The following is a 52,110-nucleotide window of genomic DNA, read 5'->3' as shown; positions in this document are numbered from 1 at the left end:
CTTTCTACATATTAATTACTGTTAAATTAATTACTGTTAAAATAACTTTATTTTTATAAATAAGAAAAACACTAAATTTTTTCTTTAATATAGAAGAAATTATGTTTTAAAGAGTAAAAACAAAAAGCCCACTGTTGTAGGCTTTTCGTAAGATATATTTTAAAATTAAAGCATTTTGTTGTAGAACTCGACGATAAGTGCTTCGTTGATTTCTGGGTTGATTTCATCACGTTCTGGTAAACGAGTCAATGAACCTTCCAATTTGTCAGCGTCGAATGATACGAATGCTGGACGTCCAAGAGTTGCTTCAACAGCTTCAAGGATTGCTGGAACTTTCAATGATTTTTCGCGAACTGAGATTACTTGACCTGGAGTTACGCGGTATGATGGGATATCAACACGTTTTCCGTCAACAAGAATGTGACCGTGGTTTACGAATTGACGAGCTTGACGACGAGTAGTCGCAAGACCAAGACGGTAAACTACGTTATCCAAACGACGTTCCAAAAGAAGCATAAAGTTGAAACCAAGGATGCCACCTTTGATTTTTGTAGCTTCTACGAACAAGTTACGGAATTGTTTTTCACCAACACCGTAAGTGAAACGAAGTTTTTGTTTTTCAGCCAATTGCAAACCGTATTCTGACAATTTTGAACGGTTGTTTGGTCCGTGTTGTCCTGGTACGTAGTTACGACGTGCCAATTCTTTACCTGTACCTGTAAGTGAAAGGCCAAGGCGACGAGCTTGTTTCCAAGATGGTCCTGTATAACGTGACATATGTATGTCCTCCTGATATAAATAATATTTCGGTGGAAATAGTCACTTAGAAAGCCCTGATTCGTGCAGATGCCCTTCGCCTAAACAGCCAAGGTTACTTATCATAAGACACCTGTTGACGAGCTTCATGCTCCCCTGCTGCTATTTCACACAAGGGATATTGTACCATGAAACACTGCATTTGTAAAGAGATTTTTATCTTTATTTCAAATTTAGGCTGAATGTAAACTTGCTTCCTAAGCCATACTGACTTTCTGCTGTGATTTCACCACCAAGCTGATGGGCCAGTTCTTGTGCAATCGCAAGCCCTAATCCATGCCCGCCTGTCTTCATATTACGCGAAGTTTCTACACGATAAAGTCTTTTAAAAATCTTTTCTAAATCCTCAGGAAGGATTCCCTGACCCTCGTCTTTCACACTGATTGTGAGCTCTTGTTCTGTCAATTGGGCAAGTACCTCAATTCTGGTTCCTGGATCTGAATATTTGAAGGCATTGTTTAACAAATTGACCAGAATACGAGAAAGTTTGTCATAATGGCTTTTGATTTTCGCCGACTCAGGTAACACTTGAATGTAAACATCTCGCTCCTCTCGTTCAATCTGAAGTTGGAACTCACTCATTGATTCAATCAACAGCCGATCTAAAAAGACCTCTTCAACTTCTTCGTCAGCTATATCTTGAGGCTGAGCGTTAAGAGTCAAAACATCCAACTCGTCCACTAGCTTGTTTAAGCGCTCGGTTTGGCGACCAATTGTGGTTAAGTAATGGAGTCGCTCCTCTTCCTTGATTACTCCATCTAGAATACCCTCCACAGTAACCTGAATGGAGGTAATAGGAGTTTTAATATCATGAGAGAGCTGCGCAATCATCATTCTTTTTTCTCGCTCGCTCTCATCAAGTGATTGAAAGGTATCTTGTAGATTGCGGGACATGTCATTAAAAGCCTGGCCTAACTCTTGAAACTCTAATGGCCCTTTGGTTTCAATTTCTGTGCTGAAATCTTTGCTTGCTATCTTATGAGCTTGTTTTTTCAAATGTTTCAAAGAAGAAAAAACAGGCGACAAAAGAAAGATGCTCACTGCTGCGCCAATGAAACTAGCAAGTAAGGTCATTCCAACTAGAAAGTAAACTTCACTTTTCTCAATCAACATTCGTTGAACAGCCCAGAAAACGACCAAAATCGTTAGTAGAGTCGAAACTAGATATCCCGCTAAAATATAGCTTTTTAATTTCATTTTTTACCTCTCGGTCTTTCCAGTTTATAGCCCAATCCCCAAACAGTTTTGATAGCAGGAGTGTTTAAATTCGTATACTTACTCAACTCTTGTCTCAAAGCATGGATATGAACATTGAGTGTATTGGTATCATCAACATAGTCCTCTTGCCATACCTTCTCGTAAAGTTCAGTCTTTGAAAATACTCTATCGGGATTGCTGGCTAATATCCATAGAAGTTCAAAGGATTTCACTGTCAATTCCAAAGATTGTTCCCCAACGCGAACCTCATGAGTCACATGGTTGATCACTAAGTCTCCAAGCTCAATCTGCTCTGTCTCTCCTCCACGACTAAGACGGCGCAAGATATTATTCACTCTCAAAACCAATTCCCGTGGGCTAAACGGTTTGGCTATAAAATCATCTGCCCCCAAACTTAAGCCATAAATCTTATCTTGTTCGCTTGTCTTAGCAGTTGTAAAGAGAAAGGGTTGATCAGGAGCAATATACTGAACTTCACTGATGAAATCATAACCGTCCATATTAGGCATCATGATATCTGTGATAATGAGGTCGATAGATTTTTTTCTAAAAAGTTCTAATCCTTCCTTACCATCATGGGCAACTAAAACATCGTAACCTGCCTGTAAAAGATAGCGATTTTGAATATCCAGAATATCTATCTCATCATCAACCAACAAAATTGTCTTTTTCATCTGACACTCCTTTGACAAAAACAGTGTTATACTTGCTTTAGTATAACACTATTTTCCGTAATGTTTAAATGATTTGAACCTTAATCTTCTCTTTTGGTTTTCCAACCCAAAAATCCAACAAAACCTGCCAAGACTAGGCCAAGAATTCCAAGTCCAGCTGTAGCCGTTTGAGCTTCACCAGTATTTGGTAGCATAGGTTGCCCATCATTTCCCCTAGTTTTAGCCATGGAATTATCCATAGAATCAGCCATTCTCATCTCTGAAGCATGGACTTCTTTCGTCATTTCCTTCATTTTGTTCATAGAATCTGACGTAGAAGAAGGCATAGACATCTGATTTCCTTGAGGAGTTCTGGACATCATTTCTAATCCATGAAGTTGAATCGTTACTTGGCGAGTAGCAACCAGATTGGTCAAATCAGGTTTGCCATCTTTAGTGCCGTACACCTTGATGGTAGCTAGATATGTTTGGCTTCCGTTAGCTCGAAGTTGCTCCAGCAAATCCTGACCATCTTTACCAACCGTATTACCATTCAAATCTACTTCGTAGAAATATTGACCTTTAGCCAAGCCTTCAAGTGGTAATAGAGCAGGATTTTTGGCTGTTCCATTGTCTGACCATGGGGCCTTATCTGAGGTTTTTAACAAGAGGCGAGTCAACATACCATCTCCACCAAAAGCTTCGTATGGAATGACTTGGTTGACACCGGCCAAGAAAGGTCCAGGAACCATAGCCTTATCAAGGTAGCTAGCTGGAACATCAATCACGTCTTTGACATTGTTAACAACAGACTCTTTAACCTGATTTGGGGTGGTCAAGCCATTCAAGTTGATATCCAAATCCTTAGTCGCTACGAGGTTGCTCAAATCTGCCTTGCCATCTTTCGCACCGTACACTTTAATAGTAGCTTTATAGCTTTGCGTCCCATTTTGTTTTAACAAGTCTAGAAGCTCTTTATCTGATTTACCTTGAGTGCCAGCCAAATCCACTTCATAGAAGTAGAGACCTTTGCCCAATTTTTCTACTGGTGGGAGGGCAGGATTTTTTGCTGAACCGTTGTCTGACCATGGAGCCTTGTCTGATGCCTTCAGAATCAAACGAGTCAACATACCGTCACCAGCGAAGAATTCGTATGGAATGACTCGGTTGACACCGGCTGTGAATGGACCTGGGAAGTTGGCTTTATCCAAGTATGTAGCTGGGACGTCTACCGTGTCTTTAGTGTTGTCGGCTACACCTTTTTGTACTTCAACTGGGGTGGTCAAGCCGTTCAAGTTGACATCCAAATTTTTAGTCGCTACGAGGTTGCTTAAATCGGCCTTACCATCTTTCGCACCATACACTTTAATAGTAGCTTTATAGCTTTGAGTGCCGTTTTGTTTCAAGAGGTCAAGAAGGTCTTTATCTGATTTACCTTGAGTGCCAGCCAAATCCACTTCATAGAAGTAAAGGCCTTTGCCCAATTTCTCTACTGGTGGGAGAGCAGGATTTTTAGCCGAGCCATTGTCTGACCACGGAGCCTTGTCAGAAGCTTTCAAGATAAGGCGAGTCAACATACCGTCACCAGCAAAGAATTCATATGGAATGACTTGGTTGACACCGGCGGTGAATGGACCTGGGTAATTGGCCTTGTCCAAGTAAGAAGCTGGAACATCTACTGTGTCTTTGGTATTGTCAGCCACACCTTTTTGCACTTCAGCTGGAGTGGTTGCTGGTTGAGCTTCACTTGCTTCACGGTCTTGTCCAGAGACTACAGGAGCAGAATTTGTTGCAGGTTTAACCGTATCTTCTGTTTGTTTCTTAGATTCTGGTTTTGCTTGCACTTCTTCTTTGGGAACTACTACTTGGTCTTTATCAGCTACATCCGCTTTTTCTTGAGAGCTTGTAGAATCCAAGCTTACTTTAGGTACTGAATCTGCCTGTTCTGAAGGAAGAGCTACATCGACTGCTTTTTTTAGAGCCTCTGCTGGTAAGTCGCTCTTTTCACTCACCGAATCTGCATCTGGCACGACTTGAGCAGTGGTCGGATTGACCACATCAGCACGCGCAGAACCTGGTTGACCGACTAGGACAAAGAAGCCACTAGCCACAACAACTGAAGCAACACCGACACTGAGACGGCGGATAGACCAACGAGTATATCTCTGATTTGGATTGAATTTCATAGGATTCTCCTTAGAGTTTTCTTTTTTTGATGACTCTAGTATAATCTCCTAAAATTAAAAAGGATTAAGAAAAAGTTAAAATTTTTCTTAAATCCTTCTTATAAAATACTTATATTGATTCAATAATCATTGCAAAAGAGAGTCGCCGCCCCTCTTCTACTCACTGAGTTCTGCTAAGGAATTCAAATGTTGATTATTTACAATAGCCATGATATAAGTGTCTGCTTTCAGTAAATCATCTGGGCCAAATTGAACATCAAGTGGGGCATTTTCTTGTTCTCGAAAACCGAGTACATTGAGTTTATACTTTCCTCGTATATCCAGCTGACTGAGGCTTTGTCCAACCCAGCTGTTTGGGATTTTCATCTCAACGATTGAGACATTTTTATCTAATTTGAAAACATCTACGCTATTATGGAAAAGAATTGCTTGAGCAAGAGATTGCCCCATCTCAAATTCTGGTGAGATAACCGAATCTGCCCCTATCTTTTCTAAAACCCTTTTAGCTGTCCGACTTTTAACTTTAGCAATCACTCTTGGAACGCCTAGGCTCTTACAATGCATCACTGCAAGTACGCTAGATTCCAAACTTTCCCCCGTAGCTACAACAACTGTATCACAAGTATCGATTCCAGCTGCTTGCAAGAGTTCTTCGTCGGTAATATCTCCTACGATCCCACTAGCTAGTACTGGCTCAAATTGATTGATTCGTTCTTCGTGGTTATCAATCGCTATAATATTCATATCTAGTTTTGACAATGCCTCCAAAACACTAGAACCAAATACTCCTAAACCTAAAATTCCTATCGTACGTTCTGACATGCTTTTTCCTTCCTTATCCAATGGTTATATCTGCTTTCATATAGTGAATCATATCCTTTTTATCTGGTTGATAGTCTGCTAAACTAACTAGTAAGGTCAAAGGACCGATACGACCAATAAACATTAGCATCATCACGACACTCAGTGCTAATCGTCCAAGTTCTGGAGTTAGGTTTGCAGTTACCCCAACTGTCGCAAGAGCGGATATTGTCTCAAACATAAGATGAATGAAAGGAGGATTGTCCTTAGCCGTTAAACCAAGTAAAAGCAGACCGAGTAAAAAGGTCAGTAAAAAAATAATAAAAACGCTAAATGATTTTTGCACTGTTTTCGGATCAATTGTTCTCTGACAAATATTAACATGAGGTAAACCAAGTAATTCCGTTCTGGCAAAGAGAATTAAAACGAAAAAGGTAGTTATCTTAAGACCCCCAGCCGTTCCTCCAGGCGCTCCACCGAGAAACATTTGAAAGATATAGAGGAGCAAGGTAACAGAACGTGCCTGGGTAAAATCAATAGAAGCAAACCCCGCAGTTCGCATACTAACTGTTTGGAAAAAGCTGACCAATATTTTTTCTGGTACAGTTAAATTGCCTATGGTTCCCGCATTTCCCCACTCTGTACATAATGTCGTCACCGTACCAAAGAGAAGAATCCCAACCGTTAAGCCTAGCACTAACTTTGTATGAAAACGCAACTTTCTTTTTTGAGATTTTTTTACTTGTGACGCAAGGTCAAACCAGACCATAAATCCCAAACCACCCGTAATGATTAATCCTGCAATCACTAGATTTATCAATGGATCTGTTTGAAAGCTCGATAAACTAGTACTTCCAAAATTATCGAAGCCAGCATTACAAAAAGCTGAGATAGCGAGGAAGATAGAAGTAAATATTCCTCGGGCTAAACCGAATTCTGGAATCAATCGGAAACTTAAAAGAAAGGCTCCTAACCCCTCAATCAAAAAGGTTGTTAGAAAAATGGAGCGAATAAAGTCTTTTAAAGACCTTGACTCCTCATAACTAAAACTCTCTTGAAGAGTCTCGCGACTTCTAAGACTGAGCTTTTGCTTACTTTGAGTATAGAAAACTCCGATAAAGGTCATCAAACCTAAACCACCAATCTGAATCAGGAACATACAGATTAGCTGCCCCCAGACATTGTAGGTTGAAGCGACAGGCAAGGTAAAAAGTCCGGTCACACAGACCATAGAAACTGTTGTAAAGAGATGATCAAAATAGCTGGCACTCGATGTCTCTGCTTGTACAAAAGGTAAACTCAACAACAGGGAACCTACCAAAATGACCATTGCAAAACTTAAAAAAATTCTCCTCGCAGGGGACATACGAACCAGAGTCGTACTGACTTTTTTAAAAAATGATTTGAATAACATAGCTACATTGTACCACAAAACCAGTGAAAGCACTCACATATGATACACAATCTCAAGGCAGAGTTCTAGCGCCTTATCAAAAGCTTCTGAGCCCCAATCACGCTGGTCATAGTTATCAAGATCTGCTAAAGAATCTGCCGTAAACAGCAACTCACCCCAAACAACTTTGCGTAACTGGGCTACTGCTGCAAGGGCTGCACACTCCATCTCCACAACAGCACAGCCTTCCTCTTTACGATAAGCCACTTTTTCAGCTGTTTCTCGGTAAAAACCGTCTGTCGACCAGGTCATGACTTCTTCATAAGGAACGCCTAGTTGTTCTAAGACCTGTTCGATAGCAGAAACAGCTTCTACATGAACATCCATATAACGAGAAGGTGGCGCATAATGGTAGCTAGCTCCTTCATCACGCAGTGCTCTTACCGGAACTAGGAAAGCATTTTCTTCTATATTTGTTAGCACACCACAAGTTCCTGTAGAAATGATTTTCTCCACACCGTAGCCAATCAACCAATCCATAAACTGAGCAGCCGGGGCAGAACCAACGGGAGCTTGCGCTAGGCACACTTCCTCACCCTTGTAACTCATGACATAAACAGGATAAGTCTTTGTGGCAGAAATGAACTTGCCAGCGCACTCTGCTCCAACTTCCTGAGCAAAGCAATCAATCTCCTCCTCCAAAAATGCATAGATGCACTTCTTTGGCAACTGTAAATCTAATCCTTCGTGATTTGGCATGATGACTGCCTGAGGATTGTCATCAAACTCTAAAATAGGAATAGCGTGTTTGTGAATCATAGACTACCTCCTCCAAATTTGTACTATTGTATCGAACATCTACATCCTTGTCAAGAAGCCATCTTTTGAGTATTAAAAAGCGACAAGCTAGTACCTGAAAGTCAGATGATTAGCTTGTCCTCTTTTTTATCAATCAATCTATAACTCTTATTTTAATGTCTACCAGGTGCTCCATTCCCAGGTCCACCATTTCCTTGAGGCCCTCCGCCACCAGGCATAGAATTGACGATTTCAGTTTGTTTTTCACCGTTGAGGTAGATATCTCCGCCTGTGTAGGTCGCCGTTCCGTCAAAGTCAAAACCTGATTGGCCAGTCATTTTAATCGTTCCTCCATTGACTGTAATATTACCATTTGAGTCAATCGGATCTGTGTCCCCTTGACCAACTTCAACTGTCAAATTCCCACCATTCATGGTGAAGAAGATTTCACTTTGTTGGGCATTTTTGTTGGCTGCATTGACACCATCATCCGTTGAATATATGGTGATGTCTCCACCGTTGATAGTGATTGACTTACCTTCAAGCCCTTCTGTAGAATTCTTAACGGTATAGGTACCACTATCAATAACCAAATCACCTGATGCGTGGATACCGTCATCACCGGCAGTAACAGTGATGGTATTGTCAGAGAGATACATGGTTCCAACAGAAGTATCGTCATCATTATCTACCTTGACGCCGTCTTCCTTGGCATCGATGGTCATGGTTGTACCAGTGATATTGAGTTCATCATTGACATTAAAGGCATCTCCGACTGCTGTGATATTGTAGGTACCGCCTGTGATATGTAGTGTATCATTGGCTTTGATACCATTATTCTTTTTGCCGTCTACATTGAGAGTTCCTTTCCCATTGATGGTCAAGTCTACTTTCGAGAATAGCGCTGCATCAGCTTTTTCATCACTATTAGAAGCAGAATCTGATAGGCTATTGGTTGTGCCATCTGCTAGAGTTAGGTAAACATGACCAGCTGACGTTGCAGAAATAGCTGCATTGGTGTTAGTCATAGTTACACCGTTCAGGACGATATGTACATCGTCTGTTTTTTCAGCTGCAATCTTAATTTGAACGCCGTCAGATTGGCCAGAAATCACATAGGTTCCAGATTTAGAGATAGTGACTGTAGAATCTGATACAGCAACTCCTTCACCTGAAACGGTTGCAGTAGATCCAGACAGAGTCACAGTTGATGCAGATTTTTCATCATAGGAAGTGTCGTAGTCCTTGTCTGTAAAATAGCTAGTTTTCTTAGCATATGTAGCGGATGTTGTTGTACTATTGCTAGCTGTTGTATTTGCAGTTGACTGAGCACATGCTGTTACTAGAGATAGAGTAGCAAGAGTCGCTAATAAGAATGTCCATTTTTTCGCTTTCATGCTCATTTCCTCGTCTTTCATTTTACATGATTTTAGTCTACGGGACCTTCCTAAAATAAACCTAAATTTTTTCTGAAAATTTTCTTAAACTATACGAGTTCAATTGATAATCAAAACTCATGGTAGAAAAAAGAACAGTAAAATGCTGTTCTTTTAATTTTCTTCTTTGGCTGGAATTTCTTTGATAACTCGTGCTGGGTTGCTTGCCAGAACTACATTATTCCCGAAAGACTTAGTAATAACTGCTCCTGCTCCCGCAACTACATTTTCACCTAAAGTAACACCTGGAAGAACGATGGCACCACCACCTGCCCAGAAGTTCTCGCTAATGGTAATCGTGCAAACATCCAACATGATCGAATTCCAGTTGGAATAGAAATTTTCTCATCAAAAGATAAAAAAACTAGTACATCGAATGATGTACTAGTTTTTAAGTAGAAAGCTGACTATTTCTCTTTTGAAAAAATCAGATTAGTCTTCTTTCTTTTTACGAGCGATAAGTCCAAATCCACTCAAGACACCTACTAAACCAAGTGCAGCAAGGCTAGAATGATCTTCAGAACCAGTATTTGGCAATTGAGGAGCATCTTCCTTAGTTTCTACTGTATGAGCTACTGGAGCTGGTGTAGTTGGTTTAACTGGTTTAACTGGCACTGATGCTGGTTTTGGTGCTGGAACTGGTTTTGGTGCTGGCGTTGGTGCTGGAGTTGGTGTTGGAGTCACTTTCTTCTTGTAAATGTGTTGGACATTACCGTCTTTATCGACAACTGTCTTCACAAACTCGTAACCTGGAATATCTTTCTTAGGTTGTTCGCCATCTTCTGTTGGGTAACCTGGAATTGGTTTACCATTTTCATCAACATATGAAGTTGTCACTTTTTCATAGACATGAACTGTATCACCGTTAGGCAATTTCTTAGTCTCAACGAAGCGGTAACCTGGAATATCTTTCTTAGGTTGTTCGCCGTCTTCTGTTGGGTTACCTGGAATTGGTTTACCATCTTTGTCTACAAATGTAGTAACTGGGGTTACTGTTGGTGTGTATGTTGCAGAAGCTTTTGTTCCGTTCATATCTTCACGAACAACTGTTACAGAAGGAGCTGTACCTGTGAATTCAGGTTCTGGTTTGAAGGTTACAGTACCATCTGGAGCTACTGTGTAAGTACCAACACCTGGAATAGTCTTCGTAGTTGAACCATCATCAAATGTTGCTGGAACCTTATCATTCATTGGAACACTGCTATCGCCTTCCTTGAATGTTGGCTTGCCAGTCTGTTCTTGACCTTTTGGTCCAATAGATGTTGCTGGATCTGCTGTTGGAGCCACTGGAGTTACTGTTGGTGTGTACTTAGCTGTAACTGGTGTACCGTTCTTATCGACACGTTTAACAGTTACGCCTGTTCCTACTCCCGTGAATGATTTTTCTGGGACGAAGGTTACTGTGCCGTCTGGTGCTACAGTGTATGTTCCTTCTCCTGGGATGACCTTAGTTGTTGAACCATCTTCAAATGTAGCTGGAACATCATTATCCATTGGAACATCTGGATTACCTGGGGTAAAGGTTGGGGTGCCTGTTTGTGTCTTACCTTGGATATCTGTTGATGTTACTGGTTCCGCAGTTGGTGTTACTGGAGTTACTGTTGGTGTGTATTTAGCGGTTACTGGTGTACCGTTCTTATCTACACGCTTAACAGTTACACCTGTTCCTGTTCCTGTGAATGATTTTTCTGGGACGAAGGTTACTGTGCCATCTGGGGCTACAGTGTAAGTTCCTTCTCCTGGAATGACCTTAGTTGTTGAACCATCTTCAAATGTAGCTGGAACATCATTATCCATTGGAACATCTGGATTACCTGGGGTAAAGGTTGGGGTGCCTGTTTGTGTCTTACCTTGGATATCTGTTGATGTCGCTGGGTCTGCTGTTGGAACTACTGGAGTAATCTTAGGTGTGTAAGTTGTTTCTACAGCTGTTGCATTCGCGTCTTTAGCTTGAACCTTAACTGGAACGACTTCACCTGAGTATGATTTATCAGTTGGTGTGAAGGTGACAACACCTGTAGCCTTATCAACTGTAAAGGTACCGATAACCTTACCGTCTGGTGACTTAGCATCTACTGAAGCAGCTGGTTGACCATTTTCATCAAGAAGGGTAATGGTATCCTTGTCGATTGGAGCAACTGGATCACCTTCTGTGAAGGTCACTGTACCAGTTTGAACCACACCTTGAGGTGCTTCTGATTCAGCTGGTGTTGCTGTTGGAGCTACTGGTGTAACAGTTGGTGTGTACTTAGCTGTTGCTGGAGTACCGTTTTTATCGACACGCTTAACAGTTACGCCTGTTCCGACTCCTGTGAATGATTTTTCAGGAACGAAGGTTACAGTTCCGTCTGGGGCTACTGTGTAGGTTCCTTCGCCTGGAATAACCTTAGTTGTTGAACCATCTTCGAAGGTTGCTGGAACAGTATCATCCATTGGTACGTTTGAGTTACCTGGTGTGAATGTTGGTTTACCAGATTGAGTTTGACCTTGTTTGTCTTTTGAAGTAGCATCCACAGCAGTTGGCTTCACTGGAGTTACTGTTGGTGTGTATGTTGCAGAAGCTTTTGTACCGTTCATATCTACACGAACAACTGTTACAGCTGGTGCTGTTCCAATAAATGATTTTTCAGGAACGAATGTAACTGTTCCGTCTGGGGCTACTGTATAAGTACCAACGTTTGGAACTGTCTTCGTAGTTGTACCATCTTCAAATGTAGCTGGTACAGTTTCATTGATAGCAACAGTCTTCTCAACACCATCAACTGTTACAGTTCCACCCTTGAATTCAGGTTTTCCTGTTTGAGTTGCACCTTGTACATCGGTAGATGTTGCTGGTGTTGCTGTTGGTGTTACAGGGACAATCTCTGGAGTGTAAGTTGTATCAACCTTGATACCGTTTGAGCTTTCAGCTTGAACCTTAACTGGTGTAACAGTACCTGTGTAAGATTTGTCAGTTGGTGTGAAAGTTACAGTACCAGTTGCTGGGTCGATTGAGAAGTTACCGATAACAGTTGTACCATCTGCCGCATAGGCTGGTGTAGTTCCACTTACTTCATTACCATCTTTATCCAAAAGTTTATAGCTATTTTCTTTAATGGTTACAGGTTTGTCTTGACCATTTACTTGAACAGTTGTTCCTGCAAAGGTTGGTGTACCGGTTTGAGTTGCACCTTGGATATCTTTTGAAGTTGCAGGGTTTGCAGTTGGAACTGCTGGCACAACCGTTGGTGTGTAGGTTGCATCTGAAGTAATGGTTGCAGTCTTACCATTAGCATTTGTAATAGTAGCAGTTGCCTGAACAGTTACTCCTTTTGCAGTACCAACAAAGTCTTTTTCAGGTGTGAAGGTCACCGCTCCTGTAGTAGGATCGATAGTATAGCTACCTTCACCTGCTACTGTCACTGTTGTTTCATCAGTTGGTTGACCAGTTGCTGGATCCACCAATTTCTTGCTAGTGATTTCAGCAGTCTTGTCGTTACTCAAATCAAAGGTTGGTGTTTGGGTTTGTGGAACGTTTTGAATGTCTTCAGAAACTTTATTGGTTGGAGTAATAGCGATTGGTGTTACAGTTGGTGTGTACTTAGCAGTAGCTGTCTTAACGTACTCTTCTTGAACCTTACCATCTTTATTGCGACCAACTGGTGCTGACAATGTAACTTCCACACCTTTGGCTGTACCAGTAAAGCTTGGCTCTGGAACAAAGGTTACTTCACCTGTCGTAGGGTTGATCGTATAGGTACCTTCGCCTGCAACAGTTACTGATGTAGCGTCTGTTAGCATTCCTGTAGCTGGATCTACCAACTTAGCAGGGTATGTTGCGCTTGGAGTGACAGCAATCTTGTCACCATTTGCGTTAGTAGCAGTTGTATTAAAGGTTGGTGTTCCTGTTTGGCTTGCACCTTGTACATCAGTAGATGTCTTGTTAACCCCTTCAATCTCAATCGGTGTGACAGTTGGCACGTAAAAACCATCCATAGTACTCAACTGAATATCTACGTTTGGTTCAATATCTGGGAATCTAGTTGACCATCCAGTATCGTTTCCGTTGTTATCTGAACGGCGGATTGAGATACCATCAGCTGTTCCAAGGAAATCATCCTCAGGGATAAACTCAACATTAACGTCTTTACCGTTTGCTGTGATCTTGTACTTACCTTGACCTGGAACTACGTAGTAGCCTTCAGCATCAAGAGTTGCACGGTTGCCATCTTTGTCCACGATGTATGGCTCTACAGTTTCATCGATGACTGCAGTTGAGTTACGAGTATACTTGTGTTCCCCACGTGCTGTAAAGGCTACAGTTGCTGTTTGCTTCGCACCTTGAAGACCACTAGTTTCTTTAAATTCCCCTTTTGGTGGATGAGTAATTTGAGTCTTGAAGTCTTCAACTTCTCCTGAGAAAGCCAAACCTGTTGGTTTTTCAATCTCCTTATCTTTCTTAGCAATACGAACACGAGCACCTAGTTCTTTGACACTAGGATCAACGTAGGTCTTACTGTGAGCAAAGGTTAACTCGACTGTCCCATCTTGGGTGATTTTAGCAAGATCAGAGCGTTCATCTTCATCAAAAGTACCGTTTTGGTTAAAGTCTACCCAACCATAGATATAGGCTTCTTTAGCCCCATCTGTATGCGCTTGGATGGACATCTTGTAGTTACCTGGTCTCGTACGGTCCATCTTGATCATCTCATTGGTTGTCCCTTTGAGTTCTTCTGGAAGCAATTGATTGATACCTTCATCGGCCGTCGTTGCATTATCATCACCGAACCAGTCTAGAACAGTATTTTCATCCATATCAGGGCTCACATTCCCAAGATACGGTTGATTTACTTTAGCTCCAGTAACACCGTCTACGGTTGCAATGGTATGGACTGCCTTACCATATGACTCAGGAGCATCTCCTTCATCAAGCGGGAAGAAACCAAGCATGGCTGATTGTTTCCCTCCTGAAGCAATGTAAAGACCAATCTCAGAAGCCCCCCTAGTCATAACAAGAGGAACATCCACATCACCCTCAGAAATATTTGGTCCGAAGATCCCTGTTCCGAGACCTCCAGTTGTTAAATCGGCACTTCCAAAGTACTTCCAAGCAACTGCTTTTTTATCTGGCCCAACTTGATTTGATCTTCGAATTTGGTCAAGGTTGATCGTCTTGAGACTCATGCCTTTTATTTTAGTGGAAGGGTTCGAACCAAATAAATTGTCTGTGTCTTGTGGAATATAAGTTACATTATTTCGTCTGGAAAATTTTTTCCATTCCCCAAGATGTTGCCAACCTTCTCCGTTTGTGGTGAACATAACCAATTCACCTGGTGAAGCAGATTCCCCATCAGCCATGACAAGAGCAGGTTTGACCACTTTTCCACGGAAGGTCGCAGAAATTTCAAACTGGACTCCAATGTTCCCACCCTCTAATTCTGAACTAATGGTAGTTTTCTTTGTCCCAGTATCAATATTTTCGAATTTAATTTCAGTCCAACGGTTTTGAGCCTCGGCAATAACCTTTGCTTCGTGACCAGCGTTCAATTCTGCAAGCGCTTTTTGATTAGTAGTCCCACTCACATAACCATTTCTGGCATTTGGATCATAGGTAGCCTTTTCAGCTGCCGTCGCTCCTCGGTCTTCTAAGCGCTTTTTGTAGATTTCTGTTGCTTGGAAGGGTTTCAAAGATTTAACTTTGACGGTTACCACGTAACCCGGCATAATTTCCTTAGTATAGGTGGCACCAACTTGAAGGGCAAGATCCCCATTCGACGTTGTTGTAGTGCCCGTCCAGTTGGCTGTATCCCCAAAGTCCAACCAAGTAATCTGTCTAGCCAAAGATTTGGCATCAAGATCTGTTGTATATCCTGGTTTTTCAACTTTTGGAGTTGATGTTGCGTCTACAACATCTGCCCCTACTCCAGTAGTAGCTGCTGTTTCTGCACGGAAGGCTGTGCCTTTGTCAATCTCTTTCCCATTACGAGGGTCGTTCTTCCCTGTATTTGCGATTGCGTTTGTCCCTTCAGCTGGTGCAGTGTTTTCAGCTGGTTTTCCTGTAGTGGCTTCTGTAGTAGCAGGAGTTTCAACTACTGGTTTTTCTACTTTCGCTACTTCCTTATTTTTAAGTTTCGCATTGACTGTTGTTACAAGTGATTGGTAAGCTGCATCTAGTTCAGCTTGACTTGTAGCAGTTGCAAGAGTATTTTGAGCGTTGGCAAGACTTGCTTTGAGAACTTCTACACTCTCATCTGTCTTGTTGCTGTATTTGCCATTTGCCAAGTTTGCTTCAACTTCAGCAACATAAGCTGCCAATGTTTCAGTTTTAAGCTCAGGTTTTACCTCAGTTGAAACTACAGGAGCTGCTTCTGCTTGGTAAGTTACTTCTTTTGCAGGTGCTGCTTTCGCTTCTGTTGCAGGTGCTGCTTTCGCTTCTGTTGCAGGTGTTGCTTCAGTCGTAGCAGGTGTTTTAGCTTTTTCAACTTCCGTTTTAGCTGCGACACCTTCAGCTTGTTTATTTTCAGTCACTTCATCAGCTCCGACACTTGTAGCAGTTCCAGCCATCACTAGTGTTCCTAGTAGGACCGAACAAACCCCTACATGAAGTTTACGGATTGAGAATCGACTGATACGATCATTAAACAGATCATTTTTCATGATTTTCCTCCATCCCCCTTTGGGAATTTATTTTTTATAGTTTATTTATTGTTGATTATCTCTAAAAATACAACATCTTATTTTTACACTTCAAAGTATAAATGTCAAGAATTTTTACCATTTTTTATTAAATGACCTAGCCTTAAGGCAAATTGTTCAATTTTTCAAGAAAATAGACCTTATACTTTTCATATCTCTAACACGCCAAAAGAGGGAAAGTTCCCTCTTTTAGAGTTAGTAGATTTATTCGTTTGTTTCATCTGTCTCCGCTAAGACGTCCACTTGTCCTTCTTCTTGTGAATCTACGAAAAGTGACTCTTCATTAACAGCTTGTGGTTCAAGATTGCGGTAACGAGCCATACCAGTACCTGCTGGGATGATCTTACCGATGATAACATTTTCCTTAAGTCCAAGGAGATGATCTTTCTTACCACGGATAGCCGCATCTGTAAGGACACGTGTTGTTTCCTGGAAGGAAGCTGCTGACAAGAAGCTATTTGTTTCAAGTGAGGCTTTGGTAATTCCCATAAGGACTGGGCGACCAGTCGCTGGAACACCACCTGCGATAAGGACATCTTTATTGGCATCTGTAAAGTCGTTGATATCCAAAAGTGTACCCATGAGAAGGTCTGTATCACCTGGATCCATGACACGAACTTTACGGATCATTTGACGAACCATAACCTCGATGTGTTTGTCGCCGATTTCTACCCCTTGGCTACGGTAAACTTTTTGTACTTCACCTAGGAGGTAAGTTTCAACTGACAAAACATCACGTACAGCAAGGAGACGTTTTGGTTGGATAGAACCTTCTGTAAGAGCTGCACCACGAGAGACTTGGTCTCCAACTTCTACACGCATACGGGCTGTGAATGGTACCACGTATTCGCCTTCTCCAGTTTCACCTTTAACAAAGACTTTCTTGGTACGAGTTGAAGCGTCTTCTTCGATAGCGGTAACTTGTCCTTTGACTTCTGTGATGACCGCTTCACCTTTTGGATTGCGGGCTTCAAAGATTTCTTGGACACGAGGAAGACCTTGCGTAATATCGGTATTTGAGGCAACACCACCCGTGTGGAAGGTACGCATTGTAAGCTGTGTACCAGGTTCCCCGATAGATTGGGCAGCGATGGTACCAACTGCTTCACCAACTTCAACCGCATCACCAGTTGCCAAGTTGATACCATAACAGTGACGGCAGACACCGTGACGAGTGTTACATGTAAATACAGAGCGGATAGTTACTTCTTCCACACCAGCATTGACAATTTCACGCGCCTTATCTTCGGTAATCAATTCGTCTGGGCCGATGATGACTTCACCAGTTTCTGGATGGCGAACCGTTTTCTTAGTGTAACGACCATTGAGGCGCTCTTCAAGAGACTCAATCATCTCTTTACCTTCTGTGATAGAGCGGATCAAGAGACCACGGTCTGTTCCACAGTCATCTTCACGAATGATTACGTCTTGGGCAACGTCAACCAAACGACGGGTCAAGTAACCTGAGTCGGCAGTCTTCAAGGCCGTATCGGTCATCCCTTTACGAGCACCGTGAGTTGAGAAGAACATTTCGAGTACTGACAAACCTTCACGGAAGTTTGAAAGGATTGGCAATTCCATGATACGTCCGTTCGGTGCTGCCATCAAACCACGCATACCGGCAAGTTGTGAGAAGTTTGAGATATTACCACGGGCTCCAGAATCCATCATCATAACGATTGGGTTCTTAGGATCTTGGTTGGCAACCAAACGTTTTTCTAGTTTTTCACGAGCTGCACGCCATTCAGCTGTAACAGCATTATAACGTTCATCGTCTGTGATCATACCACGGCGGAATTGTTTAGTGATTTGTTCCACACGTTTGTGTGATTCTTCGATGATTTCAGCCTTGTCTTCAACAACCGGGATATCCGCAATACCCACTGTCAATCCAGCAAGTGTTGATTGATGGTAACCTAAGTTCTTCAAACGGTCAAGGAAGGCTGAAGTTTCTGTTGTACGGAAACGTTTGAAAATTTCAGCGATGATATTTCCAAGATTTTTCTTCTTGAATGGTGGATTGATTTCCAACGCGCTAATAGCTTCATGGATATTTCCACCTAGTGGCAAGAAGTACTTATCCGAAACGCCTTCTGTCAAGTTAGCGTTTGTTGGTTCTTGCAAGTATGGTAGGCCTTCTGGCATGATATCGTTGAAGAGGATTTTACCAACAGTTGTCAGCAAGATTTTGTGTTTTTGATCCTCTGTCCATGGTTTATTCAAACTATCGGTCGTAATCCCAACACGTGAGTGTAGGTGAACATAACCATTGCGATATGCCATGACAGCTTCGTCACGGTCCTTAAAGACCATTCCTTCACCTTCACGACCAGCTTCTTCCATGGTCAAGTAATAGTTCCCCAAAACCATGTCCTGAGATGGCGTAACGACTGGTTTCCCATCTTTTGGATTCAAGATGTGTTCAGCAGCCAACATCAAGATACGAGCTTCCGCCTGTGCTTCTTCTGAAAGAGGCACGTGGATGGCCATTTGGTCCCCGTCAAAGTCGGCATTATAGGCTTCACAGGCTAGTGGATGTAAGCGAAGAGCTTTACCGTCGATCAAGACAGGTTCAAAAGCTTGAATCCCCAAACGGTGAAGGGTAGGTGCGCGGTTCAAAAGTACTGGGTGTTCTTTGATGACTTCTTCCAAGATATCCCAGATACGTTCGTCTCCACGTTCTACCAAGCGTTTTGCCGCCTTAACGTTTTGCACGATATCACGCGCTACGATTTCACGCATGACAAATGGTTTAAAGAGCTCGATTGCCATTTCACGTGGCACACCACATTGGTACATCTTAAGAGTTGGACCAACGGCAATAACAGAACGTCCTGAGAAGTCAACACGTTTACCGAGCAAGTTTTGACGGAAACGTCCTTGTTTCCCTTTGAGCATGTGGCTCAAGGATTTGAGTGGACGGCTACCAGGTCCAGTGATTGGACGACCACGGCGACCATTGTCAATCAAAGCGTCAACTGCTTCTTGAAGCATACGCTTCTCATTTTGAACGATGATACCTGGTGCATTTAACTCAAGCAAACGAGCCAAACGGTTGTTACGGTTGATCACACGACGGTAAAGGTCGTTCAAGTCAGATGAGGCAAAACGCCCACCATCCAACTGCAACATTGGACGAAGATCTGGTGGAATAACTGGCAAGATGTTAAGAACCATCCATTCAGGTTTGTTTCCAGATTTGTAAAAGGCATCCAAAACATCCAAACGGCGGATGGCTTTGACACGTTTTTGTCCAGTAGCTGTTTTCAACTCTTCTTTGAGTTCAGCAATTTCTTTTTCAAGATCAACTTGTTTCAAGAGGTCTTGGATAGCTTCGGCACCCATTTTGGCAACGAATGAACCATGACCAAATTCACGCAAGCGTTCACGGTATTCACGCTCTGTCATGATAGATTTGTGCTCAAGTGGTGTATCTTTTGGATCGATCACCACGTAAGCAGCAAAGTAGATTACTTCCTCGAGAGCACGAGGGCTCATATCAAGGGTCAAGCCCATACGGCTTGGAATTCCCTTGAAATACCAGATATGAGATACAGGAGCTTTCAACTCGATGTGTCCCATACGTTCACGACGAACTTTTGTACGCGTTACTTCAACACCACAACGGTCACAAACAATCCCTCTGTAACGAATGCGTTTGTATTTACCACAAGCACATTCCCAGTCTTTTGTAGGACCAAAGATCACTTCGTCAAAGAGCCCTTCACGTTCTGGTTTCAACGTACGGTAATTGATTGTTTCAGGTTTTTTGACTTCTCCATAAGACCATGAACGGACTTTGCTTGGAGAAGCTAGTGTGATTTGCATACTTTTAAAACGATTTACATCAACCACTATTTCTTCCCTTTCTATTTTAAGTGAACTGCTTATTCTTGTTCAGCAGCTTCTTCTGTTGTTTCCGCTTTTGCATTTTCTTCTGCATCAAAGGCTGCTTTAGCCTCCTGAGCTGCTCTTTCGCGGGCTTTTTCAAGGTCATCTACGTGGATGACATCTTCGTCCATTCCTTCATCAAGGTCACGAAGTTCCACTTCTTGATCATCTTCGTCAAGAACACGCATGTCAAGACCAAGAGATTGTAATTCTTTCACAAGAACTCGGAATGATTCTGGAACACCTGGTTTTGGAATTGGTTTTCCTTTAGTAATAGCTTCATAGGCTTTCAAACGTCCGTTGATATCGTCAGACTTGTAAGTCAAGATTTCTTGGAGGACATTTGAAGCACCATAGGCTTCAAGCGCCCAAACTTCCATCTCACCGAAACGTTGTCCACCAAACTGAGCTTTACCTCCGAGTGGTTGTTGTGTAACGGTTGAGTAAGGTCCAACTGAACGAGCGTGCAATTTATCGTCAACCATGTGGTGGAGTTTAATCATGTACATGACACCGACTGACACACGGTTATCAAATGGTTCCCCAGTACGTCCATCGTAAAGGATTGTCTTAGCATCACTATCCATACCTGCTTCTTTGACAGTGTCCCAAAGGTCTTCAGAACTTGCTCCGTCAAAGACTGGCGTTGCGATGTGAATACCAAGAGTACGAGCTGCCATACCTAGGTGAAGTTCCATAACTTGTCCGATATTCATACGTGATGGCACCCCAAGAGGGTTCAACATGATATCAACTGGAGTTCCATCTGGAAGATAAGGCATGTCTTCTACAGGAACGATACGAGAAACAACCCCTTTGTTTCCGTGACGTCCGGCCATCTTATCTCCGACCTTAATCTTACGTTTTTGTGCGATGTAGACGCGGACTAGCATGTTAACGCCAGATTGCAATTCATCACCATTTGCACGTGTAAAGATTTTAACATCACGTACGACACCATCGGCACCGTGTGGTACACGAAGAGAAGTGTCACGAACTTCACGAGATTTGTCTCCGAAGATAGCGTGCAAGAGACGTTCTTCAGCAGAAAGGTCCTTTTCACCCTTAGGTGTTACTTTACCTACAAGGATGTCCCCTTCTTTAACCTCAGCACCGATACGGATAATACCCATTTCGTCGAGGTCTTTAAGGGCATCTTCACCAACGTTTGGAATTTCACGAGTGATTTCTTCAGGCCCAAGCTTTGTATCGCGTGTTTCTGATTCGTATTCTTCAAGGTGAACAGAAGTATAAACATCATCTTTCACCAAACGTTCGCTCATGATAACGGCATCCTCGAAGTTGTAACCTTCCCATGTCATGTAGGCAACGATTGGGTTTTGCCCAAGCGCCATTTCACCTTTTTCCATTGAAGGTCCGTCTGCGATAAAGTCACCTTTTTCGACGACATCACCAACTTTAACAAGGGTACGTTGGTTGTAAGCAGTACCTGAGTTTGAACGGCGGAATTTTTGAACGTGGTATACATCAAGAGAACCATCTTCGCGGCGAACTTCTACCTTGTCAGCATCCGCATAGGTAACTTTACCATCGTATTGAGCAATAATAGCAGCTCCTGAGTCGTGGGCAGCTTGGTATTCCATACCAGTACCAACGAAAGGTGCTTTTGGATCAATCAATGGCACAGCTTGACGTTGCATGTTAGCACCCATGAGGGCACGATTGGAGTCATCGTTTTCCAAGAAAGGAATACATGCTGTCGCAACGGCAACTACCTGTTTAGGAGAAACGTCCATATAATCAACACTTGATGATGGATATTCTTGGTTAACCCCTTGGTGACGTCCCATGACAACTTTTTCTGCGAAAGTTCCATCTGCATTCAATTTTGAGTTAGCTTGCGCAACTGTGTATTCATCTTCTTCATCGGCAGTCAACCAAACGATTTCGTTGGTTACTTTACCAGTTGCACGATCTACCTTACGGTATGGTGTTTGAATGAATCCATATATGTTTAAGTGTCCATATGAAGACAAGTTGTTGATCAAACCGATGTTTGGTCCTTCAGGTGTTTCAATCGGACACATACGACCATAGTGAGTGTAGTGCACGTCACGCACTTCATATCCAGCGCGGTCACGTGTCAAACCACCAGGTCCTAAGGCAGACAAACGACGTTTGTGTGACAACTCAGAAAGTGGGTTGTGTTGGTCCATGAACTGTGACAATTGAGAAGAACCAAAGAATTCTTTGATTGCTGCAGTCACTGGACGGATGTTAATGATTTGTTGAGGTGTTAACACTTCGTTATCTTGAACAGACATACGTTCACGAACATTACGTTCCATACGTGAAAGCCCAAGACGTACTTGGTTGGCAAGCAATTCACCAACGGCACGGATACGACGATTTCCGAGGTGGTCGATATCATCGATACGACCGATGCCTTCAGCCAAGTTAAGGAAGTAGCTCATTTCAGCAAGAATATCTGCCGGAGTGATAGTGCGAACTTTATCATCTGGATTTGCATTTCCGATGATTGTTACAACACGGTCTGGATCAGTTGGTGCCACAACCTTGAATTTTTGAAGAACAACTGGTTCTGTCAATACCGCTGAGTCATTTGGAGTGTAGACAATCTTGTTCAAATCACCATCCAAGTGATCTTCGATGCTTTCAATAACATCGCGAGTCATGACAGTACCTTTTTCAACCAAGATTTCTCCTGTTTCTGGATCTACCAATGGTTCAGCGATTGTTTGGTTGAGCAAACGAGTCTTAATATTTAATTTTTTGTTAATCTTGTAGCGCCCAACAGCAGCCAAGTCATAACGACGTGGGTCGAAGAATCGAGCTACAAGCAAGGTACGTGAACTCTCAGCCGTTTTTGGCTCACCTGGACGAAGGCGTTCATAAATTTCTTTCAAAGCTTCGTCTGTACGAGAGTCCATTGGATTTTTATGGATATCTTTTTCTACAGTATTGCGAACCAATTCGCTGTCACCAAAGATATCAAAGATTTCGTCATCGCCAGAGAAACCTAGCGCACGAACCAAGGTCGTAAATGGAATTTTACGAGTACGGTCGATACGAGTGTAGGCGATATCTTTTGAGTCGCTTTCAAGTTCCAACCAAGCCCCACGGTTAGGGATAACAGTCGAACCGTAGCCCACTTTACCGTTCTTATCTACCTTATCATTAAAGTAAACACCTGGTGAGCGCACTAACTGTGATACGATGATCCGTTCACCACCGTTGATGATGAAAGTACCCATTTCAGTCATGATTGGGAAATCACCAAAGAAGACTTCTTGAGTTTTGATTTCACCTGTTTCTTTGTTAATCAAGCGGAAGGTTACAAAGATTGGCGCTGAATAGCTGGCATCATGGATACGAGCCTCTTCAAGCGTGTATTTAGGTTCTTTGATTTCGTAGCCAACAAACTCCAACTCCATAGTGTCGGTAAAGTTTGAAATTGGCAATACATCTTCAAACACTTCCTTCAGACCATGGTCTAGGAAATCTTTGAATGAATCCGTTTGAATTTCAATCAAATTTGGTAAGTCAAGAACTTCTTTAATCCTTGAAAAACTACGACGGGTACGATGTTTCCCGTATTGAACGTCATGTCCTGCCAAGATGATTCTCCTTTGTTATTAAAGATTCAAGCTTAGTAATCTAAGCCAATAATTATCATTAGATGGTTTTAAAACCCCTATCAACTTATCCCTTTCGACCAATTTTCAGAATCTTTAAATCTCTATTACAAATCCTCAAAAACCTGAAAATGAGCACAAAAAGAGCAGCTAAATCCGACTTCTCCAGTTTGATTTAACTGCTGTGAGCCTTGTCCGGACAATATTTCAGACAAAACCTACGACAAATGATTATTTACATTATACCCTATTTGGCTAGATTTTTCAAGGTTTTTTAGAGATTTTTCTCTTCCTTAAATCCGTTAATTATCTGCATCTTTCTTAAAAAACCAAGTCCATATTTAGGAAAACGCTTGCCTTAACTATCCCCTCATGCTATACTGTTATTGAAATTAATAAAATAGGAGACATTTTATGAAAACAGCAAAAACCACTGTTACAATCGTTTCTGCACTTGCATCTGTCATCTTATTGACCAGTTGTGCGACAAAATCTACAGAAACACAAACATCTGCTAATAGCTCATCTGACAATCAGATTACAATGACTTACGATCAGTTACGGTCTAGAGAAAATACCATGTCAACTCTCTGGTATCAAAAAGCCGCTGAAACAAAAGCCTTGTATCTACAAGGTTATAATGTTGCTACAGATCGTTTGAAGGAATTACTTAAAAAAGAATCAGATAAGCCTTATTCGATTGTTTTAGACTTGGATGAAACAGTCTTAGACAACAGTCCTTACCAAGTTCAAAATGTCAAAGATGGAACAGCGTTCACACCTGAAAATTGGGATGTTTGGGTCCAAAAAGCTGCAGCAAAAGCCGTTCCAGGCGCAAAAGATTTTCTTCAATTTGCTGATCAAAACGGTGTCCAAATCTACTATATTTCTGACCGCTCAGTGAGTCAAGTAGATGCTACCATTAAAAATCTAGAAAACGAAGGGATTCCTGTACAAAGTCGCGATCATCTCATGTTTTTAGAAAATGGCGTGAAATCTAAAGAAGGCCGTCGCCAAGCAGTTCAAGAAAAAACTAATCTTGTATTACTATTTGGTGATAACCTTGTAGACTTTGCAGATTTTTCTAAAACTTCTGAAGCCGACCGTGACAAACAACTTGAAGAATTGCAAAAAGAATTTGGTGAAAAATTCATCATCTTCCCAAATCCAATGTACGGATCATGGGAAACAGCAGTTTACGGTGGTAATAAACTAGATGCCAAAGGACAAGTAGAAGAACGCGAAAAAGCTTTACAAGGCTTTGACAAATAAAGTAAGCTTGAAACTGAATAAATTTATAAGTACATAAATGGGGGGCAATGGCTCTTTAACTTACAAAACTCAAAAAAGCGGACAAGAGAGGATTCTGATAATCAGAAAACTTTCCTGTCCGCTTTTATCATGTGAATCGTATCTTAATGTGCCAACATTTCTTGGGCAATTTCTTGGCCAGATAAGTTGTCTGGATAGTAGGTAGGCCAGTTGTCCATCTCTTCAAAGAGGGCTTCTTGGCTCGTTCCTCCAAAGAAAATATGGAAATGCTTTGCCTTGACTGGAGCAATATTATGATCGCTAAACTGAACATACTTGAATTGCCCGGCGTCTGCATCAGTCGCTTCAAAGAGGTAGCGAACACCTCGATTCCCCTTCTTATAAGTCAAGATTTTCTTGCCAACATACTTGTAGTTATATTTCTTACTTTGGTCACCTTGGATGAATTCCATAGTATTATCCGTAATGTTAATCTTGGTCACATCTGTTTTGTAGCCTTTTTGATAGTAGGCCTTATACTCATCCTTGGTCATCTTACCAGTCAACTTAGCCTTGTAGTCAAAGACTTGATCAAGAGTTCCATTTTCAAGGAAAGGATAGACAGACTGCCAGTTGCCAGCATAATCACTCAAGGTACGGTCCTTAACATCTGCGTCCTCAAAGTAACCATTTTGAACTGTCTTCGTTTCCTCTGTCTTTTCAGGTTCAATTGCTGGGCCTTCTTGGTCAGTGGTTTGCTTGAGGGCTTGCAAATTTTTCTCCATGATAGAGATGTAATTCTCTCCAGCCTTAGTCTCCTCTTCTGTCAGACTTTCTAAAGGATTGAGGACATCTGTCTTGACACCTGCTTCTTTTGATAACGTATTGGCAAGAGACTGCGAAGCATTTTCTTCAAAATAGATATAGGCAATTTTATTTTTCTTGACGTATTCTGTCAATTCTGCCAAACGAGCGGCTGATGGTTCTGCATCTGGAGAAAGTCCTGATATTGCGACTTGTTTAAGCCCATAGTCTAAGGCGAGATAGTTAAAGGCTGCGTGTTGAGTCACAAAGCTCTTTTGTTTTGCACTAGAAAGTCCTTCGGTGTATGCCTTGTCTAAAGCTTGTAGTTTCTCGATATAGGATGCTGCATTTTGTTCAAAAGTTGCTTTTTTATCAGGATAATCTGCTGACAAACTATCACGGATGTGCTCTACAAGCTTGATGGCACGCGAAGGAGACAACCATACATGAGGATCATATTGATGATGATGTTCTTCTCCATGATCATGGTCTCCCTCTTCTTCCTCACCACCTGGTAATAATAACATATCGCCTGTTGCTTTAATCGTATTCACTTTTTTCTGGTCTAAGGTATCCAACAATTTAGGAACCCAAGTTTCCATATTTTCATTTTCATAAACGAAGGTGTCCGCTTCTTGAATCTTAGCAACCGCCTTGGCAGACGGTTCATACTCATGAGGTTCTGTCCCAGCCCCGATTAAGAGCTCCACATTAGCAGTATCGCCTGCGACTTGCTTGGTAAACTCGTAAACAGGGTAAAATGTCGTCACGATATTGAGTTTTCCATCAGCTTGTTTTTGATGGGAACAAGCAACTAAAAAGAGCGTACATATGCTTGCTAAAAAAATTCCAATTTTTTTCATACAAATCTCCTATTTGATAAAATGTTTGAAGAGGCTGACCAATAAAAAGACAGCAACAAAAATGATAGTAATACTTGCACTTGCAGGTGTTTCTGCATAGTAGGAAATATAAAGTCCTGCCACCATACCTAGAAACCCAATAACGCAGGCAAGAATCATCACAGAACTAAAGTTTTTACCAAGGCGCAGAGCGATACTTGCTGGCAAGACCATGATAGTCGATACTAAAAGCGCACCTGCCGCTGGTATCATGAGAGCGATAGCCACACCTGTTACCATGTTAAAGAGAATGGACATGGTTCGAACTGGAAGGCCATCGACAAAAGCCGTATCTTCATCAAAGGTCAGGATATACATAGGCCTCAAAAAGAGGAAGGCCAAGATTAAAACAACCGCCGCAATGATAAAGAGCCCCACCACCTGCTCTTGACTAATGGTCACAATGGAGCCAAAGAGATACTGATCCAGACTCATAGAACTAGAACTCTTCCCCTTACTCATCACAATCAGTGAAACTGCAAGCCCTGTAGACATGAGGATAGCCGTACCAATTTCCATAAAACTCTTGTAAACCGTACGAAGATATTCAAGGAAGATCGCCGCAATCAAAACAATGGCAATGGTTGAGATGGTCGGAGAAATTCCTAAAACTAAACCAAAGGCTACCCCTGAAAGCGAGACGTGACTGAGAGTATCACTCATGAGACTTTGACGACGCAAAATTAGAAAGGTACCAAGAACTGGTGAAAATAGACTCATCGCAATAACCGCCAAAAAGGCCCGTTGCATAAAATCATAAGAAAATAGATTAAGCATGCTCCACCTCCTGGTCACTTTCATGGACATTGAAACAACGCCATGGCGAATCTTGGTCACGGACAAGGTGGATATTGCGATCTGCATAATCCTTAACTTCTTCAGGGTCGTGAGTAATCATCAGAACAGCCTTACCATGATGGTGGGCACTATGGTGCATGAGCTCATAAAATTCATTCTTGGTACCAGCGTCCATCCCTGTCGTTGGCTCATCCAAAATAAAGATATCTGGATCTGATGCAAACATACGTGCAATGACAGCCCTTTGCTTTTGCCCACCAGAAAGCGAACCAATGCGCTTATCCCGGTGCTCCCACATACCAACCGAGTTCAAACTAGCCTTGATATGTTCCTCATCGTGAGCATTTAATCGACGAAACCAACCCTTTCTTGGGAAGCGACCTGATTTGACAAATTCATAAACGGTACTTGGAAAACCCGCATTAAAACTAGCTATATGTTGGGGGAGATAGGCAATTCTTAATTTTGTCCCACGAGTGTTAGTCTTTGAAATCGTTACTTTACCAAATCTTGGCTGTAAAATACCTAAACTAGCCTTGATTAGCGTTGTCTTTGCCGCTCCATTCTCTCCAGTAAGTGTGACAAATTCCCCACTATCAACACTATAATTGATATGTTCAAGAACAGGTTCCTTGTCATAATAGAAAGATAAATCCTCAACTGTAATATATCTCATTACTTGATTTCTCCTACTAAAGCAGTTAAAAACCGCTGGATAATTTCTTGTTCATCTGGCGTGAATTGACTTGCAAGTCGCTCATAAATGGAAAGGGTATGTTCATGATGATGGTGATGTTCCTCAGCAATTGGTCGCGCTAAATCTGTCAATTGATAAAAAATCACCCGAGCATCCTTGGGGTCCTTAGAGGTTTCTAGCATCCCTTCTTTAATCAAGGATTTAACAGCCTTGGTGACAGCTGCTTGGCTGACATTTAGGCGACGCGCCAACTCCGAATTCGTTAACGATTCCTCTGATAAGAGCATCAGAATATGCTCTTGGGTATTTGTCAAAGCTACTTCACTCGTGCAATGACCAATCAAAATTTCGTGCTGGTTTTCAGATTTCAGGATTACCTCATTTAAAAATTGATCTATTTCAGTTGCTAACTGTCTCATGTATCTCTCCTTATTTTATAAACCTCATTCACATCAGAGAATATTTTTCAAAAATAGTTTACTGGTTAAGTATACCACAGTATAAAAAAAAGTCAAGAAAAATTTGAAAATATACTTTTCTTGACCTTACTTAAATGGTTAGTGAAACTCTTTTACATCTCCATCATAGGTTGCCCAATCCTTACTAAAGAAACGATTATTCAACTGGTATGTGGGAGCTGGAGTTGGGTTACTTAGAAACGGATCGACTGCTTTATCAAAGGCCAACCACCCCAACCAACCAAGATGGATAGTATCTTTCATAAAATAAGGTTTCCCCCCATCTTTTGAAAAATCAGCAATATTTGTAAAACCTTGACTCTCTAGCTGAAATCGTATCTTCTGAACTGTCGCCTGATACATTTCTTCACTAAGGCCTGTGTATTCCATCCACTTTTGGTTAGTAGGCGGTATGACAAACATCACATTAATGTTAGACTTTGCGAACTGATCCAAAATCAGTTGAAGATCGTTATACTCTGGAGATTGTAGATAAGTATAATTCTGTTGTGATCCCTTTAACTTTTCTAAATCTTTTCGAATCTGTCGATTATAGAAATTATTCTCAATTCCGAGATCATTATTATTAGTATGCTGTTTTGCATCTTCACTTACAATTTCTTCAATAGCAGAATAAGAAAACTCGTCTGGTAAAGTTTTCAAATATTTTAATACATGTTTATCATAATTCAACTGGCCTTTTAGTGAGAACTGCCCAAAAAATAAAGCTTGCTTCTTATTAAAGTTAGCTAGCCAGTCAATTGATTCACGGTCTTCCTCAGAAGTGGAATCTCCATCTGCTAGTTTTTGAACAATTTTTTTGTCTGGAACAGCTGGGTACTTCTCTAGAAGACGACTAGCTGCATATTGGCTAGCCTGATCACCAACCTGATTGTCCAAGAAACTTGTCAACTGGTCGTTATTAAAATATCGTTGAAAAGCTGCTGAGTCATACCCATTTTTACTAAACCACTGGGGTGAAATCACATAAACCGCTTCCTTATTCTCTATTTGAGGTAATATTTGTTGCATACCGAAATATTGATTCAGGGAAGCTGCTCCTGCCTGCCCCAACAAAAAAGGTCTATAGGAACGATTGTATTTTTCAGCTAATACTGCTGGGTGAGCACTGTCAAATCGAAGCCACTCACTTGAACCGAAGAAAGGAATAAAACGCATATCAGGGTCTGACAATGCCTGAACTTTCTGGATTCGTTCTTTGAAACTATCCTCCGTCACTGCGACTGCAAAATGTTTCTCGGCCTCTAAATTATGACTTGGTCTTGAGGGATATAATAGGATTAATAGAAAAGCTGCACTAGTCGCAACCACTACCGGGCCAAAAATCATCCACAAACGCTTAAGCATTCTGCAACTCCACAATTCCTGCTACGATTTTATTAGCAGTATTCCAATCATCTCTTCCAAACTCAGTTACAGGCACCTTAATATCAAAACGATTTTCGATTTCTACAATCAATTCAACCGTTCCCATGCTATCTAACACACCTGCATCAAAAAGATCTTCATCCATCATGTCGGATACATCTTCCATAAACAATTCATCAATAATTTCGATAACTTCTGATTTGATATCCATTTTTTAGTTCCTTTTATTTCTTAAACCACAAATCATTCAAAAATCCAGAGAAGATTAAGAATGAGAGCATAACAACATGGAAAGTAATAACCATTCCGAATAATTGTACCCAACGATTCTCAGGCAAGGTCGGCAACCCGGCCTTTTTACGTTCCTTATTGATTGTTTTTTTCTTGCGTATCCATGCATCATTAATCACTAAACCAACACCATGGAAAAGTCCGTAGACAATGTAATACCATGTTACACCATGCCAAAATCCCATAATCAGCATATTGACGATATAAGCTACGCTAGAGGTGACATTCCGATTTTTAAAGAGCTTCTTTCGCGTCATGACCAAAACCATGCGCATAAAGACAAAGTCCCGGAACCAAAAAGACAAACTCATGTGCCAACGATTCCAAAATTCCTTTAAATCTCTTGATAAAAATGGTTTATTGAAATTGACCGGACTACGAATTCCCATCAAATTTGAAATAGCAAGAGCAAACATCGAATAACCTGCAAAATCAAAGAACAAATCAAGCCCAAAGGTATACATGACTCCAATAACATAGATGTTGAAAGGGCCACCTGCCTGTAAGGCATGAGTTTTTAAGGAAGATAAGAATACTTCCCCGAAAATATGCGCCAAAATAAATTTGTACAAAAATCCCCACATGATAAACTTAACCGATTCATCTAACAGTTCCACCAACTCATCTCTTGATGGAATTGCCTGATAATTCTCATTAAATCGCTTAAATCGATCGATAGGACCGCTTGAAAATGTTGGCATAAAAAGTAGGAAACGAAGAAACTCCCACAAAGTGAATTCCTTAATCACACCATCTCTCAGTTCGATAATCATTCCAACCGAACGAAACGTCATGTAAGAAATTCCTAAAAACCCAAGCAAAGACTGGTTCCCGTTGATAGCAGAGTCTACCTTGACAAACATAATCGGTAAAAGCGACATAAAACTTATCAAGTAAAAAATCCACTTGTTATCATGCTTTTTTCTATAACCTTTGTAGAAAAAGACTAATACTATCTGCCACAGAACATAAGCTATCAAAGGATAGAGTTGATTCGTCTTTCCTCCAATCAACATGGTCACAATGAAGAAAAGACTTACTAACATCTCGTACCAAGCAAAACGTTTTTTAAAAAATAAACCAATAAAAATAGGTAAAGTGGCTAAGATGACGTACACAAAATACTGAGGATTCCCATAAGGCTCCAGATGAGGGAGTTGATTGAAGAAGTCCATCATCGGCTATTCACCTCATTAATCAGACCTTTAATGTCTATCTTTCCGTTTGGAGTTAGAGGGAGGCTATCTCGATAAATAAATTTTGACGGCATCATGTAAGGCATCATGATATCAGCCAAATCTGTTTTAATAGCCTTAGTCAAATCAATATCTCGTTCAAATTGCTCATGTACCCCATCTTTTAGGATGATATAAGCCAATAAATTTTGTACCTTGTGTTCCTTGTTGTAACGCGGAACTGCAACTGCAGATTCAATAAACCTGGATTTGTTTAAATTTTGAGAAACATCTTCTAGCTCAATACGATAACCGTTAAACTTGATCTGGAAGTCCATCCGTCCACCATAGAGAAGAAGGCCTTCATCTGTCATGGTTCCAACATCTCCTGTGTGGTAGGCTGGAAGACCTTCAAATTCGAAGAAGGCTTCTGCTGTCTTCTCTGGATTATTCATGTATCCTTTTGAAACGGCTGGACCAGATACGATAATCTCTCCTTGCTCACCATTTGGCAATTTATTTCCTGCCTCATCAATGATAAAGGTTGGAGAATCTTCTTTGGTATATCCGATTGGTAGACGTTTCAAGGTTGCTAACATATCATCGGTTACAGCTACTGCTGATAGAGCTACTGTTGCTTCCGTTGGACCATAGGCATTGATAATGCGTGCATTTGGGAAACGTTCACGTAGTTTTTGAGCCGTTTTAACGGTCAACTCCTCCCCATCAAAGTAGAAATGGGTAATACCTGGCAACTTTTCTGCATTGAAATCTTCAGACAACATAGCCATATCTGCAAAAGATGGCGTTGAAGTCCAGATAGCAATTGGAAGAGAAAAGATGGTCGTAAAGAGTTGTTTGAAGTCTTGAGTAATGGCTGACGGAAGGGCAAACAGCGTTCCTCCAAGAGCTAAGGTCGGTGCCCAGTACATGACAGACAAATCAAAGGAATAGGGTGGTTGGGCCAACATTTGTGGACGATTTGGCGTCGCAAATTCCTTATCCGTAATCATCCAGTTGGTAAAGCTGAGCAAGTTATCGTGCGAAATTTGTACTCCTTTTGGTTTCCCGGTTGTCCCTGAGGTAAAGATAATGTAGTAGTTGTCATCTCCCTTGACTGGATGCTGCAAGTCATAAGCATTCTGAGCTGCATAGGCCGCATGAACCTCATCTAAACTCAAAATAGGAGTGGCTCCACTTTCTAGTGGAAATTGATGAATGGCAATAATCAAGCTTGGTTCAGCCACTTCTATAATCGCAGATATGCGTTCTAAAGACGAATGACTATCAATTGGAATATAGGCATGGCCCGACTTGGTTAGAGCTACAAACGTAGCTAACATTTCATATTCCTGACCACCAAAGACGACTACAGGTGATTTTTCAGGCAACCCTAATCGATCAATAGCAGCTGCCAAACTGTCAGAGTCAGTTTTTAAATCTCTATAAGTATGCTCCTCACCTAATACATTATAAACAGGAAAAAACGGCTGACTTTGAGCAAAATTCTCAATCGTTTCAATCATATCTGTAATGAGTTTATTTGGCATGATAACGTTTCTCTCCTTGACTCTTAAAATTCATTGTATATAAAAGTGCCTTGCCCTTGGCTGTGATAACTAAAGAAATAAAGCAAGCCTAATACAATCAAAAAATATAGCAAGGTTCGGCCTAAAAATACATACACATTTTTATATTTTTTCATCTTTTCCTATCTTTTCACAGTGAATAGAAACAATTCACATCTATACATTTACAACATTATCTATTTTACCATTTTACCACTTTATCATTTTATTTTTCAACTGTTTTTTGTATATTTTAGTGACTTTTCAGATAATTTTAAGATAGTCTCTCAAATTTCCTGACTTCACACAAGTTTAATGACTATTTGTACGATGATTCGTAATGACGAATACATTTCTCCTTTCTAACAAACAATCAAACACACTACTCCCCCTTTAATAGTTTTTGTGCTAAAATAGTAACTATGGATAAAATTATTAAAACAATATCAGAAAGTGGTGCTTTTCGTGCTTTTGTCCTTGACAGCACAGAGACCGTCCGCACTGCTCAAGAAAAACATCAAACGCAAGCTAGTTCAACAGTAGCTCTTGGTCGAACTCTTATCGCTAGCCAAATTCTTGCAGCCAATGAAAAAGGAGATACAAAGCTAACTGTTAAGGTTCTTGGTTCTAGTTCATTAGGCGCCATCATTACTGTAGCTGATACAAAAGGAAACGTCAAAGGTTACGTGCAAAATCCCGGTGTCGATATTAAAAAGACCGCAACCGGTGAAGTCTTAGTGGGGCCATTTGTCGGAAACGGAGAGTTCTTGGTCATTACTGACTACGGTACTGGAAACCCATATAACTCCATGACCCCTCTTGTTACCGGTGAAATAGGTGAAGACTTGGCCTTTTATCTGACTGAAAGCCAACAAACGCCTTCAGCAGTTGGGCTCAATGTACTTTTAGACGAAAACGACGAGGTCAAGGTCGCAGGTGGTTTCCTCGTTCAAGTTTTACCAGATGCTAAAGAAGAAGAGATTGCTCGTTTTGAAAAACGTATCCAAGAGATGCCTGCTATCTCAACACTCCTTGAAAGTGAAGATCATATTGAATCCCTTCTCAAGGCAATCTATGGTGATGATCCCTACAAACGTCTGTCAGAAGAAGAACTGCGCTTCCAGTGTGACTGCAGCCGTGAACGCTTCTTGAACGCTCTAGCAAGCCTCCCAAGTTCAGATTTGCAGGAAATGAAGGATGAAGACCACGGGGCAGAAATCACCTGTCAATTCTGCCAATCACACTACCACTTTGACGAAAAGGACTTGGAGGAACTCATTCGTGACAAATCTTAATACACCTTTTATGATTGGTAACGTTGAGATTCCCAATCGAACAGTTTTAGCACCCATGGCTGGCGTAACCAACTCAGCCTTCCGTACCATTGCTAAAGAACTCGGAGCTGGACTTGTTGTCATGGAAATGGTCTCTGACAAAGGAATCCAATATAACAACGAAAAGACTCTTCATATGCTTCACATCGATGAGGGAGAAAACCCAGTTTCGATCCAACTTTTCGGAAGCGACGAAGATAGCCTAGCACGCGCAGCAGAATTCATCCAAGAAAATACCAAGACCGATATCGTCGATATCAACATGGGCTGCCCAGTCAATAAAATCGTCAAAAACGAGGCTGGTGCGATGTGGCTCAAGGATCCAGACAAGATCTACTCAATCATCAATAAAGTCCAATCTGTCCTTGATATCCCTCTCACTGTCAAAATGCGTACAGGCTGGTCTGACCCATCCCTAGCAGTAGAAAACGCCCTCGCTGCTGAATCTGCAGGTGTTTCTGCCCTTGCCATGCACGGTCGTACCCGTGAACAAATGTATACTGGCCATGCAGACCTCGAAACCCTTCACAAGGTTGCCCAAGCTCTTACAAAAATTCCATTTATCGCAAATGGAGATATCCGTACGGTTCAAGACGCCAAACAACGCATCGAAGAAGTCGGGGCTGATGCTGTTATGATTGGTCGCGCTGCTATGGGGAATCCTTATCTCTTCAACCAAATCAATCACTACTTCGAAACAGGAGAAATCCTGCCTGATTTGACCTTTGAAGACAAGATGAAAATCGCCTACGAACATTTAAAACGCTTGATTGATCTCAAGGGAGAAAAGGTTGCTGTCCGTGAATTCCGTGGACTAGCTCCTCACTATCTCCGTGGAACATCTGGAGCAGCTAAACTTCGTGGAGCAATTTCACAAGCTAGCACTCTGGCAGAAATTGAAGCACTCTTACAATTAGATAAAGCATAATCTTCTATTTCACAAAAAAGGCAAAGCTCAAAAAGAGCCTTGCCTTTTTATATATTTTTATCTTGCAAATCTAGTTGCTTCACCCTAGCTATATAGTAGGACATAATCAAAAACAAATTGAAGCTGACAATCCAAATAGACCATTCATGAAAAAAATGCATCGATACAGCCAAACTAATTGCCCCCACTACGAAACTACTGACAACTATTCCATAGTTCAAAGCTTGACGACGATACTCTCGCAGATTTCCTTCTCTCTTAGCGATGCGATACAAAGCAGTCAACATCTTTCGGTAATTTCCAGAAGTCATAAAAATGACATAAGGATGATCTTCAATCAAACTACCCGTAAATGTTAGCATCATCATACCTGTTCCAAAAGCAATAAAAGGAACTTCTAGTAAGGGAAATCTCGAAAAGAAGGGCAGAAGAAGAGTTCCAATAAATAAGGGAAGCAGCATCTTAACCCGCCAATATGCTGTTTTACGATATTCCTTCATGTGCAAGGCAAAAACAAATCCTAGGGAAAAGAAAATAATGGAGCAGAATCGCAACATGGTATTGATGACATTCGAGTCATGCCAATCTGATATCAGTAGGAGAATATTTCCTGTCTGTGTCGCCACCAAACTATGGTACTGAATGTGACAGAATACATCCAAAGAACCACCTATAAAGCCAAGAAATACTCCCATGAGTCGTGTATTTTGAGGTAAAATTAATTTATCCGCCATTGCTTTGTCACTCATTCCCTTTCGATTCATTTATTATACCACTTCTATTAGAGAAATTAAGTGAAAAACAGTTGAACTACTCTTTTATAAATCTAAGTCTAGACAAGATTTGAGGCGAGGCGGCTTTCTATGGTTGAATCAAAACAACACTAGATACCGTACCATCTGCACCTGTTGTAATTTGGATGACTTTTCCACCACCTACTTCAGCATTGTATTTCCCATCATCAAGAGTATAAGAATAGCTTTGGATAGAATAGTTTTCTTTCTTACCATCGGCAGATTCTACTGTAAACTGACCACCTGATGAAACAGTGATTGTTTCACCATTAGCACCCTTCCAATTTCCAGCTGCAGCCGAAAAATCTTTGTCCACCATGGTCAAGACACCTTTATAACGTTTGTTATGTTCTGCCTGCTTGTCTTGAAGTTTGCGATCAGTTGTTGGATCATAAGTTGGCTGATTCGGTTTTGCTTGTGTTCCTTGTTGATTGGATGGAGCTTGAGAAGGGCTTTGCTTAGTGGAAGATTCTTGGCTCTGCTTTGTTTCTGGTGCCGTTGTTGCTTGCGATTGATTAGCAGTAGACCTTGACTGATCAGAAGATGACGACTTAGTGTTTTCTGATGTAGTTGATGACTTCTGAGTCTTGTTATCTTTACTTGAAGAACTTGCCTTAGAACTAGAAGATGCTTGGGTTGTCTTACTAGAACTATCACTCGCAGTGTTCTCTTTCTTATTACCACAAGCTCCTAATATCAGAGTTGAAGCGAGTACAGTTGCGGCCATTAATTTGATAGAAGTTTTGTTTTTCATTTTACACTCCTTTGTAACATTTTTGAAATTTTTAGAAATGTTTTTGTAACAATATTGTAATATTTGTTTTTGAATCTGTCAACTATTTATATATGGTTTTGGTTTTTATTTATACTTGTTTCTTTTTCCTCTCCTATCTCTATTATTCGTAAACAATTTTAAAAAACAGGAAAATTCTTCCTACTGAAATGCTATCTTTTAAAAGTGTAATCGCTTGCATTTTTTTCTTGAAGAGCTATAATAAAATTGAAATAGGATATTGGAGGTGTAGACTTATGTCAAGCAAATATTACAAATATCTTCCTTGGATAATTTTAGGTGCTTTCTGCTCTTATCAGTCTGCAAGTCGCTATGCCCAGACTACATTTGATTTATTTTATTTAACCACAATCTTCATGATTGTCTATATGTCTCTACTATACTTACACGAACATTATTTAAAATACAAATACAAAGATTTATTCATTCGTTTTATGAGTAATCCTAAAAAAGATAAACATCCTTAAACAAAAAATAACAACAAAAAGAGGCCAGAAATTTTTCCGACCTCACTTTTTTATTTTAATCGATAAATAGTGATAACTTCCTTCTGAGGAATCCGTTTAAAGCCAACTTCCTCTATGCTATGACCATATTTCTCTAAGAAACTATCACTTGTACAGGATTTCTCTGGGCATAGAGTCTCAATGAGAGCTAGGCCGTCATCCACTGTGAACTCATCCTCTAGTAGATAAAGGAAACAAGGGTCATAGTCGATAGCTTTTTGAATCTTCTTGATGGATGTTTGAATAATGGATAAGTGGTCAAATGCAAAGTCTTTCTCTTTCAGTTCTCTTCCATCCAAATAACACTTACCTGTGTGAAAATCAACATCTACAAGAACGACTTCTTTTGCATCGTCTCCAGCCTGGACCAAGTCAATCGCTCGGTTCGGTAGATAAACCAAGTGGGCAATGGTAACTGTCCAACCTCTGGGATCACGACCAGGAGTCGATACCGTTACTAACTGTTCAATTTTTTCTAAGGGAAGTTCAAGATTGATTTCTTCTTTAACCTCACGTTGACAAGCATGGGCAGCATCTTCCCCTTTATCCATAAACCCGCCAACTAGCGCTAAACAATTTTGAAAAGGATGTGCCTTCCGACGAATCAGAAAGAGTTTCATTTTCTCTTCTACAAAGCAATAGGCTACCATATCCACAGTCACGCTTGGTTTTTCGTACTGAGGGAGTGCTTGCTTGTGGTACCAGTCTAAAAATTCAGCTTGACTAGCATGAACTTCAAAGTACTCTTTTTCTGTCATCCCGGTTGGAATAGTTTGATTCATCATCTTCTACTTCCTTTCTGCATTGATGGCAATGAAGGCTTTCTATCTACAAGTACTAGAGTATCCTAGTTTTTGTTTTATGCAATCTCAAATTTCAATTGACCTGCTTTAACACCAATTTTAAGCGTCTTACCTTCTTTCAATTCACCTGTAAGAAGGAGCTCTGCTAGTCTGTCTTCTACTTCTGTTTGCAGAGTTCTGCGCAGTGGGCGAGCTCCCATCTCTGGATCATATCCCTTCTGAGCTAGAAGCTTAAGGGCAGATACTTGGAGTTTCAAGTCAATGCCTTTTTCTGCCAGACTTGCAATCAATGGTTTGACCATAATCTTAACCACTTCTTGCATATCTTGACTAGATAGGCTATGGAAGACAACTTTTTCATCAATACGGTTGATAAACTCTGGGCGGTAAGTTTTTTTCAACTCTTCGAACATCCGTTTTTCCATATTTTCCTGATCAAAACGAATATCCTTAGCTCCAAAACCGACTGTCTTGTCATCACGAAGAGCTGTCGCACCAAGGTTTGACGTCATGATAATAATGGTATTTGAGAAATCAACCTTGCGACCCTTACTGTCTGTTAAGACACCATCATCCAAGACCTGCAGGAGCACATTAAAGATATCTGGGTGTGCCTTTTCTACCTCATCAAAAAGCAAGACTGAGTACGGTTTGTTACGAACCTTCTCGGTCAACTCTCCACCTTCTTCGTAACCTACATAACCTGGAGGAGCTCCATTGAGACGACTGGCTGCAAATTTCTCCATGTATTCACTCATATCAAAGCGGATAAGAGCAGACTCATCATCAAAGAGAACTTCTGCCAAGGCTTTAGCCAGTTCAGTTTTACCAACACCTGTCGGCCCAAGGAACATAAAGGATCCAATTGGACGTTTGTTATTGCGAATACCAGATTGATTTCGGCGGATGGCACGACTGATACTAGATACAGCTTGTTCTTGTCCAATAACACGTTTGTGGAGTTCAGCTTCAAGGTTGAGATACTTCTTGGCATCCGTTTGTGTCAATTTTTGAACTGGAATACCTGACAAGCGACTCAAGGTTGTCAAAATATCAGACTCTTTTACTAGATCTTTATAGACTGGAACTTCCTGTTCTTTTGAAATGAGCTGAGCTACTTGTTTCCATTTGCCATCCATCAAAGCCTTATCTGCAGGTGTTAAGCCTGACTCATCTTTTTTAGCGTGCTTTGATTTATTTTGAACAGTTGCTGCCGCTTCATCCAAAAGATCAATCGCTGAGTCTGGCAAGTGACGACTAGTCAAATAGCGATGTGCCATTTTAACAGCTGTTTCGACTGCATCGTCTGTAATTTGGACATGGTGGTGCTTCTCATAAGTTGCTTTTAATCCTTGTAAGATAGCCATACTATCAGCCACGCTCGGTTCCTCAATCATAACTTTGGCAAAACGACGAGAAAGGGCTGCGTCTTTTTCGATGTGTTTTTGGTATTCTTCCTGAGTGGTTGCCCCAACAGTTCTCAGAGTTCCACGCGCTAGAGCAGGTTTCAGGATATTCGCCGCATCCAAGGTCGAGTCAATCCCGCTTCCTGATCCCATAATGGTATGAAGCTCATCGATAAAGAGGATAACCTTACCGTCTTCCTCGATATCTTTGATGATATTGTTCATACGTTCTTCAAAGTCTCCACGGAAACGGGTCCCAGCAACCACATTCATCAAATCGAGCTCTAAAACTCGCATCTTAGCCATTTCATCCGGCACATTCCCACTAGCAATACGCTGCGCAAGGCCAAGTGCCAAAGCTGTTTTACCGACACCTGCATCTCCAACAAGAACTGGATTATTTTTGGTCTTACGACTCAAGATTTGAATCATACGAGAAATTTCTTGGTCACGCCCGATAACTGGTTCCAATTTGCCTGAACGAGCTTGCTCTGTAAGGTCATGAGTGTAATCTTCCAAACCACCGCTTGTAGTTTGAGGCATGCCCATCATATTGGCCATCGAATTTTGCTTATCTGCTACTGAACGGTGGCGCTGACGCAGAGCCTTTAAATCTTCTTTTGTCCAACCAGCACGCGCCTCAAGGTTACGGCGAAGGGATGCAATCCTAACTTGGTCCTTCTGGTCTTCATATGAAAATCCTGCTTTTTCTAAAATCCGGGTAGCTAGGGCATTGCCATCATGTAAGATTGCATAAAGGATATGCTCGGTCCCTAAAGTCTTAGCATGCACAGTGGACGCAATATACTCTGCCTCTACAAACAAAATCTTCAAACGATGTGAAAAAGGAAGTTCTTGATAATCTTCTGAATCACTGTAGTTCGTTTCTGTCAGCTCAACAGCGACCTCCTCTAAACGATCAATCTCATAAGGGAATTCGTTCAAAGTGGCTCCCGCTACACTGTAGCTATGATTTGCCATGGCGATCAGTAGGTGCCAAGACTCTAAATACCTCCCACCAAAATGGCTAGCAACTAAGCGGGCACTTTCAATACACTCTCTCAATGCTTTCGATTCATTCATAGTTTCGTTATTTTCCTTTTCTATCAACCTCTTGTAATAGCTGACGTAGCATATTTGCACGGGTGAAGGAAGCTCCCTCACCCAAAACTCGGTCAGTCGCCACAGATAATAGCAAATTCATCTCTTGACGTGTCAGTAATTCTTGCTCAAATAAAAGCTTCAAAACATCTTCATAAATATCTTGGCTCACTTCTTCATCGACTGAGTACAATAAATCCCGAAGCATTTCATGATGATTAGAAAATTCTATCCGCCCAATACGAATATAACCTCCGCCACCTCGCTTGCTCTCAACTAGATACCCTCTACTCTCTGTAAAACGCGTTTTGATGACATAATTAATTTGGCTAGGCACGACCTGAAAGGTGTCCGCTAACTGGCTACGTTGCAATTCCACGATGCCAGACTGCTCTAAAATAGCCTTGATATATGCTTCAATATGATCAGATGTATTTTTAAATCTCATCGTATGCCACCTCCTTCTATTAACCTTGACTATCTTTGACTATAGTAACATTTCACAAGTGATAAGTCAACTTAGAAGGCCTAAAGCCTTGATACAACTGACTTTAAAATGATTATCACTTAAGTCTAGCTTGACTATCTATTTTTCTTTGAACCTCTTCACTCCAGCAAGCCACTCTCCCCCTCCCAAATGAACATATTTCTTCATTATGGTATAATAAAAACAGTTCATATTTCTTATAAGGTTTTCAAACCCTTATAGAATCTATGAAGCCTAGAAAGTATGTGCAAATTCTGATTCACAATAAAAGCTGAGAAAGGTTTCATCATGAAACAGGAAAACAAAATTTTTGGTATCCTAGCCATTGTTTTAGGTGCTATTGCACTTCTTGGTTCTTGGATTCCCGGTATCAACCAAATTTCATTCTTAATCGCTATCCTTGCACTTATCCTCGGTGTCGTTGGCTTATTTATAAACCTTAAAATAAAAAATTACTAGCTATTATCGGTACCGTTCTTGCTGTAACATCTATTGTTTTTGCCGTGGGTAGTCAAGTTATCTATAATCAAATCCGAAAGAATGCTGCTCAAGCTACAAAACAAGCCGAAGGTGGCGAATTTACATGGACAAAAGCGCAATTCGATGCTCTGAAGCAAGGTGATATTCTCAAGCAAGGTGCTGGTGGTACCAACTATGAGGATGTCATAAAAGAACACGGAAAACCATCAAAAGAAAGTACAACCAAGAAAAAGGACCGCGAAAACAAAGTGATTTCTTATGTATCAACAGGTAATAATATCCAGTCTGTCACTCTTACCTTCGATAAACAAGAAGATGGTTCTTTCCTACTCATCTCTAAAGTTGCAATGGGATTAGAATAAAGGATTCGTCCACACTATCACATCATAAACTATATAAAAATAAAACTTCGGTATCATTAATAGTGTACCGAAGTTTTTTGAGTTATGGTTCAATGCCCAATTCCGCTAAAATCTGGCGTTTATAAGCAATTTTCTGAACTTCCTTGTCTTGATCTTCAGACCAGTCGAGTTTGATTTCAGAAACAATCTGCCCAGGCCTATTTTTCAAGATATAGATTCGGTCACTAAGATTGAGAGCTTCCTCGATACTATGCGTAATGATGAGTGTCGTCAAACCTAGTTGCTTGTGAATCTCCAGATACCAAGCATGGAGTTCCATCTTAGTCATCTCATCCAAAGCACTAAAGGCCTCGTCCAGAAGAAAGAGCTTATGCCCAAAAAGATAGGTACGAAGCAAGGCAACGCGCTGGCGCATCCCGCCGCTAAGCTCATGAGGATACTTATCCCGTACCGACGTCAACTGAAAGGTAGCCAGGATTTCATCTGCGCGAGCAATAGCTTCTGCTTTATTCACCTTTTGTATCAAAAGTGGCAGGATAATATTGCCAAGCACTGTCTTATGTTCCAGGAGCAAATCCTTTTGCAACATATAACTCACGCGCCCCTTAGGATTTTCCTCTCCGTCAAGCACAATTCTCCCTGACTGAACTTCTAAAATTCCTGCAATCAGGTTAAAGAGGGTTGTCTTTCCAACACCACTGGGGCCTAGGATAGAAACCACTTCACCTGAAGTTACCTGTAGGTTAATATCCTCTAAAATCTTTTCATTATCGTAAGCATAGCTTACATGTTCTAGTCTAATTTCTGTCATTATTTTACAAATTCGTTGGTAAATCCTTTGTCTGTCAAATCTTCTTTAAGGATCCCATTATCCTTATCCCACTTGTAAAAAGCATTCCAGCGGGCAGGGTCAAATTGACCCCATTTTTCTTTATCACTTGCATATTCTTTTGATAAGTACTTTTGAGATTCAATGACAAAATCACGTTTTTCCTTGAGTTCAGGTGCATTTTTGATGAGGATATCTGCGGCTTCTTCTGGGTGTTCCATAGCGTATTGATAACCTTTTTTGATGGCTTGAACGACTTTCTTAGCTTCTTCTTTATTATTTTTCAAATAATCATTATTTGCGATGATGACTGGTGAATAGTAGTCAAACTCTTTGACATAGTCTTTCAAGTACATAAAGTTAGCGTCCACGCCTTGAGATTTGGCAAGAATGCCGTCCCAACCATAGTAAATCCAAGCAGTATCAAAAACTCCATTGGCAATTGGTGTCACTGAGTTTGAATCATTATTTGGCACTTTTTCAACTTTGTCAAAATCCCCACCTTGAGATTCTACCAAGGTTTTCAACATCGCTAGTTCTGTTGGGTCGTTCCAAGTACCGTATTTCTTACCAACCAAGTCTTTAGGACTATTGATATTGTCAGACTTACGAGAAATGATTCCTGATGTATTGTGCTCAACAATCGCTGCAACGGCAGTAATACCTGCTCCTTTTTCCAATTTCTTAGCCATGTAGTCTTGGAAGTAAACCGCAAAAGGTGCTTTACCATTGATGACCAAGTCTGATGAGCTTTCTTCTGGTGGCAATTTCAAATCAACATCCACCCCAGCTTCCTTGAAGTAGCCTTTTTCCTTAGCTACATAAAGCCCTGTATGGTTGGTATTGGGTGTCCAGTCTAGGATAAAGTCAATTTTTTTGAGTTCTGCTTCTTTGTTATCCTTAGAAGCTGTTCCTTGGCCACAAGCCACAAGCACGACAGCTAGAAGAGCTGTTACAATTGTTAAAAACACTTTCCATGTTTTCTTCATTTATATTTCCTCTTTTCTTTTTCTAAAACGCTCTATTTTATGTACGTTTCCATTTAATCACATATTTTTCACTGATATCGACTAATTTCATACCCAGCAGGCTGATAAGCGATACCAAAATAATAATGGCAAACATGGTATCATACTGAAACAGTTTCTTGGACTGAATCATGTAGACACCTAGTCCTTCAAAGCCTCCCAACCACTCAGACACAACTGTTGTGATAAAGGCGTAGGAAACACTGACCCTAAGTCCTGCATAAAAGTAGGGCAGGCTGACCGGGATTTTAAAATGCCACAGAATTTGCCAAGGATTTGCTCGCATCAGACTAAACAAGGTCAGCATATCCTTGTCACAATGCCTAAATCCATCTAGAATACTGACGATAATAGGGAAGGTTGTCGTCAAGATAATCAAGACAATCTTGGGCAAGATTCCATAACCCAACCATAAAACTAGGATAGGGGCTATGGCAATTGTCGGTATGGTCTGGACAACCACCATCATGGGATAAATCAAATCATTCAGCCAAGATAAGCTGTCCATTAAAATCGCCATAATGCAGGCAATCACAACTCCTAAAATCAAACCTAGCAAAGCAACTCTCAAGGTTGCCCAACTATGGTACCAAAGAAACTCTCTATCTCGAACAAAAGACTGAAGGATTTCAAGTGGGGTTGGTAGGATAAACTTAGGCAAAAGCTGAAATAACCCTGCCAACTGCCAGATGGACAGCACTCCTAAAAATCCTAGCAAACTAATATGCCGTCTCATTATATTTTTCAAGTTTCTCATCAATACTTAAAATCTCTCCTACATTTATTTTCACATTGGCAAAGACATTGTCCGCTTCCTGTCCTGCTACTTCAAGCGCCTCTTTGAGAATGCGCATGAGCTCCTCAAAGTCTCCTTCTAGGACCGTTTCAAAAGGCGTCACCACCATAGTTACTGATTGAGCTTGTAGATAAGCTATGACCTGATCAATCACTGCTATTCGATCAATCCCCTGAGATAGGGGTAGAACTTGTAAAGCAATACTCGCTTTCACAAAAACCTCCTTTCTAGGTTCTCCTTTTAAAAAAGAAAAACCTTTACCATATATGGAAAAGGCACAGTTTTTAACTAAGCAATCGTTCCCTACGCTGGCATTACCCAGATCAGGTGCGGTCGAAGTTTAACACTTCCTCTCAGACTGTACACAGACTCCCGTATATTGTATCTATATTAACTATATCTTAGCGAAAATAACTTAAGTTGTCAAGGAAACTGCTTACAGAAAAAAGAGACAGTAAACCATCTCTTTCACTAATGATCCAAATTAACTAGCTCTTTCATTTAGAGCATAGGGGCAAATAACTGGGTCACTTCCTTGATTAACTTTTGGTACCAGGTAGCCTTAATTGTTCCAGGAAAGATTTCTTGTGACTGTTTAAAAATCTCTTCAAAGTCTTTGCGAATAGTTGCAATGGACGGTGTTTCATACAATAAAACTGCATTTTCATAGTGGTGAACCAAGCTACGATAGTCTAGATTTATGGTTCCGACAGCTGCAAATCGATTATCGACAATCATTTGCTTACTATGGATAAAACCAGGAGTATACTCAAAGATACGTACACCAGCAGACAAAAGGTCTGGATAAGATCCTCGAGTTACCAACTGGATGAGCTTTTTATCCGGTATATATGGAGTTACAATTCGTACATCTACACCTCGCATAGCCGCATTTTTTATATCCTCTGTCAAATCATAATCAATAATGAGATAAGGCGTTGTGATATAGACAAAATCTTCCGCTTGATTAATCAAGTTTTGATAGACAATTTTACCTACCTTCATCTGGTAGATTGGTTTTGGCCCACTGCCATATGGGATACAAAGTCCACTACCGGATCGTGTCTGATTTTCCAAATGATACTGATCAAAGTCACTGATTTCCCCACGGTTGATGTACCAGTTCATGAGAAATAGTCTTGTGAAGGCTTGAGTCGCCGGACCATCGATACGAATCCCACTATCTTTCCAGTGTCCAAAACGTTCAATCTGATTGATGTATTCGTCTGCAAGGTTGACCCCACCAGTGTAGGAAATCTGCCCATCAATGACCAAGATTTTACGGTGGTCACGGTTGTTATAGGCCACTGTCATACGAGGAATCACCTTATTAAACTTATGAGCATCAATTCCTTTAGACCGCAAATAAACAGTATAATCTCCAGGCAAAGTCACCATACAACCAATATCGTCATAGAGCATCTTGACTTCAACACCCTGAGCTGCCTTTTCTTCCAGAATCTCAAGCATGCTATCCCACATCAAGCCCTCTTCGACAATATAGTATTCAAGAAAAATAAACTTTTCAGCTCTTTTTAGATCCTCCAGCATCTGTTGCCACATTTCTTCTCCATTTGCGAAAAATTGTGAATCCGTATGCTCATAGACTTCTGCATTGCTATCCATATGTAGCAAGGCATTGATAATTCCGTAGGCAGATTTATCTGTTTCTTGTAGGTTCTGATGAAGACTATCTTCATGCTTCTCTTGTAAAGTAATCGAACGCAATTCTTTGAGTTGTTTCAGCTCTTTTTTTGATAGTCGGCGCTCACCAAACATGATATAAAGTAATGGACCAAACACAGGCACAAAGGTCACAATCAACCAAGTCACCTTGCTCTCTGGCGACATGGAACGATTGACAATCGCTATAACGGTTGCTATGCTGATGAGAAACACAAGAATGACCCAAACAAGTGGAGCAATCTGGCTCATGTAAAGAATAATTCCAAAAATAACAAATAATTCTATCAGGATAATCGCAATACTAAAGCCATACTTGGACATCAATAATCGAAATTTTCTTGTCCCCATATCTCCCTCTCAACTTCTAAGTATACTCCCTCATATACTATCTGAAAACGCTTATTACCTTCTAGTATACTTAGTTTCATAAAACTTATCAAGCTTTTTCTGTATAGGCCGATAGTTCTATGTTTAAAATTAATTTAAAAAGCAGGCCACTTATATGTGCCTGCTCTCGTTTTACAATTTCAACGCCAACATATTAACCGTCATACCAGCCGCAGTTCCCATCAAGAAGATAGTATCTCCTTCCTTCACATAGCCATGATCGAGTGCATAGGCCAAGCCAAAAGGTACCGCAACGGAAACCATATTCCCATACTCACTGACAATATTGAGATACTTGTCTTTACTAACTCCTAGTTTATCCATAACAAGTGGTAATGCTCGGCTAGCTTGGTGGGGAATAATATAGTCTACAGCATCTTTAGAAATACCAGATTTCTCTTGGAATTCTTGAAACATTTCTGGAATGACACGAGCAGAAAGCAAGAGGATTTTCTTCCCTTTCATATCAAACATGAAATTCGTCTTAGTTTCTTCAGAGTATTCTTTTGGTTGATATGAAGTCAAGCCTCCACGAATCTCTGTATCGTGAGCTCCCTCTGACCAAGTGCGTTGAAGGCTTGCTATCACTCCCTTATCCTTGTCACTTGCTTGGAAAATAAAGGCTGCCGCCCCATCACCAAAGAGTTCATAACTTTCTTTTTGCTTCGGATTGAGCCCTAAGCTACCAACTTCACTGGATACAATCAAAACACGATTGTATTCTCCAGCTTCAATCAAGTACGACATCGTTGATAGTGCTGATATAAAACTTGTACAAGTCGTATTGATATCCATAGCTGGTATAGAGAGCCCTTTTGCCACGCGCTCATGGATCAAAGCAGCTGTACATGGAATAGGCTGAACACCCACCGCACTAGCTGATACAAGGCAATCAATATCTTTAATACTTAAGTTTGCATTTGCAAGCGCAGCTTGGATAGCTGCTTCTGCCAAATCTAGCTGTGTTTCTTCATTTTCAACCACACGATAACGCGTTTGGTCTTTAAATTGCACTGTGTTTTTTGGAAGGTAAACCCCATAGCCTGCAATTTCTACATGTCTTTTCACTTCTGTCATATTTTTTTGTCCTTTCATAAACGTTGGATACGTTTGAGCTTACGACTTGTATCCCAGTGATAATCTGAAAATTGTATTTCAGGTTCTTTAAACTCTTTTTGTTGCGCCAAAAGTCGAAACTGCTCTGTAATCGCTGTTTCAACTTGCTCGTCCCTTCGACTCAGACAAACTTCCACTAGCTTCTCAGAATGTTGTTTGACTTGGTAATCTCCAACATTCTCCACAAAGAGAATGCAACGCCTGATAAAGTCTGGATAAATCGTTACCTGACCTCCTTCCAATCCTTCAAAGTAGAAGATATCGTCAGAGCGCCCTTCGACCTTGTCAATCCTTGTGTAATTGGATCCACATGGACAAGGCTCTGGATTTTCAACCAAGATATCATTGAGCTGGTAGCGATAAACAGGCTGACTGCTCCGCTTAAAATCAGTTATAACTGGATAAAAACGTCGGTCATCCAAGTAGTGCTTTTCCACAAAGATGATGTCTTCATTGAGATGCAGATTCCCAGCAGAGCAAGTGCAAGCTAGGAAACCTTCTGTTGCTTGATAGACCTGGTCAATAACTGGTAGTGCAAAAGCCTCAGAAATCCGTTCTCTGTCACTATCTTCCAAGATTTCAGCCACTGAAACGATTTTTTGTGGATGAATCTTTAGTTCTCCAGCTTTTAGACGCTTACTCAATTCAATCAACATAGAAGCAGGCGCTACCACAATGGTCGGTTGATAACTATTGAGACGCTCTATATGCTCATCTGTATTCTTGAAAATATCAAAGTACTCTAAACGAATAAGTGCCGTATTGATGGTCTGATAGAGTTCATTATCCGCTCTGAGGAAAAAGGCTATGCGGTGCCCAAAAAGTTGGCCCTTGGGCAACATCTTTGCCAAGATAGCTGCTGCCCACATACTTCTCTCTTTTTCAGTTGTGATAAAGAGTCCCCGGTGTCCAGATGTTCCAGAAGACAACCCAACAGCTATTTCTCCCTTAAGCTCTGTAAAATTCCTGGTCTTTTCACTTTCGATAGCCAAAGACAAGGCCTCGTCTCGATCCACACCTTGAGTATTAAGCTCATTGAAATGCGTCATCATAAAAGCCTTATCCATATGGTCAAAGTCACTAGGTACACCATTTTTAAAATAAGGTGACTCACGTTTGAGAAAGTCCATATAGGCATCTAGTTGCTTTTTCTGATAGCTTTCTAAGGCTTCTCGAGATTTAAAATTATGAAGCCAACGAGTCTGGATAAAAGTTTTAAGAAAGGTTATTTTTTTCATACAAGATCCGCTCAATCCTTTCTACAGGGTCATGGCTGACAAGCGCTTCTATACCATCCTTTAAAACCTCTTCCAAGAGCTCCGTTCCTTTGATATAGTCAGCCTTACTATCTTGAACCAAGGAAGGAATCAGATGCATCTGTTTGGTGTAAGGCAAAAGGTCAATGCCCCAACAGAGGTCTGCCGCGATAAAGAGATCATAGTCTGGCATAAAGAGGCAAGCTTGACCCTTAGCATGCCCATCAATAGAAGCTACCAGGATACTTCCATCTCCAAACAAATCATAGGTAGGACGATAAGAAAAGTTAGCGCTTTGCTGATTTGCCTTGATGACTGTCAATCTTTCCTCGAAGTCACTCGGCAAAAATTCTTTAAAAATTAAATCTTTTAGTTTTGGTTTCTTGTAAACATCATAGACTTCCTGGGTCAGTATAAAGTTTGCATTCGGAAAGAAGCTAGCCCCTCCCAAATGATCTGGGTGTAGATGAGACAACAAGACATAGTTAATTTCTTCTGGCTTGATCCCTTTAGCTTTCAGCAAGTACGAAATCTGATCTTTCTCCGTCATTTGAACTGGCGTCCCCAAACGGTAAAAAGCATAACGAAGTTTCGTCTTAATATCATAGTGATAGCCAGTATCATAGAGCAGATAGCCCTTATCCCTATGCTTGATAAGGAAAACTCCTGCGGGGAAAGTCATCTTTCTATTCTTGACACCTTTAAAGAGCAAACCGGCATAACTCGTACAATATCCCGCTGGGAAATACTCAATGCTTTCGATAATCTTGGACATATTGTTCAATCCCTTCTGAAATACTAATTTTCGGATGATACCCCAATTCCCTCTCAGCCTTGCTAATATCTAGAGTTTGACTATAACGAAGTAGATAATAGGTATATCGTGTTAAAGGCGGTTCCCCTTTCAGATTCAAGGACTTGTAAAGAAACTCTAAACTACTTGCAATTCCTGCTAATAGAGATGCTGGAAGTTTTCTATATTTGATTGGGTAACCCAAACCTTTCAAACTTTCCTCTAGCAGATCTCTAAAAGCCCTCGGTTCACCATTAGTAATGTTATAAACCTCACCTTTGGCTTCTAGAGCTTCTATGGCCAAACGGATTGCCAGAGCAACATTTTCCACACAAGTCATGTCCATGAGCTGACGCCCATCCCCAATCAAAGGAATTCCAAGTTTTTGACTCAGATTAATTACCCGTGGCAAGATGCTGGTATCTCCAATCCCAAACAGCCCCCGAGGTCTCAAGATAATACTAGGAACATCTGCATAATCCTTAAAGAGTTTCTCCGAAGCTAATTTACTACGGATATAGTTATTGAGATTATTTTCCTCTGGTGCATCACTTTCTTTAATCCCTAGTTGATCTCTAGGAGCAGCATAGATGCTTGGTGAGGATACATAGACTAAACGTTGAATACCTGTTTGGCGACATGCCTCGAGAACATATTTAGTTCCTAAAACATTAGCCTGATAAAAATCTTCCCAAGGCCCCCAAACTGTTGACAGAGCTCCAGCATGAACAACCATGTCCATCTCTTGACAAGCCTCTAATAAATCTTCTGCCTTTGTCAAATCACCCTGAAAAAAACTGACCGAAGAATTCTCCAAAGAGCGACCTACCTTACTGTTTCTACCAAAAGCTCGCACTTGGTAACCATGTTCAACTAGTTCTTCTACTACATATTTACCCAAGAAACCAGTGGCTCCCGTAACTAATACTTTTTTCATCATTCTTTCTCCTTATCTGCTAACAGACGGTGGATTTCGCTCTCCAAAATTTCTGTTGGATGATAGGATTGTGCAGCCTGGCGTAAAATTTTTAATTCTGACCAATCTTCTTTAGTAATTAATTTCTCAAAGGCTAAGCCAATCGCTCTCGTATCCTCTTTATTAGCAGTCAGTGCAACACCCGCTTCCACACCACGAACGGCATAATCAAATTGGTCGTAATCATGAGGCAAAATCAAAGCTGGTTTACCATAAATGATACATTGATAAAAAATTCCAGCTCCACCATGATGAATCACATAATCCATCTGAGGAATGTATTCTTTGTAAGGAAGATAAGAAACAACGGACAGATTCTCCATCAGATTCTCACTCTGAAAAGGTTCTCCACCAACTCCGCGAGTCACAAAAAAATGAAAATCAGGATGCGCTTTGGCTAGTTGCTTCGCTTGAAAGATTAGATTATCTTTGGCCCATGCCAGTTGCGTCCCACAAGTCACCAAAACTTTCTTTCGATGAGGAAAAGCTGACAAATCTAAAGGATAATCTTTCCCAGCCTCTACTGAAGCTCCAAAGGGTCCTACCCACTTATAGTGTTCTGGAAATCCCTTTTTTAACTCTACTTCTTTCATCCCTATGCCAAGGATTGAATATGGAGAATAAATAGTCTCTTGGTCCAGCTGATTATAGAGTCTAAAATTATATCTCTTTAAACGATCACGAAATGAAAAAGATACAATCCGTTTTACTAACCGAGTTCCCTTTCTACCTAAAAATTGTACTGCAGACTCCCAGGCATTCTTGGGACTACCCATCCCACCAATTAGACAGGGCGGGCCATCAGTAGTCTCTAAAACAAATTGTGTAGCCATGGTAGTAATCCAAGGAATACCAAGCTGATCTGCTACGAGCCCACCTGACAAAGTTATAAAATCAGCAATAACAATATCTGGGCGATTCTTTTGCCACTCTTTCATTAATTGATCAGAAACAAGATTAATTAAATCAATACTAGCAGAAAGTTGATGATATGCTGATAAAATTCCTAATTGTTCAGAGTTATTTGCTGCTTTTTCGAACTCATCAACGTGCCCTTCTAGTATTGTAACTACATTAAAACCTGCAGCCTCAGCAACGGCTTTTTTTTGAGGACCAGTGAATAAACGAATCTCATATCGAGGGTCATTAAGTAAGGGTATTAATAAATTCATTGTTGGATACAAATGTCCACTTAAAGGAACAACTACAACATCAATTTTGATTCTTTTCATATGACTAGGATACCAAAAATAAAAAAAAGAACTATCATAAAGATAATTCTTAGCCAAAAAATTCGTTTTTGAAATGAAAATAACATGGAAACTTTAGGAAAATGTAATGAGAATTTACAAGTAAATAGTAAATTATAAATCCTATCAAATGAAAAAATAAAAAAAGGCAACCGCCTCAATTTAAGTATTGACCAATCGGG

39 protein-coding genes, 2 pseudogenes and 1 riboswitch are annotated in these 52,110 nt (G+C 40.8%); of the genes and pseudogenes, 5 read left to right on the top strand and 36 right to left on the bottom strand.

Features of this window, described 5'->3' with window-relative positions; genetic code table 11:
* Positions 1-165 precede the first annotated feature (165 nt).
* The 12 genes and pseudogenes from rpsD to rpoB form a co-directional block, all read right to left on the bottom strand.
* Complete coding sequence (gene rpsD / locus HMPREF9180_RS02550) at positions 166-777, bottom strand: 30S ribosomal protein S4 (protein WP_006144803.1); 612 nt, start codon at positions 775-777, stop codon at positions 166-168.
* A 201-nt stretch (positions 778-978) separates the two neighbouring features.
* On the bottom strand, positions 979-2,013 hold the full coding sequence (locus tag HMPREF9180_RS02545; protein ID WP_006144802.1) for a sensor histidine kinase: 1,035 nt from the start codon (positions 2,011-2,013) through the stop codon (positions 979-981).
* The gene (locus HMPREF9180_RS02540; protein WP_006144800.1) at positions 2,010-2,708 is read right to left on the bottom strand and encodes a response regulator transcription factor; all 699 of its coding nucleotides are present in this window, start codon (positions 2,706-2,708) and stop codon (positions 2,010-2,012) included. Before HMPREF9180_RS02540 ends, HMPREF9180_RS02545 begins: the two co-directional genes overlap by 4 nt.
* An 80-nt stretch (positions 2,709-2,788) precedes the next feature.
* Complete coding sequence (locus tag HMPREF9180_RS02535) at positions 2,789-4,873, bottom strand: SSURE domain-containing protein (RefSeq protein ID WP_006144798.1); 2,085 nt, start codon at positions 4,871-4,873, stop codon at positions 2,789-2,791.
* Between the two features lie 156 nt (positions 4,874-5,029).
* On the bottom strand, positions 5,030-5,716 hold the full coding sequence (locus HMPREF9180_RS02530; protein WP_006144797.1) for a potassium channel family protein: 687 nt from the start codon (positions 5,714-5,716) through the stop codon (positions 5,030-5,032).
* Complete coding sequence (locus HMPREF9180_RS02525; protein ID WP_025168577.1) at positions 5,709-7,088, bottom strand: TrkH family potassium uptake protein; 1,380 nt, start codon at positions 7,086-7,088, stop codon at positions 5,709-5,711. Before HMPREF9180_RS02525 ends, HMPREF9180_RS02530 begins: the two co-directional genes overlap by 8 nt.
* A 33-nt stretch (positions 7,089-7,121) precedes the next feature.
* A complete protein-coding gene (locus HMPREF9180_RS02520; RefSeq protein ID WP_006144793.1) occupies positions 7,122-7,886 on the bottom strand; it encodes a nucleoside phosphorylase in 765 nt (254 codons plus the stop codon).
* A gap of 152 nt (positions 7,887-8,038) precedes the next feature.
* Positions 8,039-9,262 (bottom strand): carbohydrate-binding domain-containing protein, encoded by a 1,224-nt coding sequence (locus tag HMPREF9180_RS02515; RefSeq protein ID WP_025168576.1) that lies wholly within the window; start codon positions 9,260-9,262, stop codon positions 8,039-8,041.
* A gap of 153 nt (positions 9,263-9,415) precedes the next feature.
* Positions 9,416-9,646: pseudogene (locus tag HMPREF9180_RS02510) on the bottom strand (LbetaH domain-containing protein); the annotation flags it as partial.
* An 87-nt stretch (positions 9,647-9,733) separates the two neighbouring features.
* Positions 9,734-15,937: a CshA/CshB family fibrillar adhesin-related protein gene (locus HMPREF9180_RS02505; protein ID WP_006144790.1), complete on the bottom strand. Its 6,204-nt coding sequence runs from the start codon at positions 15,935-15,937 to the stop codon at positions 9,734-9,736.
* Positions 15,938-16,180: 243 nt separating this feature from the next.
* Complete coding sequence (gene rpoC / locus HMPREF9180_RS02500) at positions 16,181-19,831, bottom strand: DNA-directed RNA polymerase subunit beta' (RefSeq protein ID WP_025168575.1); 3,651 nt, start codon at positions 19,829-19,831, stop codon at positions 16,181-16,183.
* A 32-nt stretch (positions 19,832-19,863) separates the two neighbouring features.
* Positions 19,864-23,466, bottom strand: a complete 3,603-nt coding sequence (gene rpoB / locus HMPREF9180_RS02495) for a DNA-directed RNA polymerase subunit beta (RefSeq protein WP_006144788.1) — start codon at positions 23,464-23,466, stop codon at positions 19,864-19,866.
* A 432-nt stretch (positions 23,467-23,898) separates the two neighbouring features.
* Here rpoB and HMPREF9180_RS02490 point away from each other — a divergent pair, with 432 nt between their 5' ends.
* Entirely contained in the window at positions 23,899-24,756 is an 858-nt protein-coding gene (locus HMPREF9180_RS02490) for a 5'-nucleotidase, lipoprotein e(P4) family (RefSeq protein WP_006144787.1), read from the top strand.
* A 143-nt stretch (positions 24,757-24,899) separates the two neighbouring features.
* On the opposite strand, the gene HMPREF9180_RS02485 is transcribed toward HMPREF9180_RS02490, so the two are convergent.
* The 9 genes from HMPREF9180_RS02485 to HMPREF9180_RS10080 form a co-directional block, all read right to left on the bottom strand.
* Positions 24,900-26,402 (bottom strand): zinc ABC transporter substrate-binding protein AdcA, encoded by a 1,503-nt coding sequence (locus HMPREF9180_RS02485; RefSeq protein ID WP_006144785.1) that lies wholly within the window; start codon positions 26,400-26,402, stop codon positions 24,900-24,902.
* A gap of 9 nt (positions 26,403-26,411) precedes the next feature.
* Positions 26,412-27,218: a metal ABC transporter permease gene (locus HMPREF9180_RS02480; RefSeq protein ID WP_006144783.1), complete on the bottom strand. Its 807-nt coding sequence runs from the start codon at positions 27,216-27,218 to the stop codon at positions 26,412-26,414.
* On the bottom strand, positions 27,211-27,915 hold the full coding sequence (locus tag HMPREF9180_RS02475) for a metal ABC transporter ATP-binding protein (RefSeq protein WP_006144781.1): 705 nt from the start codon (positions 27,913-27,915) through the stop codon (positions 27,211-27,213). Before HMPREF9180_RS02475 ends, HMPREF9180_RS02480 begins: the two co-directional genes overlap by 8 nt.
* The gene (gene adcR, locus HMPREF9180_RS02470) at positions 27,915-28,355 is read right to left on the bottom strand and encodes a zinc-dependent transcriptional regulator AdcR (protein WP_006144780.1); all 441 of its coding nucleotides are present in this window, start codon (positions 28,353-28,355) and stop codon (positions 27,915-27,917) included. Before adcR ends, HMPREF9180_RS02475 begins: the two co-directional genes overlap by 1 nt.
* 138 nt (positions 28,356-28,493) lie before the next feature.
* Complete coding sequence (gene dltD, locus HMPREF9180_RS02465; RefSeq protein WP_006144778.1) at positions 28,494-29,762, bottom strand: D-alanyl-lipoteichoic acid biosynthesis protein DltD; 1,269 nt, start codon at positions 29,760-29,762, stop codon at positions 28,494-28,496.
* A complete protein-coding gene (gene dltC, locus HMPREF9180_RS02460) occupies positions 29,755-29,994 on the bottom strand; it encodes a D-alanine--poly(phosphoribitol) ligase subunit DltC (protein ID WP_006144777.1) in 240 nt (79 codons plus the stop codon). The genes dltD and dltC overlap by 8 nt, the downstream gene beginning before the upstream one ends.
* Positions 29,995-30,007: 13 nt before the next feature.
* The gene (dltB, locus tag HMPREF9180_RS02455) at positions 30,008-31,252 is read right to left on the bottom strand and encodes a D-alanyl-lipoteichoic acid biosynthesis protein DltB (protein ID WP_006144776.1); all 1,245 of its coding nucleotides are present in this window, start codon (positions 31,250-31,252) and stop codon (positions 30,008-30,010) included.
* Positions 31,249-32,799 (bottom strand): D-alanine--poly(phosphoribitol) ligase subunit DltA, encoded by a 1,551-nt coding sequence (gene dltA / locus HMPREF9180_RS02450; RefSeq protein ID WP_006144775.1) that lies wholly within the window; start codon positions 32,797-32,799, stop codon positions 31,249-31,251. Before dltA ends, dltB begins: the two co-directional genes overlap by 4 nt.
* A 23-nt stretch (positions 32,800-32,822) precedes the next feature.
* Positions 32,823-32,954 carry a teichoic acid D-Ala incorporation-associated protein DltX gene (locus HMPREF9180_RS10080; protein WP_029745391.1) on the bottom strand — a complete coding sequence of 44 codons (132 nt, stop codon included), beginning with the start codon at positions 32,952-32,954 and terminating at the stop codon, positions 32,823-32,825.
* Positions 32,955-33,239: 285 nt separating this feature from the next.
* On the opposite strand from HMPREF9180_RS10080, the gene hslO reads away from it, so the two are divergent.
* Together hslO and dusB are read left to right on the top strand one after the other, a co-directional pair.
* Positions 33,240-34,112: an Hsp33 family molecular chaperone HslO gene (gene hslO, locus HMPREF9180_RS02445; RefSeq protein ID WP_006144774.1), complete on the top strand. Its 873-nt coding sequence runs from the start codon at positions 33,240-33,242 to the stop codon at positions 34,110-34,112.
* On the top strand, positions 34,099-35,079 hold the full coding sequence (dusB, locus tag HMPREF9180_RS02440) for a tRNA dihydrouridine synthase DusB (protein WP_006144773.1): 981 nt from the start codon (positions 34,099-34,101) through the stop codon (positions 35,077-35,079). Before hslO ends, dusB begins: the two co-directional genes overlap by 14 nt.
* A 47-nt stretch (positions 35,080-35,126) precedes the next feature.
* Here dusB and HMPREF9180_RS02435 read toward each other — a convergent pair whose 3' ends face one another.
* Together HMPREF9180_RS02435 and HMPREF9180_RS02430 are read right to left on the bottom strand one after the other, a co-directional pair.
* The gene (locus HMPREF9180_RS02435; RefSeq protein WP_025168574.1) at positions 35,127-35,813 is read right to left on the bottom strand and encodes a YoaK family protein; all 687 of its coding nucleotides are present in this window, start codon (positions 35,811-35,813) and stop codon (positions 35,127-35,129) included.
* A gap of 127 nt (positions 35,814-35,940) precedes the next feature.
* The gene (locus tag HMPREF9180_RS02430) at positions 35,941-36,627 is read right to left on the bottom strand and encodes a hypothetical protein (protein WP_006144771.1); all 687 of its coding nucleotides are present in this window, start codon (positions 36,625-36,627) and stop codon (positions 35,941-35,943) included.
* A 275-nt stretch (positions 36,628-36,902) separates the two neighbouring features.
* On the opposite strand from HMPREF9180_RS02430, the gene HMPREF9180_RS10410 reads away from it, so the two are divergent.
* On the top strand, positions 36,903-37,133 hold the full coding sequence (locus HMPREF9180_RS10410; RefSeq protein ID WP_006144770.1) for a hypothetical protein: 231 nt from the start codon (positions 36,903-36,905) through the stop codon (positions 37,131-37,133).
* A 50-nt stretch (positions 37,134-37,183) separates the two neighbouring features.
* On the opposite strand, the gene HMPREF9180_RS02425 is transcribed toward HMPREF9180_RS10410, so the two are convergent.
* The 3 genes from HMPREF9180_RS02425 to HMPREF9180_RS02415 form a co-directional block, all read right to left on the bottom strand.
* Positions 37,184-37,957 carry an NUDIX domain-containing protein gene (locus tag HMPREF9180_RS02425; protein WP_006144769.1) on the bottom strand — a complete coding sequence of 258 codons (774 nt, stop codon included), beginning with the start codon at positions 37,955-37,957 and terminating at the stop codon, positions 37,184-37,186.
* A 74-nt stretch (positions 37,958-38,031) separates the two neighbouring features.
* A complete protein-coding gene (locus HMPREF9180_RS02420) occupies positions 38,032-40,464 on the bottom strand; it encodes an ATP-dependent Clp protease ATP-binding subunit (protein WP_025168573.1) in 2,433 nt (810 codons plus the stop codon).
* A 7-nt stretch (positions 40,465-40,471) separates the two neighbouring features.
* A complete protein-coding gene (locus HMPREF9180_RS02415; protein WP_006144766.1) occupies positions 40,472-40,930 on the bottom strand; it encodes a CtsR family transcriptional regulator in 459 nt (152 codons plus the stop codon).
* Between the two features lie 327 nt (positions 40,931-41,257).
* On the opposite strand from HMPREF9180_RS02415, the pseudogene HMPREF9180_RS10525 reads away from it, so the two are divergent.
* Positions 41,258-41,811 (top strand): annotated as a pseudogene (locus tag HMPREF9180_RS10525) (DUF4190 domain-containing protein).
* A gap of 82 nt (positions 41,812-41,893) precedes the next feature.
* Here the strand turns inward: HMPREF9180_RS10525 and HMPREF9180_RS02405 are convergent.
* From HMPREF9180_RS02405 to HMPREF9180_RS02360, 10 genes are all read right to left on the bottom strand, one after another.
* Positions 41,894-42,622, bottom strand: a complete 729-nt coding sequence (locus HMPREF9180_RS02405; RefSeq protein WP_006144762.1) for an ABC transporter ATP-binding protein — start codon at positions 42,620-42,622, stop codon at positions 41,894-41,896.
* The gene (locus HMPREF9180_RS02400; protein WP_006144760.1) at positions 42,622-43,629 is read right to left on the bottom strand and encodes an ABC transporter substrate-binding protein; all 1,008 of its coding nucleotides are present in this window, start codon (positions 43,627-43,629) and stop codon (positions 42,622-42,624) included. The genes HMPREF9180_RS02405 and HMPREF9180_RS02400 overlap by 1 nt, the downstream gene beginning before the upstream one ends.
* A gap of 37 nt (positions 43,630-43,666) precedes the next feature.
* On the bottom strand, positions 43,667-44,425 hold the full coding sequence (locus HMPREF9180_RS02395; RefSeq protein WP_025168572.1) for an ABC transporter permease: 759 nt from the start codon (positions 44,423-44,425) through the stop codon (positions 43,667-43,669).
* Positions 44,388-44,678, bottom strand: a complete 291-nt coding sequence (locus HMPREF9180_RS02390; protein ID WP_006144756.1) for a thiamine-binding protein — start codon at positions 44,676-44,678, stop codon at positions 44,388-44,390. Before HMPREF9180_RS02390 ends, HMPREF9180_RS02395 begins: the two co-directional genes overlap by 38 nt.
* A 69-nt stretch (positions 44,679-44,747) precedes the next feature.
* Positions 44,748-44,850: riboswitch (TPP riboswitch) on the bottom strand.
* A 115-nt stretch (positions 44,851-44,965) separates the two neighbouring features.
* Complete coding sequence (gene cls / locus HMPREF9180_RS02385; protein WP_025168571.1) at positions 44,966-46,498, bottom strand: cardiolipin synthase; 1,533 nt, start codon at positions 46,496-46,498, stop codon at positions 44,966-44,968.
* A 171-nt stretch (positions 46,499-46,669) separates the two neighbouring features.
* The gene (locus tag HMPREF9180_RS02380; protein WP_025168570.1) at positions 46,670-47,614 is read right to left on the bottom strand and encodes a 3-oxoacyl-[acyl-carrier-protein] synthase III C-terminal domain-containing protein; all 945 of its coding nucleotides are present in this window, start codon (positions 47,612-47,614) and stop codon (positions 46,670-46,672) included.
* Positions 47,615-47,628: 14 nt separating this feature from the next.
* Positions 47,629-48,891 carry a F390 synthetase-related protein gene (locus HMPREF9180_RS02375; RefSeq protein WP_006144753.1) on the bottom strand — a complete coding sequence of 421 codons (1,263 nt, stop codon included), beginning with the start codon at positions 48,889-48,891 and terminating at the stop codon, positions 47,629-47,631.
* Positions 48,869-49,684, bottom strand: a complete 816-nt coding sequence (locus HMPREF9180_RS02370) for an MBL fold metallo-hydrolase (protein WP_006144752.1) — start codon at positions 49,682-49,684, stop codon at positions 48,869-48,871. Before HMPREF9180_RS02370 ends, HMPREF9180_RS02375 begins: the two co-directional genes overlap by 23 nt.
* Positions 49,659-50,639 carry an NAD-dependent epimerase/dehydratase family protein gene (locus HMPREF9180_RS02365; protein ID WP_025168569.1) on the bottom strand — a complete coding sequence of 327 codons (981 nt, stop codon included), beginning with the start codon at positions 50,637-50,639 and terminating at the stop codon, positions 49,659-49,661. The genes HMPREF9180_RS02370 and HMPREF9180_RS02365 overlap by 26 nt, the downstream gene beginning before the upstream one ends.
* Positions 50,639-51,910: a glycosyltransferase gene (locus HMPREF9180_RS02360; RefSeq protein WP_006144750.1), complete on the bottom strand. Its 1,272-nt coding sequence runs from the start codon at positions 51,908-51,910 to the stop codon at positions 50,639-50,641. The genes HMPREF9180_RS02365 and HMPREF9180_RS02360 overlap by 1 nt, the downstream gene beginning before the upstream one ends.
* Positions 51,911-52,110 lie beyond the last annotated feature (200 nt).

The sequence above is a fragment of the Streptococcus peroris ATCC 700780 genome, from assembly GCF_000187585.1.
GTDB lineage: Bacteria > Bacillota > Bacilli > Lactobacillales > Streptococcaceae > Streptococcus > Streptococcus peroris.
Note: the sequence above shows the minus strand (reverse complement) of the source record. Positions and strands in the feature narration are given on the sequence as shown.

Coding starts and splice junctions, on each gene's coding strand:
- rpsD (WP_006144803.1), bottom strand. CDS start 777: ATGTCACGTTATACAGGACCATCTTGGAAACAAGCTCGTCGCCTTGGC.
- HMPREF9180_RS02545 (WP_006144802.1), bottom strand. CDS start 2,013: ATGAAATTAAAAAGCTATATTTTAGCGGGATATCTAGTTTCGACTCTA.
- HMPREF9180_RS02540 (WP_006144800.1), bottom strand. CDS start 2,708: ATGAAAAAGACAATTTTGTTGGTTGATGATGAGATAGATATTCTGGAT.
- HMPREF9180_RS02535 (WP_006144798.1), bottom strand. CDS start 4,873: ATGAAATTCAATCCAAATCAGAGATATACTCGTTGGTCTATCCGCCGT.
- HMPREF9180_RS02525 (WP_025168577.1), bottom strand. CDS start 7,088: ATGTTATTCAAATCATTTTTTAAAAAAGTCAGTACGACTCTGGTTCGT.
- HMPREF9180_RS02520 (WP_006144793.1), bottom strand. CDS start 7,886: ATGATTCACAAACACGCTATTCCTATTTTAGAGTTTGATGACAATCCT.
- HMPREF9180_RS02515 (WP_025168576.1), bottom strand. CDS start 9,262: ATGAAAGCGAAAAAATGGACATTCTTATTAGCGACTCTTGCTACTCTA.
- HMPREF9180_RS02505 (WP_006144790.1), bottom strand. CDS start 15,937: ATGAAAAATGATCTGTTTAATGATCGTATCAGTCGATTCTCAATCCGT.
- HMPREF9180_RS02490 (WP_006144787.1), top strand. CDS start 23,899: ATGAAAACAGCAAAAACCACTGTTACAATCGTTTCTGCACTTGCATCT.
- HMPREF9180_RS02485 (WP_006144785.1), bottom strand. CDS start 26,402: ATGAAAAAAATTGGAATTTTTTTAGCAAGCATATGTACGCTCTTTTTA.
- HMPREF9180_RS02480 (WP_006144783.1), bottom strand. CDS start 27,218: ATGCTTAATCTATTTTCTTATGATTTTATGCAACGGGCCTTTTTGGCG.
- HMPREF9180_RS02475 (WP_006144781.1), bottom strand. CDS start 27,915: ATGAGATATATTACAGTTGAGGATTTATCTTTCTATTATGACAAGGAA.
- adcR (WP_006144780.1), bottom strand. CDS start 28,355: ATGAGACAGTTAGCAACTGAAATAGATCAATTTTTAAATGAGGTAATC.
- dltD (WP_006144778.1), bottom strand. CDS start 29,762: ATGCTTAAGCGTTTGTGGATGATTTTTGGCCCGGTAGTGGTTGCGACT.
- dltC (WP_006144777.1), bottom strand. CDS start 29,994: ATGGATATCAAATCAGAAGTTATCGAAATTATTGATGAATTGTTTATG.
- dltB (WP_006144776.1), bottom strand. CDS start 31,252: ATGATGGACTTCTTCAATCAACTCCCTCATCTGGAGCCTTATGGGAAT.
- dltA (WP_006144775.1), bottom strand. CDS start 32,799: ATGCCAAATAAACTCATTACAGATATGATTGAAACGATTGAGAATTTT.
- HMPREF9180_RS10080 (WP_029745391.1), bottom strand. CDS start 32,954: ATGAAAAAATATAAAAATGTGTATGTATTTTTAGGCCGAACCTTGCTA.
- hslO (WP_006144774.1), top strand. CDS start 33,240: ATGGATAAAATTATTAAAACAATATCAGAAAGTGGTGCTTTTCGTGCT.
- HMPREF9180_RS02435 (WP_025168574.1), bottom strand. CDS start 35,813: ATGGCGGATAAATTAATTTTACCTCAAAATACACGACTCATGGGAGTA.
- HMPREF9180_RS02430 (WP_006144771.1), bottom strand. CDS start 36,627: ATGAAAAACAAAACTTCTATCAAATTAATGGCCGCAACTGTACTCGCT.
- HMPREF9180_RS10410 (WP_006144770.1), top strand. CDS start 36,903: ATGTCAAGCAAATATTACAAATATCTTCCTTGGATAATTTTAGGTGCT.
- HMPREF9180_RS02425 (WP_006144769.1), bottom strand. CDS start 37,957: ATGATGAATCAAACTATTCCAACCGGGATGACAGAAAAAGAGTACTTT.
- HMPREF9180_RS02420 (WP_025168573.1), bottom strand. CDS start 40,464: ATGAATGAATCGAAAGCATTGAGAGAGTGTATTGAAAGTGCCCGCTTA.
- HMPREF9180_RS02415 (WP_006144766.1), bottom strand. CDS start 40,930: ATGAGATTTAAAAATACATCTGATCATATTGAAGCATATATCAAGGCT.
- HMPREF9180_RS02405 (WP_006144762.1), bottom strand. CDS start 42,622: ATGACAGAAATTAGACTAGAACATGTAAGCTATGCTTACGATAATGAA.
- HMPREF9180_RS02400 (WP_006144760.1), bottom strand. CDS start 43,629: ATGAAGAAAACATGGAAAGTGTTTTTAACAATTGTAACAGCTCTTCTA.
- HMPREF9180_RS02395 (WP_025168572.1), bottom strand. CDS start 44,425: ATGAGAAACTTGAAAAATATAATGAGACGGCATATTAGTTTGCTAGGA.
- cls (WP_025168571.1), bottom strand. CDS start 46,498: ATGGGGACAAGAAAATTTCGATTATTGATGTCCAAGTATGGCTTTAGT.
- HMPREF9180_RS02380 (WP_025168570.1), bottom strand. CDS start 47,614: ATGACAGAAGTGAAAAGACATGTAGAAATTGCAGGCTATGGGGTTTAC.
- HMPREF9180_RS02375 (WP_006144753.1), bottom strand. CDS start 48,891: ATGAAAAAAATAACCTTTCTTAAAACTTTTATCCAGACTCGTTGGCTT.
- HMPREF9180_RS02370 (WP_006144752.1), bottom strand. CDS start 49,684: ATGTCCAAGATTATCGAAAGCATTGAGTATTTCCCAGCGGGATATTGT.
- HMPREF9180_RS02365 (WP_025168569.1), bottom strand. CDS start 50,639: ATGAAAAAAGTATTAGTTACGGGAGCCACTGGTTTCTTGGGTAAATAT.
- HMPREF9180_RS02360 (WP_006144750.1), bottom strand. CDS start 51,910: ATGAAAAGAATCAAAATTGATGTTGTAGTTGTTCCTTTAAGTGGACAT.